The 46662-nt window shown below is 58.7% G+C and carries 43 protein-coding genes and 1 pseudogene (1 of these 44 running past the window's edge); 36 read left to right on the plus strand and 8 right to left on the minus strand.

Annotated elements, in window-relative coordinates:
- From HDE79_RS18100 to HDE79_RS18110, 3 genes are all read right to left on the minus strand, one after another.
- Positions 1-1400, minus strand: the 5' portion of a protein-coding gene (locus HDE79_RS18100) for an AlkA N-terminal domain-containing protein (RefSeq protein WP_184604030.1). It extends 118 nt beyond the left edge of the window; 1400 of the gene's 1518 nt are visible here — the first part of the coding sequence; the start codon lies at positions 1398-1400; its stop codon lies beyond the left edge, outside the window.
- Between the two features lie 118 nt (positions 1401-1518).
- Entirely contained in the window at positions 1519-2061 is a 543-nt protein-coding gene (locus HDE79_RS18105; RefSeq protein WP_184604032.1) for a cytochrome b/b6 domain-containing protein, read from the minus strand.
- The gene (locus HDE79_RS18110; RefSeq protein WP_184604033.1) at positions 2058-3137 is read right to left on the minus strand and encodes a catalase family peroxidase; all 1080 of its coding nucleotides are present in this window, start codon (positions 3135-3137) and stop codon (positions 2058-2060) included. Before HDE79_RS18110 ends, HDE79_RS18105 begins: the two co-directional genes overlap by 4 nt.
- Positions 3138-3295: 158 nt before the next feature.
- Between HDE79_RS18110 and HDE79_RS18115 the strand changes: the two genes are divergently transcribed.
- The 4 genes from HDE79_RS18115 (at position 3296) to HDE79_RS18130 (ending at position 8484) form a co-directional block, all read left to right on the plus strand.
- Positions 3296-3844 carry a sigma-70 family RNA polymerase sigma factor gene (locus tag HDE79_RS18115; RefSeq protein WP_221440244.1) on the plus strand — a complete coding sequence of 183 codons (549 nt, stop codon included), beginning with the start codon at positions 3296-3298 and terminating at the stop codon, positions 3842-3844.
- 25 nt (positions 3845-3869) lie between these two features.
- Complete coding sequence (locus tag HDE79_RS18120; RefSeq protein ID WP_184604036.1) at positions 3870-4622, plus strand: anti-sigma factor; 753 nt, start codon at positions 3870-3872, stop codon at positions 4620-4622.
- Between the two features lie 242 nt (positions 4623-4864).
- On the plus strand, positions 4865-6511 hold the full coding sequence (locus HDE79_RS18125; RefSeq protein ID WP_184604038.1) for a DUF4034 domain-containing protein: 1647 nt from the start codon (positions 4865-4867) through the stop codon (positions 6509-6511).
- Between the two features lie 380 nt (positions 6512-6891).
- The gene (locus tag HDE79_RS18130; protein ID WP_184604040.1) at positions 6892-8484 is read left to right on the plus strand and encodes a DUF4034 domain-containing protein; all 1593 of its coding nucleotides are present in this window, start codon (positions 6892-6894) and stop codon (positions 8482-8484) included.
- A gap of 55 nt (positions 8485-8539) precedes the next feature.
- Here the strand turns inward: HDE79_RS18130 and HDE79_RS18135 are convergent, their stop codons facing one another.
- Entirely contained in the window at positions 8540-9961 is a 1422-nt protein-coding gene (locus tag HDE79_RS18135) for an ATP-binding protein (RefSeq protein ID WP_343205999.1), read from the minus strand.
- A complete protein-coding gene (locus HDE79_RS18140; protein WP_184604041.1) occupies positions 9958-10671 on the minus strand; it encodes a response regulator in 714 nt (237 codons plus the stop codon). Before HDE79_RS18140 ends, HDE79_RS18135 begins: the two co-directional genes overlap by 4 nt.
- Before the next feature lie 300 nt (positions 10672-10971).
- On the opposite strand from HDE79_RS18140, the gene HDE79_RS18145 reads away from it, so the two are divergent.
- The 26 genes from HDE79_RS18145 (at position 10972) to HDE79_RS18270 (ending at position 38502) form a co-directional block, all read left to right on the plus strand.
- Entirely contained in the window at positions 10972-11277 is a 306-nt protein-coding gene (locus HDE79_RS18145; RefSeq protein ID WP_184604043.1) for a hypothetical protein, read from the plus strand.
- A gap of 23 nt (positions 11278-11300) precedes the next feature.
- Positions 11301-12233, plus strand: a complete 933-nt coding sequence (locus HDE79_RS18150) for a helix-turn-helix domain-containing protein (protein WP_184604045.1) — start codon at positions 11301-11303, stop codon at positions 12231-12233.
- A gap of 291 nt (positions 12234-12524) precedes the next feature.
- Entirely contained in the window at positions 12525-15497 is a 2973-nt protein-coding gene (locus HDE79_RS18155; protein WP_184604047.1) for a TonB-dependent receptor, read from the plus strand.
- 1044 nt (positions 15498-16541) lie between these two features.
- On the plus strand, positions 16542-18212 hold the full coding sequence (gene hutU / locus HDE79_RS18160; protein WP_184604049.1) for a urocanate hydratase: 1671 nt from the start codon (positions 16542-16544) through the stop codon (positions 18210-18212).
- Between the two features lie 210 nt (positions 18213-18422).
- Positions 18423-21431 carry a type I restriction endonuclease subunit R gene (locus tag HDE79_RS18165; RefSeq protein WP_184604050.1) on the plus strand — a complete coding sequence of 1003 codons (3009 nt, stop codon included), beginning with the start codon at positions 18423-18425 and terminating at the stop codon, positions 21429-21431.
- Between the two features lie 2 nt (positions 21432-21433).
- On the plus strand, positions 21434-22684 hold the full coding sequence (locus HDE79_RS18170) for a restriction endonuclease subunit S (RefSeq protein ID WP_221440233.1): 1251 nt from the start codon (positions 21434-21436) through the stop codon (positions 22682-22684).
- Positions 22681-23682: a virulence RhuM family protein gene (locus HDE79_RS18175; RefSeq protein WP_184604054.1), complete on the plus strand. Its 1002-nt coding sequence runs from the start codon at positions 22681-22683 to the stop codon at positions 23680-23682. The genes HDE79_RS18170 and HDE79_RS18175 overlap by 4 nt, the downstream gene beginning before the upstream one ends.
- A 32-nt stretch (positions 23683-23714) precedes the next feature.
- Positions 23715-24932 (plus strand): AAA family ATPase, encoded by a 1218-nt coding sequence (locus tag HDE79_RS18180; RefSeq protein ID WP_184604056.1) that lies wholly within the window; start codon positions 23715-23717, stop codon positions 24930-24932.
- Positions 24929-26548: a type I restriction-modification system subunit M gene (locus tag HDE79_RS18185; protein WP_184604058.1), complete on the plus strand. Its 1620-nt coding sequence runs from the start codon at positions 24929-24931 to the stop codon at positions 26546-26548. Before HDE79_RS18180 ends, HDE79_RS18185 begins: the two co-directional genes overlap by 4 nt.
- Positions 26549-26985: 437 nt before the next feature.
- Positions 26986-27591, plus strand: coding sequence for a hypothetical protein (locus tag HDE79_RS18190; RefSeq protein WP_184604059.1), 606 nt, complete (start codon positions 26986-26988; stop codon positions 27589-27591).
- A 300-nt stretch (positions 27592-27891) separates the two neighbouring features.
- Entirely contained in the window at positions 27892-28206 is a 315-nt protein-coding gene (locus HDE79_RS18195; RefSeq protein ID WP_179476999.1) for a transcriptional regulator, read from the plus strand.
- Positions 28203-28514, plus strand: a complete 312-nt coding sequence (locus tag HDE79_RS18200) for a helix-turn-helix domain-containing protein (protein WP_184604061.1) — start codon at positions 28203-28205, stop codon at positions 28512-28514. The genes HDE79_RS18195 and HDE79_RS18200 overlap by 4 nt, the downstream gene beginning before the upstream one ends.
- A gap of 24 nt (positions 28515-28538) precedes the next feature.
- Positions 28539-28724 (plus strand): hypothetical protein, encoded by a 186-nt coding sequence (locus HDE79_RS18205; RefSeq protein WP_255488498.1) that lies wholly within the window; start codon positions 28539-28541, stop codon positions 28722-28724.
- Between the two features lie 24 nt (positions 28725-28748).
- Complete coding sequence (locus HDE79_RS18210) at positions 28749-29903, plus strand: hypothetical protein (protein WP_184604063.1); 1155 nt, start codon at positions 28749-28751, stop codon at positions 29901-29903.
- A 497-nt stretch (positions 29904-30400) separates the two neighbouring features.
- Complete coding sequence (locus tag HDE79_RS18215) at positions 30401-31255, plus strand: trypsin-like serine protease (protein ID WP_184604064.1); 855 nt, start codon at positions 30401-30403, stop codon at positions 31253-31255.
- A gap of 58 nt (positions 31256-31313) precedes the next feature.
- Positions 31314-31856: a hypothetical protein gene (locus tag HDE79_RS18220; protein WP_184604066.1), complete on the plus strand. Its 543-nt coding sequence runs from the start codon at positions 31314-31316 to the stop codon at positions 31854-31856.
- Positions 31857-32424: 568 nt separating this feature from the next.
- Positions 32425-33117: a hypothetical protein gene (locus HDE79_RS18225; protein ID WP_184604069.1), complete on the plus strand. Its 693-nt coding sequence runs from the start codon at positions 32425-32427 to the stop codon at positions 33115-33117.
- A 61-nt stretch (positions 33118-33178) separates the two neighbouring features.
- Entirely contained in the window at positions 33179-33448 is a 270-nt protein-coding gene (locus HDE79_RS18230) for a YlcI/YnfO family protein (protein ID WP_184604070.1), read from the plus strand.
- Complete coding sequence (locus tag HDE79_RS18235; RefSeq protein WP_184604072.1) at positions 33445-33753, plus strand: type II toxin-antitoxin system RelE/ParE family toxin; 309 nt, start codon at positions 33445-33447, stop codon at positions 33751-33753. The genes HDE79_RS18230 and HDE79_RS18235 overlap by 4 nt, the downstream gene beginning before the upstream one ends.
- Positions 33754-34075: 322 nt before the next feature.
- Positions 34076-35554: a DUF4034 domain-containing protein gene (locus tag HDE79_RS18240; protein WP_184604074.1), complete on the plus strand. Its 1479-nt coding sequence runs from the start codon at positions 34076-34078 to the stop codon at positions 35552-35554.
- Positions 35555-35968: 414 nt separating this feature from the next.
- On the plus strand, positions 35969-36286 hold the full coding sequence (locus HDE79_RS18245) for a hypothetical protein (RefSeq protein WP_184604076.1): 318 nt from the start codon (positions 35969-35971) through the stop codon (positions 36284-36286).
- Positions 36287-36336: 50 nt separating this feature from the next.
- Positions 36337-36885 carry a GNAT family N-acetyltransferase gene (locus HDE79_RS18250; protein ID WP_184604078.1) on the plus strand — a complete coding sequence of 183 codons (549 nt, stop codon included), beginning with the start codon at positions 36337-36339 and terminating at the stop codon, positions 36883-36885.
- On the plus strand, positions 36882-37199 hold the full coding sequence (locus HDE79_RS18255) for a hypothetical protein (protein ID WP_184604079.1): 318 nt from the start codon (positions 36882-36884) through the stop codon (positions 37197-37199). Before HDE79_RS18250 ends, HDE79_RS18255 begins: the two co-directional genes overlap by 4 nt.
- 7 nt (positions 37200-37206) lie before the next feature.
- Positions 37207-37521 (plus strand): hypothetical protein, encoded by a 315-nt coding sequence (locus tag HDE79_RS18260; protein ID WP_184604081.1) that lies wholly within the window; start codon positions 37207-37209, stop codon positions 37519-37521.
- Between the two features lie 54 nt (positions 37522-37575).
- Entirely contained in the window at positions 37576-37971 is a 396-nt protein-coding gene (locus HDE79_RS18265; protein ID WP_184604083.1) for a hypothetical protein, read from the plus strand.
- 63 nt (positions 37972-38034) lie between these two features.
- A complete protein-coding gene (locus HDE79_RS18270; protein ID WP_184604085.1) occupies positions 38035-38502 on the plus strand; it encodes a hypothetical protein in 468 nt (155 codons plus the stop codon).
- 356 nt (positions 38503-38858) lie between these two features.
- Here HDE79_RS18270 and HDE79_RS18275 read toward each other — a convergent pair.
- Positions 38859-39838: pseudogene (locus tag HDE79_RS18275) on the minus strand (IS110 family transposase).
- A gap of 148 nt (positions 39839-39986) precedes the next feature.
- On the opposite strand from HDE79_RS18275, the gene HDE79_RS18280 reads away from it, so the two are divergent.
- The 5 genes from HDE79_RS18280 (at position 39987) to HDE79_RS18300 (ending at position 43822) form a co-directional block, all read left to right on the plus strand.
- Positions 39987-40391, plus strand: coding sequence for a GFA family protein (locus HDE79_RS18280; protein WP_343206000.1), 405 nt, complete (start codon positions 39987-39989; stop codon positions 40389-40391).
- 956 nt (positions 40392-41347) lie between these two features.
- The gene (locus HDE79_RS18285; protein ID WP_184604086.1) at positions 41348-41602 is read left to right on the plus strand and encodes a hypothetical protein; all 255 of its coding nucleotides are present in this window, start codon (positions 41348-41350) and stop codon (positions 41600-41602) included.
- Between the two features lie 54 nt (positions 41603-41656).
- Positions 41657-42109, plus strand: coding sequence for a hypothetical protein (locus tag HDE79_RS18290; RefSeq protein WP_184604088.1), 453 nt, complete (start codon positions 41657-41659; stop codon positions 42107-42109).
- Positions 42110-42175: 66 nt separating this feature from the next.
- Positions 42176-42415: a hypothetical protein gene (locus tag HDE79_RS18295; RefSeq protein WP_184604089.1), complete on the plus strand. Its 240-nt coding sequence runs from the start codon at positions 42176-42178 to the stop codon at positions 42413-42415.
- Positions 42416-43081: 666 nt separating this feature from the next.
- Complete coding sequence (locus HDE79_RS18300) at positions 43082-43822, plus strand: Type 1 glutamine amidotransferase-like domain-containing protein (RefSeq protein WP_184604095.1); 741 nt, start codon at positions 43082-43084, stop codon at positions 43820-43822.
- 197 nt (positions 43823-44019) lie between these two features.
- On the opposite strand, the gene HDE79_RS18305 is transcribed toward HDE79_RS18300, so the two are convergent.
- Entirely contained in the window at positions 44020-44508 is a 489-nt protein-coding gene (locus HDE79_RS18305; RefSeq protein ID WP_184604097.1) for a PepSY domain-containing protein, read from the minus strand.
- A gap of 397 nt (positions 44509-44905) precedes the next feature.
- On the minus strand, positions 44906-45802 hold the full coding sequence (locus tag HDE79_RS18310; RefSeq protein WP_184604099.1) for a LysR family transcriptional regulator: 897 nt from the start codon (positions 45800-45802) through the stop codon (positions 44906-44908).
- A 102-nt stretch (positions 45803-45904) separates the two neighbouring features.
- Here HDE79_RS18310 and HDE79_RS18315 point away from each other — a divergent pair.
- Positions 45905-46662 (plus strand): SDR family NAD(P)-dependent oxidoreductase (locus HDE79_RS18315; RefSeq protein ID WP_184604100.1); only part of this gene is annotated, 758 nt, incomplete at its 3' end.

Here is a 46662-nt window from a genome sequence, read left to right on the forward strand (position 1 = left end):
CGCTGCGTCAGCGCTTTCGTGGTCAACGGCACGGCGCTGGTGGTTGCCTCGCGGCGCAGGATCAAATCGGCTGCAGGAAAGGCATCCGGCTCGCTCAGCGCGCGCATCGCGATGTAATGTGCTGTCCATTCGCCGATGCCGGGCAGTGCCACCCAGCGCGCGACAAAAGTATCCAGCGACTGCTCAGCGCGAAAATCCACGCGGCCATCCAGCAGTGCCTGCGCCACGCCTTGAACCGTCGCGGTGCGCGCCGTGGTCAGGCCAATCTCGCGCAGGTCGGCATGGGCGAGTGCAGCGGGCGTGGGGAACAAGCGCTCCAGGCCGGGCACCGCAACAACCGGCAGCGCTTCGCCATAACGCTGCACGATGCGCGTCGCCAGCGTCCGAGCGGCTGCCACGCTGATCTGCTGACCGAGGATGGCGCGTACCGCAATTTCAAACCCATCCCAGCCACCGGGCAGGCGCAGACCCGGGCGCCGTGCGATCAACGGACCCAACACCGCGTCATGCTGGAACGTGTCGGCAATCGCCTGCGGATTCGCATCGAGATCGAACATGCGCCGCAATTTCGTGACCACACCGAGCAGTTGCGATGGCTGCGGACAATGCAGTTGCAGGCGCAGTGCATGCTCGCCATCGGGCCACGCACTGAGGCGCAGCCAGCCCGGTGCATCGCTGGGGCCGAACACACGCGAATAGCTGTGCTCATCGACCAGTTCCACACCCGGCAACGCGCGACCGCGCAGAAACGCCAGCAGTGCATCGAAATCATACGGTGGCCGATAGCCGAGTCGAAGTTCCAGTGCTGCGCCCGTCACCGCACGCGGGTGACGGCGCAGTTCACGCGGTGCGATGCGGTTGGCCTGCAAAAACGCCGCGTTGAACCGGCGCAGGCTATTGAAGCCCGAGGCGAGCGCCACTTCGGTCACCGGCATGGCGGTTTCCGTCAGCAACTGCTTCGCAAACAGCAGGCGTCGTGTCGTATGTACGCTGATCGGCGGCGCACCGACACGTTCGACAAACAGTCGCCGCAGCTGGCGCGTACCAATGGCAAGGCGTGCCGCCAGATCTTCCAGCGATTGATCTTCCAGCGCGCCGGTCTCGATCAGTTTCAGCGCGCGTGCCACCACGTGGTCGCCGCGCTGCCAGCCGGTGTTGCCTGGCGCCAGTTCCGGCCGGCAGCGCAGGCAGGGTCGATAACCCGCCGCCTCTGCCGCCGCTGCGTTCGCGAAGTAACTCACGTTCTCGCGTTTCGGCGCCGGCGCCGGGCAGACCGATCGGCAATAAATACCTGTGCTGCTGACAGCGGTGAAGAACAGGCCGTCGAAGCGCGCATCGCGGCTGAGCCGTGCGGTTTCGCAGATCTGCGGGTCGGGCAGGGAGGTGGCGTGTTCGGACATGTGTGCAGGCTAGCACCGGCGCAAGCGCATGACTCGCCGTTTTCGGACATGGATGTTTATCAGGAATGTCCGGTCATATCCATGCGCCGCCAGTTGTCAGCCGGCGGCGCATCGGGCGTTACGAGAGGCGTCGTCCTGCCATGCTTGAGAGCACGCCGTCGCGCCGGATCAGGCCGTGATAAAGCGCAGCACCCATATGTGCGAGAAACGTCAGAAACAGCAGCAGCGCAAAAAAGCCATGTGCATGCCTCAGTACGGCAAACGCGACCGGGCTCACCGGAAAGATCGGTGGCAAGCGCAACGATTCACTCAACATCACCGGATAACCACCCGCCGAGAGCATGGCCCAGCCGATCAGCGGCATCAGCAGCATGAGGATGTAGAGCAGCCAGTGCGACGCGTGCGCAGCCAGTTTCTGCAGTGCCGGCAGATCCGCCGGCAACGGTGGCGGTGGATAGCGCAGCCGCACGGCGATGCGGATAACCGCCAGCACGAGAATGGCGATGCCCAGAGGCTTGTGGATGCGGATCAGCAAGTCGTGCGTTTCTGAAACGGAAGCCACCATGCCGACGCCGATAAACAGCATCGACACAATCAGGATCGCCATCAGCCAGTGCAGCACGCGGGCGGGCAACGCAAACATCGGGGAGGGCGCGCTCATGACTTGGTCTCCGGCTTTGGGTGTGCCGCGGTAGTGCCGGGCAGATGGGCCTCTTCACTGGTGCGACGCAGATACGAATCGGCATAGGCCGCCGAGCGTGCGGGCAGCAGCGGATCGTCCGAGGCTTCGATGCCGTCGGGCAGCACCAGCGGGTCGTAGTTGATGTCACGACACGGGCCGCTGTCCTGCGCGGTGGCCTGATCTAGCACCAGTGTGCCGGCGTCGATCTCTTTCCGGTCGGACGGCCACGCCTTGGTCGCGTCATTGGTCGGGTCGCCCGGATTGGCCAGCGTCACCATCAGTTTCCAGCGCTGCGGACCTTTCGCCAGGCGCTGGGTGAGATCGGTGCTCAGATAATCCGCATCGCTCTTCGAGCCATCCACCGGCGCGCCGGCATCCTCCGGCACCATGCGCCAGCGCACCGCATGACGGGTACCGCTGGCGTCGACGAAGACAAATGCGTCCAGGCCCCAGTAGCTTTCCGTGGCAAAACTTGCCGAAGGTTTGGCCGTCTTGACCCAGGCCAGAAACGGCGCGCTTTCCGGGTGCGCGGCGAAAAATGCCTTGATCTTCGCCGGGTCGGGTTTGCCGGTAGCGGGGTCGGGTGCCGACGACTGCGCCTGCTCATAAAAAGCCTGCGGCGTGCTGACCAGAAACACCGGCATGCTGTTCATGCCGGTGCGCCACTGTTGGCCGTTCGGCTGGGTAAAGCGCAAACCCATGCTGCGGATCGGCGCGCTGCTGTCGGGCGCGTAAGGATTGCCGCCGGGAATCGCCAGTCGCCCGACCACCGGTGTGCGCCCCGCGGCAAACACCTGCGCACGGGAATAAGCCTGTGCCCCGCCGTTGCTGTCGAAATAGCCCGCCACGCAAATGCCCTTGGCGTGGTTGCGTCGATAGCCGGGATGCATACCGCCGTTTTGCTGGAGCTGATCGACAATGCGTTTTGGCGTCAGCCGATGCGGCGCCAGCCAGCCGCCGACATAGCCGAAGGCGGCCGCCGTACCCACGACCACGATGCCGATAAGAGCCCAACGCCAGGCGATGCCTGTTGGTGGCGAGGATGGTTCGTGCATGATCAACTCCTGGCCCTCAGGCCGTTGTGTAGACATGGAAGACGAACGCCGCCGGGTTTTATTCCCACCCCGAGGGAATAATGCATGTCGGGAAGCGTCATGTCTTGTGCAACCCATCGAAAATAGGCCGATTTCGACTCATGACCCCAAGTGACACGATGACTCACGACATCGACCAGTCACTGCGCGAGTGGCTGCCGCGGCTACGGCGATTTGCGTTGTGGCTGACGCGCGACGCCAGCACGGCAGATGATCTGGTGCAATCGACCATCGAGCGGGCGCTGTCGCGCTGGTCCACCCGGCACGATGACAGCGCATTGCGCGCATGGCTTTTCGCCATCCTCTACCGGCAATTTCTCGATACCAAACGACGCTCGAAACGATACGCCGCGATGCTCGAGCACTTCCGTGGCGGCCGCGATCCATCCGGTGCGCACGGTCATGCCGTAAATGACGACGCGACATATCCGTCGGTGGAACGCGAAGTGATGGCGCAATCGGTGCTGCAGTCACTGGCCCAGCTACCCACCGAACAGCGCGCACTGTTGCTATGGATATCGGTGGAAGGTCTGAGCTATCGCGAGGTGGCCGAGATCCTCGAGGTGCCGATCGGAACCGTGATGTCGCGCCTGTCGCGCGCGCGGCAGGCGCTGCGTCGCGCCAGCGAAGGCGAGGTCGCGCTGCCGTCGCTGCGCCTCGTCAAATGAACTTTATGAGTAGGTGGTCAAAGCCATGAACAACATACCCAGCGAAGAAGACATCCATGCCTATGTCGATGGCAGGCTCGACGATACGCGTCGACAGGCGGTCGAGGTTTATCTCGCCCAGCATCCGCAGCGTGCCGAAGAGGTCCGTGCCTGGCAACGGGATGCGCAGGAACTTCGCGCTGCGCTGGGCAGCTGGATGCCAGAAGCTGACAATCCATCGCTCGATCCATCGGCGCTGCGCGCGCAGCGCCGGCAGACATGGCGAGCACGCCTGGCGATCGCCGCCATGCTGGTGCTCAGCATCGGCCTCGGTGGTGTCGGCGGTTGGCAGGCGCATGGTGTTCGTCAGGCCAGTCGTGAAGCGCCGATGTCCGACGCGATGCAGGCCTATCGCATGTTCGCGCAGCAGCATGGCGCCATGTTGGATGTGACCGAGCAGCATGACGGCGATCTGCAGATATGGCTGGACAATCACTTTCATCGTGCACCCCAGTTACCGAACCTGCAGGCCGCTGGCTTTCATCCCGTTGGCGGACGCCTGCTGGCGCTCAGTGAAGGTGCGGCGGCGATGGTGCTGTACGAAAACGCGCAAGGCAACGCCATCAGTTTTTATATTCGGCCGCCATCGAAGGTGGCCGCGCTGCCGCGCGGACAGCGGCAGGAAGGCACGCTGATGGCAGTGTATGGACCGAGTGATGGATACAACGTCGCCATGGTCAGCCGCGCTGACGAGTACGATGCAGACGTCGCTCGCAAAGCCTTGCCAACGGCTATCTGAGCGATCACGTGCTCTGCTCCTCTCTCATGACCTTTGTGCTCAGTAAGCGTCGCTGCGGCAGGACACTTCGGCAGCGACTGGCTTCTCCTTCGGCGCGCTCGGGGGTGCCTAGGCGCAGCAGATTATGTTTGAGCTCACACCAGATTGCCGAAGAAGGGCGGCAGGCTTCCTGCCGCTAGCCAGCTGACGAGGCGCGCAACGCAATGATATCGTCGCCGTTTCACTGCCTGGGGAGGCACGCCATGGAATCGCGTCAACGCGTGGGGCTGATCGTCGGTGTTGCGGTGTTGATAGTGCTTGGCCTCGGGTGGGGAGTCTGGCGATTGGGTACGCGGTTCGCGGAGCTTGCCCTTCAGAGTCAGCAGAAAGCCATGGCCGTCGCCAAGGCGGCCGACAGCATGCCCGTAAAGAAAGGCCGCTTGTTTAGCAACGACGAGGTATATACCTTTCTCGCCGCCGCCAAAAAAGCCGAGCTGATCAAGGACCCGTTGCAGCGCTGTCTCGCGTATCCCGACCCGCCAAACAGCCATTGGTCAGCCGCTGCCGTACATGCGTATTGCCAGTACCGTACCCAATCGGTGATGTCGTTTGCCGACATCCAGACGCTGATACAAAACGGACAGGCAGCCGAGCTCGACAAGCGCATGGCGCAGGTACTCGATGCGCAGATGACGCAGCCTGCTGCACGAGGTTCGCTGGACCGCACGTTTGAGCAGGATTTCGACGGCTCCTTCGATATCCGTCCGTTGCTCGATGCCTGGAAGCGCGATTCGCCCAACAGTGCCTTTGCCCTGGCGGCCAGCGGCTATGCCTACGAAAAAATGGCGTACAAGGCGCGTGGTGCCGGCTACATGAGCGAAACGCCGCAAAGCAACGTGGAATCCATGGATCGACTGCTGCAACTGGCGGACACCGATTTGCAGCAGGCCGTGGCGCTCAATCCGCATATCACGCCGGCTTACGGCGCGATGATCGAAGCCGGCGGCCTCTCCCTTGGCGATGTGTATCTCGCTTCAGCGAAAAAGCATGCGCTGGCGAATAACCCTGCCGATCTTTCCATTTACGGCTATCTGTTGTGGCAGGCCCAGCCCAAATGGGGCGGGTCGATCAAGGAGATGAGGGATATCACCGCCATGGCGCAGGCGCATGCCGCTGAAAATCCCTTGCTGATGCTGGAGCTATCCAAGGCACCGTCTTACGAAAAGCTCAAGGATTGCGATTGCCATACCGCCGAGCAGCTGGCCGAGTATCCGACGATTTTTGATCAGGTATCCAGCTCCAAGCAGCTAGCGGATGCAGGCACGGCGGCGGAGTCTAGCCATCATCTGGAATTGTCGGTCGTGTATTTTTCCGAAGCACTGCGTTTTGATCCTGGCCTTTCGGACGAGCGTATGCATCGCATTTACGACTTGAACAATTTCGACGAGTCGCAGTGGGCCGTGGACGAGGCGACCCGCATGCTGCAGTCGGCGCCGAATGACACCGATCTGATCAAGGCGCGTGCCTATTCGTATGAGTCGTTGAATGATTACCCGCATGCCGTGCAAGACATGCAGGCGGCGCTTGTCATCAATCCCGGTGACGGGAACGAGCTGATGATGCTGGGCAGTATGTACGCCAACTCAATGCATGATTGGGACAAGGCATGGGAGACCGATAATCGCATCGTCAAGATGTATCCCAACGAGCCGTATGGCTGGGTCCTGCGCAGCGAGATTCAGCAGCAACAGCCGCGGGCAGGGTTGCGGGACACCATCGACTATTTCGCGGCGCATTTCGACAACTCGCCGCAGGCTCACAAGCTATTACTGGAAATGCGTGCCGCGCTGGCGCTGCAACCAAAGTCGCTGGGTGGGGCAAGCGTCGCTAAATCGATGCCAGCAGGCTGATCCCCAACAGCAACGGAGTCAGCTGTCGGTCGAAGGGTGACATCACCACGGTAGTCTGCCGCAGGCGATGCACCTTGCGACCAGCCCGACGTTGTTGCCTTGATGTTGCTCAGCACGATGGCTGGCCTGGTCCGAGACTATCTTCGAAAGCGATAACGTTATCGACGCCGTGCGCTCGCATCTTGTCGCGATGGAGAGTGTGTATCTGAGACGTGTCGCATCCCGCACGCAGCTGGGTGTTGCTTCGCGGATAGTTAGAGCGTGATGCCCAGGTATGCCCAACACCACTGTCGTGCCCAGGGCATCTTCGCCAAGCAGCAATGACAGGCCTCGCTGGGCAATGCTATCTTCCCGGCTTCTTGCCAGGGGAGGCACGGCTAATGGATGCGCGCGCACGGTGGCTGTCGGTCACAGGGATTGTTGTTCTGGTCGTCGTCAAACTGGGGTTGCTTGCCTGGCATCTGGGTGCGCTGCAGGGTTCGGATTGGGCATCCCAATTCAAAGCGCCTTTTGTATCGACACCTACGCGCAAGGCACAGCCTTTTACGCCGGCGGAGATCAGCGCCTTTCTCGCCCAGGCCAAACAGGCCAAAGTCATCGCTGATCCGCTGCAACGCTGCCTGAGGTTTCCCGATCCACCCGACAGCCACTGGTCGCATGAGGCGGTGGTCGCGTATTGCCACTACACCACACAGTCCGCTATCTCGGCGGCCGAACTCACAACCCTCATTCAGAACGATCACGCGGATCAGGTCGACAAACGTATGGCTGACGCCCTGCAGGCGCAGCGCACGCAGCCGGACGCGCGCGGACTACTTGACCGCACCTTCATCATGGATTTCAGAGATTCGTCCCCCGAGTTGCGCGGCATTCTCGACGCCTGGAAAAGGCAGTCGCCCAACAGTGCGTTTGCTTACGCGGCCAGCGGCGATGCCTACGTTATCGAAGCGCACGATGCGCGCGGCAGTCAGTCTGGCCGGCTCACATCCAACGATCATTTCGAATCCATGCAACGGTTGCTTCAACTTGCCGATGACGATTTCAGCAAGGCCCTCGCGCTCAATCCGCTGCTGACGCCCGCCTATGCCGGCATGATCGAGTCAGGTACTTATGGAAGCCATAGTTATGGGATCAACGCGGCCAATAGAGGTCTTGCCGTCGACCCCGCGAACTTCTCCATCTACGTTCGATTGATGCAATTGTCCGAGCCCAAATGGGGAGGTTCCATTAGTCGCATGCAGCAGGTGGCGGCGCAGGCACAAGCGCATGTGTTGGAGAATCCACTGCTCTCGTTGCTGGCGACGGATGCGCCGGCTTACATGGCCAGTGGCAGCGACTGCGACTGCTTAGGCGTGAGTTATGTGCCTGACTACCGCAGCGTATTCGACAAGGCTGCAGGATTTCGCCCGTTGGCGACGGCAGGCAGCATCGCATACACAAACGACCATTCAGGTGCAGCCCTGGGCCTGGTCTATTCGGCCGAAGCGTTGCGGTTTGCACCGAACGAATCCGATTCACGCTCGACGCTGTCCTACGAACTGTCAAAGCACGGCGAGGCTCAATGGGCCAAGGAGGAGGGCGATCGTCTGGTGGCAGAGTCGCCGTCCAGCGCTATTTCCTATGACACGCGCGGCTACGCCTATGAACATCTGCAGGATTATCCGCATGCGCTGGATGACTACGGCAAAGCGTTCGAGCTTGATCCGACAGACCAGTGGCCACTGGTGCAGATCGGCATCATCAATGTTCATAAAACGCACGACTGGGACAAGGCCTGGGCGAACGCCGATCAGCTGATCAAGCTGTTCCCCGATCATCCGGAAGGCTGGATTCTTCGCCTCAGCGTGGAGAAGGATCAGCCGCGTGCCGGGCTGCACGACACCATGGTCTATTTTCTCGCTCATTTCAGCCACGATCCCAACCAGCAGGCCGCCGTGCGTGAAGTGCGGCAAATGCTCGCCGAACACAAATAGCGCTAGCCGTGCCCCCGCCCGGCCTGCGGTTTTGTTGTCCGGCTCGACACCGGACTTATCCCGCCGCGAGTGGTAGCGCCATGACCACGCGCAGGCCTCCGTCCTTGCGATTGCGCAGTTCCACCGTTCCACCGTGATCGAATACGATCGCCCGCACCGTAGCCAGTCCCAGGCCGATGCCACCGGTTCCCCGGTTACGTGAGGCTTCCATCCGGAAAAACGGCTCGAACACCTGCCGCTGAAGGGCATCGGGAATGCCTGGGCCGTCATCGTCGATCTCCAGCAGGCATTCGTTGTCGGCTACGCGCGGGTGCATGCGCACGCGCTCGCCATACTTCAGCCCGTTCTCGACCAGGTTCACCACCGCTCGGCGCAGGGCGACCGGATCGCCTTCCAGCGTGATCGCCGGTCCAGGTTGCACGATCACATCATGGCCGACATCGACCAGGTCATCGGCCACGCTCTCCACCAGAAGTCGGAAATCCAGCCGCTGTTTGTGCACACCCAACGAGCGGTCGTGGATGAAATCCAGCGCCGCCGATATCATCGTCTTCATTTCCTGGATATCGGCTTCGACCTTGTCCCCCAGTGGGCTCGGCAGGCCGTCCAGACGGAAAGACAGGCGCGCCAACGGCGTACGCAAGTCGTGAGCAATCGCGCCGATCATGTGTGTGCGTTCCTGCATCATGCGATTGATGCGTGCCTGCATGGCGTTGAACGAGTCGACCGCGCGCAACATCTCTCGTGGGCCTTTGCGGGGCACGGGCGGTGCATTGGTGTCGTTACCGAGTCGTTGTGCGGCGTCAGCGAATTGCCGGATCGGTGCGGCCAGGGTCCGCGCAAACAGCCATGCGATCGGCACAAGAACCAGCAGCCCAAGTCCGAACAGCCAGAGCAGTTCCTGTTGAACCGTGCTGGGGAAAGTCTCCGGGGGCTGCGATGCGATGCGCCACTGACCATCCGACTGGCGCAGCCCGATGACAAAGCCGCCGTCCAGCATGGCGCCCGCCGGGCCGTTGCCGACCTTGGTATCAATCGTCGTGTCGGTGATATAGACGCGCAGTGCGTCGCTGGAAACATTCATCAGCGAGGACAATCGTTCCGCCATGCGTGATGACGCCTTGGCGTCGTAGCCGCTGAATGCTGTTGGGGCCTTCGCTGAAACATTCACATCCATGTCTACGGGGGGCGGTGCAAAGCGCCCCATGTCCGGCGCTGGCGGCACGCCAGGTGCGGGCCCCATGCCTGGCGCGGGTGGCTTGCCGGCTGCGGGCGGTTTGCCGGGTGGGCCGAATTCTCCGTCTGGCTGACGGTCCGGCTGCAGCGTAGTCACAAGATCGATAAGGTTGACGCCGTTGGTCTGCAACGGCGGTCGCAGTGCGAGAACGGCAAAGCCGATGGCCGCGGATATCACTAATGCGGAAAGCATCAAAAGAAACGTGCGCGCGAATATGGAAAGTCGCGGCAGGTGGGTCACAGTCGGAATACCTTGGGGACCAGCATATAACCCTCGTTGCGAACGGTACGAATCAGTTCGACCTGCGAGCGGTCATTTAGTTTTCGGCGCAGCCGACTGATCTGCGTGTCGATGGCACGATCGAAGACTTCGGCGCGGCGTCCGTGCACCAGGTCGAGCAACTGGTCGCGGCTCAGGATGCGCTGCGGGTGCTCGACGAAACTACGCAAAAGGGCGAATTCGCCATCGGAGAGATTGATGAAGATGCCCGTTGGATCACGCAGGTCGCGGCGCATCACATCCAGGCGCCAGCCTTCGAATTGGTAGGGGCGGGCATCTTCCGTGACGACGGGTTCGCTGCTGCTGGTGCGCCGCAGTACCGCGCGTACACGCGCCAGCAATTCGCGTGGATTGCACGGTTTGGCCAGGTAATCGTCAGCACCCATTTCCAGGCCGATGATGCGATCGGTATCGCCACTGAGCGCACTGAGCATGATCACTGGTGGCCCCTGTTCATGCGCGAGGCGACGCGCGGCGCTCAGGCCATCCTCACCCGGCATCATCACGTCCAGCACCACGAGATCCGGCCGTTCGCGCGCGATCGCCAGATACATCTGCGCAGCATTTGCGGCGCCCTCCGCGCGATAGCCATGTTCGCGCAGAAAGCCGGTCATCAGGCTGCACAGTTCGGGATCGTCGTCGACGACAAGTATCAGAGATGGTCGGTCCATTACCAGGAATTCGGCTTGTCTAGGCAGGTTGATATGTTGAATACCAGATCAGTTTACGAGGCGTATGTCGGCTGGGCCAAACACTGACACAAACCTGACACATGTAGACAACCGCATGGCACATGCAGGGCGTAATTTCATCCCTGTGGCGCCAGCTACGGGCTGTTAAGCGGCGTCGCATCGGGCCCTGCGGGGCACACAGGGAGGTGGCTTGCCGCGACGCCACGCCGTTCCCGGACCGGAACGAGCACGGCATCCGGCTTACTCGGGTCGGTCCATCAACCTCTAGGCAAGATCTTCATGAAGACACCCATTTTTCTGCCTTCGCTGATTTTCGTCAGTATTTTCGGACTGGCTGCCGTCGTCTGCGCACAGACTCCACAGACTCCTCCGTCGGCCGATCCGTGCGCGTGCGGTCCGGGCCGCAACCCCAAGGTCGATGCCGCGCTCAAGGCATGCGAGAGCGAGCTTGGCGGCACGCCGGGACATCCGGTCGCCCGCGAGTTGATAGACAAGTGCATGGAAGCCAAGGGCTTCAAACGGCCTCCCGGTCCGCCGCCGGGTTCTGGTAACCCACCGCCACCACCGCCGACGTCGGGCTCGTGAGTCTTACGATGATCGGAGGGCACGTGATTCAAGGCACGAATGCGAATGTGAGCCGTCGCGCGGCGGAGCACTTCTGGGCGCAGCTCAAACAGGGGCGCCCGCCAAACGGTGATGCCAGTATCTTGCTCAACGGTTATGCCGGCGAGCGCTTGCGCCTGGCTACCTTCAGGCACGCGCCGCACGTGCTTACCAGCGAGAGTATCGCCCGCCCACATCGTCAGGCGGCGCTGCTCTGCTTGCAGCTGGAGGGTGATTCGTACATCGAGCAGCACGGGCGCTACTGCACGATTAACGCTGGCGATTTCTATCTGCTCGATCTTTCTCGGTCGTTTCGAATGGAAACAAGGCAATCGACCGTCCAGACCATCTACCTGCCCATCGCGTTGTTGCGGGATGCAGTGCCGCAAGTCGAACAAGCCTCGGCGGTCGTACTGCATGGTCACCTCAGTTCGGTCGGCTACCTGCGCGTGCTGTACCAGGAAATCTTTGCGCGCGCGTCGCAGCTGACCGAGTCGGTGGCCGGATATCTGCTGGATGCGATTCCGCACATGCTTGCTGCCGCGCTGCAAAGCAGTGCGTCCGCAGACAAAGCGCCTCCATCGCAATTGCGCCAGCACTATAAGCAGCTGGTGCGGCGCTTTGCGCGAGATCACCTGGGTGACCCCGCGCTGTGCGCAGAGACCATCGGCAAGGGTGTCGGCCTGTCGACCAGTTATCTGTTCGAGTTGTTCGCCGATGAGGAAGCCACTCTGATGCGCTGGGTGCGTAGTGAGCGGCTGTCGCGCTGTCGTCGTGATTTCGAAGATCCGACGGCGCGTCGCAAGAGCATCGCGCAAGTAGCCTACAGCTGGGGCTTCGGTGACATGGCCCACTTCAGTCGCTGTTTTCGTGAAGTCTTTGGCGTGTCGCCGCGTGGATATCGCCAGAATGCGCTTTTCGGAATTCATGAAAAATGAAATCACGGACGTCTAGACGTCCGATTAATAATCAAGTTATTCCCTATTTTTTGTTATTTCGTCACGTGGATTTAACGTTAAATTGAAGTTGCGTCGATACAGCCAGCACAAAAGGTGAAGGTGTCAATCCTCCATTGGCAGATCGTCGTCAGGACGCCGTTCTCGTTTCCTTTTACTCGCTGCCGACAAGGCCGGTCGCAGGAGCACCGCATCGCATGCGTGTGGTCCTGCAGTGCTGCAATTCAATTAACCAAGGGGTTTCTCGCTGTGCCTATAAATAGATTGCAAATAATGCACCTCAGCCAGCTCAGTCTCGCGCTGGCTCTGGCCATCGGCAGCACAAGCGCACTGGCGCAGTCGACCACTGGCAGCATCTTTGGTCAGGCGCCCGTCGCCAAGGGTGAGTCTGTGCAGGTAAAAAACACGACAGGCATCAGTCGCGAAGTGCCGGTCGATGCGAACGGTCGCTATACCGTTGGTTCGCTGCCGCTGGGTACCTACACGGTATCGCTGATAAAGGACGGTAGTGCCATCGACTCACGCGCCGACGTGAACCTGCGAGTGGGTTCGGGTACGGAAGTGTCGTTCGTTGCCGTTGCCGCCAAGAGCCTGGACACGGTCAGCGTATCGGCCAGTTCGCTGCCGCCCATCGACGTAACGAGCGTAGACGCACGCACGGTGATTACCGCACAGGATCTCGTCAGGTTGCCGCTGGCACGTAGTGCCGAAGCCATCGCCTTGTTGGCTCCTGGCGTGGTTCCCGGTTATGGCGGTTTCACCAGTGGCACCACGGGCGGCTCGCTGGTTTCCTTCAGTGGCTCGTCGGTCACCGAGAACGCCTATTACCTCAACGGTTTCAACACCACCGATCCACTCAGTGGTTTTGGCGGCATCAGCCTGCCCTACGGTGCGATCGATCAGGAAGAAATTATCAGCGGTGGCTACGGCGCGGCCTTCGGCCGTTCCGATGGCGGCGTCATCAGTCAGAGTGGCAAGCGCGGCACCAACGACTGGCACTTTGGTGCCCAGGTGCAGTGGACGCCGGCATTTGCCAATGAAACAACGCCCGACACGTACTACGTGACCGGTTCCAACGCCGGCCAAATCTACCGTCGCAATTCGGACGACAAATCGTGGCTCGCCACCGAGAGCGCCTATATCGGTGGCCCGCTGATCAAGGACAAGCTGTTCTTATTCGCCGCCGTCGAAGGTCAGAAGCAGTCGGGTAACAACATCGGCAGCACGACCTCGTCTTACAACACGAATTACGAGTATCACAACCCGAAGTGGTATTCGAAGATCGACTGGAATATCAACGACAGCAATATCCTCGAGCTGACCGGCGCGTCGACCACGCATTCCTATCAGGGCAACGAGTACAACTACGATTACACCACCGGCAAGACGGGTGCGCTTAATAGCTCGGACACATCGATCAAGAACAATGCGCAGGTCTACATCGCCAAGTACACCAGCTACATCACCGACGATCTGACGCTTACTGCCCTGTATGGCAAGCAGAAGATGACGTATTACAACGAGACACCCGGATCATCCAGCGACCTGACCTACATCGACGATTCGGAGAACGAGAACCCTGCCATTACGGGTGGCACGCCAATAACCAATAGCCAAACCGTCTCCTCTCAGGCTGATCCCGACCACACGGCAACCACCAACAACCTGCGTCTGGATCTGGCGTACAAGCTGGGCAATCACACCATCACGGCCGGCATCGACAACCTCAACTCGCACGATGTTGACGATGGCACGACGTCGACCATGTGGGTCTACGGCTACGGGGATGCCAACACGGCGATCGGCGAGAGCCCCTATGTCGCCGCACCGGCGACTGGCGCCGGTGGCTCGACGGGTTACTACGTGTCGAAGTACATCTACAGCACGTCGGCCTCGGTGCGCGTCGCACAGCGTGCGCAGTATGTGGAGGACAGCTGGCAGGTCGACGATCGCTGGCTGCTCAAGCTCGGCGTGCGCAACGATGAGTTCACCAATTACAACCCGAACGGTGATGCCTTTCTGCGCGTAACCAAGCCGCAGTGGGCACCACGCCTGGGCTTCAGCTGGGATGTCAACGGCGATTCGTCGCTGAAGGTCTATGGCAATGCCGGTCGTTATTATCTCGCCATGCCGGCCTCGGTGGCTTTGCGCGCGGCGGCGGGTTCGCTGTATACCAACGAGTACTACACCTATACCGGTATCGATGCCAACGGAAATCCGACCGGCCTGACGCAGCTGGCTTCGTCCACCGGCGGCGCGGTATCGGCCAACAACGAATACGGCCAGTCGCCGGATGCCAAGACGGTTGCCTCGTCCAACATCAAGTCCGAGTATCAGGACGAATTCCTGCTGGGCTTTGCGCAACAGATCAGTCCGAATTACGTCTGGGGCATGAAAGCGCAGGTGCGAAAACTGCGCAACATCCTGGACGATATCTGCGATACCGGTACCATCCTGACCAAGGCCGAGTCGCTGGGTTACAGCATCGATACCAGCGCGATGAACGGCTGCTACCTGTCCAACCCGGGCCGCAGCAACACCTACGTGTTGAAGAACACCGCCGGGGGCTACAACAGCGTCACGGTGTCCGCGGCGGAGTTCGGCGATCCTCAAGCCAAGCGCAACTACTACGGCCTGGAAACCTTTCTCGAGCATCCGTTTGATGGCAAGTGGCAGGGCAAGATCGATTACGTCTTTTCGCGCAGCTATGGCAATACCGAAGGCCAGGTGCGTTCGGACATCGGTCAGGCTGACGTGTCGGCAACGGTCGACTGGGATTACGGCAAACTGATGGAAAACTCCAATGGTGCGCTTGCCAACGATCGCAAGCATCAGCTGAAGATCTATGGCTCCTATCAGATTGCGCCGGAGTGGATGGTCTCAGGCAATGTGTTCATTGCCTCGGGTACGCCGAAAACCTGCCTGGGCTATTACGGGGCGGATCAAACCAACCCGGTCGATTACGGCAGCTACTACCACTACTGCGGCGGTGTCGCTTCGGTGCCAGGCGCGGCGGGTCGTCAGCCGTGGCAGCACATCTTCTCGCTGACCGCCGAATATCGTCCGATGTGGGCTGGCCAGAAACTGGGTTTCAACGTGATGGTCTACAACATCTTCAACAACTCGGTACCCACCTCTACCTATGTCATTTATGGCAGCTCAACCGCGCTCAATACCAACTACGACCGGGTCACCTACTGGAGTACGCCGCGCTACGTGCGCTTTGGTGTGAACTACGACTTCTAGAAATTAAAAATAAGGTAGATGAGAAACCTTGGGACTGAAGGTATTAAAACACTACGTACCTTCCCAAGACTATGAGGTAGATAAAAGGATGGAAGCGATGCCGGAAGGATTTAAAACCCACGTATAAAATCATCAAAAGGAAGGATGGAAAATGAAAAAATTCAAGCTAAGTATTGTTATTTTTCTACTCGCAGTAATAAGCATGACATCTATAAGTTCTTATGCTGCAACAGAATATGCTCGAAGCATTATATATTTCAATTCCAGCGATCAAATCATTGGACAGCAAATACTCTATTGCACCAACACATACAAGCATGCAGGAACCATAGATGCGTCCAATCCATACAGGATTGAGGAGGAGTTCGGCTGCGGCGATCCGATAGTAACTTGCACAACCACTATTTCTGGCACCACATGTAGCCAAACTGGAACAGAGAATAGTTCTGATATCGTCTATTTCAAGTCGGCACTTGGGTATTCACAGAGTCAATATTGCTCGAGCGTGACAACCTCATCCACAGCACCGTTTTTCGAACACCCTACGTGCGGCCTCCCAGCTCCATCGACGATAACACTGCTTGACCCCTACTCAAGTGGCTGGCAATAGCTATTCACCTATTCAATGAGGGTGAATCCACCAACGTAGTGAAACACCCTTTGGAGCACGCCGCGATATGTGCGTTTTGGTGTGAACTACGACTTCTAATCGCTGCCGCGGTCAATCTTTTCGCATACCAATAAAAAGTGCCTGAGCTTTGCCCTGAGCTTACCCCCCCAAGGCGCAACGATACCCTCCGATGAGGCCGTGATCCCCAGTCACGGCCTCCTTTTTTTGTGGGCGGAACACCGGCATCGTGCCGGACAACGCGTTGCCGGGGCGTTGGCGACGACTTAGGCGGCAAGCAGAATCAGGCGACTCCCATGGGGCCGTGAACGGTGCTGCACGGCTAGGGTCTGCTTTGACCCGGGCACCGATCAACCCGCAACCACGCATTGGCGGCTGACCTATACTCCGGTGATTCCCCACCTGAGCCTGTGGCCATGACCGCACCGACCCGCATCGACACCACCCGCGTCATCCGCGCACCGCGCGGAACCGAACTCAGCTGCAAGAGCTGGCTGAGCGAGGCGCCGTTTCGCATGTTGCAGAACAACCTCGATCCGGAGGTGGCGGAGAACCCGGCGGAGCTGGTGGTGTACGGCGGCATCGGTCGCGCGGCGCGCAACTGGGAGTGCTTCGATGCGATCCTGCGCGCGCTGCGCGAGTTGAACGACGACGAGACATTGCTGGTGCAGTCCGGCAAGCCGGTCGGCGTGTTTCCCACGCACGAAAACGCGCCGCGTGTGCTCATCGCCAATTCCAATCTGGTGCCAGCGTGGGCGACCTGGGAGCACTTCAACGAGCTCGATAAGAAAGGCTTGATGATGTACGGCCAGATGACCGCCGGCTCGTGGATCTATATCGGCTCGCAGGGCATCGTGCAGGGCACCTACGAAACCTTCGTCGAGATGGGCCGCCAGCATTACAACGGCAGCCTGAAAGGCAAGTGGATACTCACCGCCGGTCTCGGCGGCATGGGCGGCGCGCAGCCGCTGGCCGCGTCGTTGGCCGGTGCGTGCTCGCTGAATATCGAATGCCAGCAGAGCCGTATCGACATGCGCCTGAAGACGCGCTACGTCGACGAGCAGGCCACCGACCTCGACGACGCGCTGGCGCGCATCGAAAAATATACAAAGGCGGGTGAGGCGAAATCGATCGCGTTGCTTGGCAACGCTGCCGACATCCTGCCGGAACTGGTCAAGCGCGGCGTGCGCCCCGATGCCGTTACCGACCAGACCAGCGCGCACGATCCGGTCAACGGCTACCTGCCGCAGGGCTGGACGGTGGAGCAGTGGTTCGAGCGCCGCAAGAGTGACCCCGACGGCACGCGCGATGCTGCCAAGCACTCCATGCGCACCCACGTCGAGGCCATGCTCGCCTTTCACGCGCAGGGCATCCCCACCTTCGACTACGGCAACAACATTCGCCAGATGGCCAAGGACGAAGGCCTCGCCAACGCGTTCGCGTTCCCCGGCTTTGTGCCGGCCTACGTGCGCCCGCTGTTCTGCCGCGGCATCGGCCCGTTCCGCTGGGTGGCGTTGTCCGGCGATCCGGAAGACATCTACAAGACCGACGCCAAGGTCAAGGAACTCATCCCTGACGACAAGCACCTGCACAACTGGCTCGACATGGCCAAGGAGCGCATCAGCTTCCAGGGCCTGCCCGCGCGCATCTGCTGGGTCGGTCTCGGCCAGCGCCACAAGCTCGGCCTCGCCTTCAACGAGATGGTGCGCAACGGCGAGCTGAAAGCGCCGGTGGTGATCGGCCGCGACCACCTCGACTCCGGCTCTGTCGCTTCACCCAACCGCGAAACTGAAGCGATGAAGGACGGTAGCGACGCCGTCTCCGACTGGCCGCTGCTCAACGCCATGCTCAACACGGCTGGCGGCGCGACCTGGGTGTCGCTGCATCACGGCGGTGGCGTCGGCATGGGTTATTCACAACACTCCGGTGTGGTGATCGTTTGCGACGGCACGCCGGAAGCGGACAAGCGCATTGCGCGCGTACTGTGGAACGATCCGGGCACCGGCGTGATGCGGCATGCGGATGCGGGGTATGAGGAGGCGGTGGCTTGTGCGAAGGAACAGGGGTTGAAGTTGCCGATGGTTTAGCATCGAAAGTCCGGAAGGCGCGACGGATGCCGTGGAGCTCAGCGCAGGGGGCGGATACTGAAGAGCGAGTCGAGCCAGACTGTCGAGCCGACTTTCTTCGTTCGCCATGTACTGAAAAAGTACTGGCCGCCTCAAGTAGCCCGGTAAACTTATCCATCGGTTACCGAACACCTGCCTATGGTGCGGCAATCACCCGAGTACGAGGTTCTCATGCAAGTCAGGGAAAGCACCATCGAGCAGGAGCTCATTGAAAAGCTCGGCGAGCTCAAGTACACGCTGCGTCCAGATATCCGCGACCGCGCGGCCATGGAGCGCAACTTCCGCGAGAAGTTCGAGGCGCTGAACCGGGTCAGCCTGACCGATGCCGAGTTCCAGCGTCTGCTGGAGGAAATTGTCACGCCTGACGTGTTCAAGGCCGCGCACACGCTGCGCCACCGCAACGCGTTCACCCGCGACGACGGCACGCCGCTCAATTACACGCTGGTGAACATCAACGACTGGTGCAAAAACGACTTCGAGGTCGCCAGCCAGTTCCGCATCAACACCGACTACAGCTACCACCGCTACGACGTGCTGCTGCTGATCAACGGCGTGCCGGCGGTGCAGATCGAGCTGAAGACACTCGGCATTAACCCGCGCCGGGCGATCGAGCAGATCGTCGAGTACAAGAACGACCCCGGCAACAGCTATACCCGCACACTGCTGTGCTTCATTCAGTTGTTCATCGTCAGCAACCGCGATTTCACGTACTACTTCGCCAACAACAACGCGCGCCACTTCGCGTTCAACGCGGACGAGCGCTTCCTGCCGATCTACCAGTACGCCGCGCCGGACAACAGCAAGATCAACGGCATCGACGCCTTCGCCGAGGCGTTCCTGGCCAAGTGCACGCTGGGCCAGATGATCAGCCGCTACATGGTGCTGGTGGCAAGCGAGCAGAAGCTGCTGATGATGCGGCCGTACCAGATCTACGCGGTGAAGAACATCGTCGAGTGCATCGACAAGAACCTCGGCAACGGCTACATCTGGCACACCACTGGCAGCGGCAAGACCCTGACCAGTTTCAAGGCATCCACCCTGCTCAAGGCCAACCCGGCCATCGAGAAGTGTCTGTTCGTGGTGGACCGCAAGGACCTCGATCGCCAGACCCGCGAGGAGTTCAACCGCTTCCAGGAAGGTTGCGTCGAGGAAAACACCAACACCGGCGCGCTAGTGCGCCGCATGCTCTCGGACGATGCGGCCGACAAGGTCATCGTCTGCACCATCCAGAAGCTTGGCTTGGCGCTGGACGAAAACAGCAAGCGCAACAAGAGCCGCGAGAAGCGCGGGCTGGCCAGCCACACCGAGCAACTTGCGGCGCTGAGCGACAAACGCATCGTCTTCATTTTCGACGAATGCCACCGTTCGCAGTTCGGCGACAACCACCAGGCCATCAAGGAGTTCTTCCCCAATGCCCAGTTGTTCGGCTTCACCGGCACGCCGATCTTCGAGCAGAACGCCAGCTACAAGCGCATCGAGGGCGAGGAGCAGACGCTCAAGACCACCGAAGACCTGTTCCAGCAGTCCCTGCACGAATACACCATCACCCACGCCATCGAAGACCGCAACGTCCTGCGCTTCCACGTGGACTACTACAAACCCGACGGCAAGCGTCCGCCCAAGCCCGGCGAAACGCTGGCCAAGCGCGCTGTGGTCGACGCGATCCTGGCCAAGCACGACGCCGCCACCGGCGGGCGCCGCTTCAACGCCATTCTTGCCACGGCGTCCATCAACGACGCCATCGAATATTTCGAGCTGTTCAAGCAGGCGCGGGCGCAGAGGCAGCAGGCCGAGCCGGACTGGCAGCCGCTAAACATCGCCGCCGTGTTCTCACCGCCGGCCGACGTCAGCGCCGATGTGAAGCAGTTGCAGGAAGACCTGCCGCAGGAGCAGGAAGACAACAAGAAGGACCCCGAAGCCAAGAAGACCGCGCTCAAGGCAATCATCGCCGACTACAACGCGCGCTTCGGCACCAACCACCGCATCGAGGAATTCGACGCCTACTACCAGGACGTGCAGCAGCGCATCAAGGACCAGCAGTTCCCCAATGCCGACCTGCCTATGAAGGGGCGCGAAAAGCTCGACATCGTGATCGTGGTGGACATGCTGCTCACCGGTTTCGACAGCAAGTACCTCAACACCCTGTACGTGGACAAGAACCTCAAGCACCACGGCCTGATCCAGGCGTTCAGCCGCACCAATCGCGTGCTCAACGACACCAAGCCCTATGGCAACATCCTCGACTTCCGCGGCCAGCAGAAGGAGGTGGATGCCGCCATCGCGTTGTTCTCCGGTGCCAAGGCCGACAAGGCGCGCGAGATCTGGCTGGTGGACACCGCGCCCGTGGTCATTGACAAGCTGAAAGTGGCGCGCGACAACCTCGACAACTTCATGACCTCGCAAGGGCTTACCGGCAAGCCCGACGACATCGCCAACCTCAAGGGTGACGCCGCCCGCGCCGCCTTCGTCGAGCACTTCAAGCAGGTGCAGAAGCTCAAGACGCAGCTGGATCAATACACCGATCTGACGTCAGAGCAGGCGCAGGAGATCGACCGGGTGCTGCCGCGCGACGAACACAACGCCTTCCGCGGCGCGTATCTGGAAACCGCGCAGCGGCTGCGAGCGCAGCAGAACAAACCATCGAGCCAGAAAGACGAGGCGGTGGACCAGCTCGACTTCGAATTCGTGCTGTTTGCCTCCAGCACCATCGACTACGACTACATCATGAAGCTGATCGCCGACTACTCGGCGAAGGCGCCCGGCAAGGCCAGCATGAGCCGCGAGCAGCTGATCGGCCTGATCGCCAGCGATGCCAAGTTCATGGACGAGCGCGAAGACATCAGCGAGTACGTGCGCGGCCTCAAGGCAGGCGAAGGCCTGGACGAGGCCGCCATCCGCGCCGGCTACCGGCAGTTCAAGGCCGACAAGGCGGCGAAGGACATGGCCGCGCTATCGGAAAAGCACGGGTTGCCTGTGGTTGCGTTGCAGGGGTTCGTCGATGGCATTCTCGCGCGCCGCATCTTCGACGGCGAACAGCTCACCGAGCTGCTCGCGCCGCTGGATCTGGGCTGGAAGGCGCGCACGCAAAAGGAACTGACGCTGATGGGTGATCTGTTGCCGCTGCTCAAGAAGCGGGCGGGTGGGCGCGAGATTGCCGGGCTCAAGGCCTACGAGGAATGACGATGGCGAAGCAAGGCATATCAACGGCGGTGCCGAGGTTGCGGTTCCCGGAATTTCGGAAGGCAGCGGGGTGGAAGGAGACCTCTTTGAGCAGCGTGCTTGTGGAGCATGGAGAGAAAAATGACGGTGCCAGTGAGGTTCACTCCGTCTCGGTCCACAAGGGTGTCGTTAATCAAATAGAGCATCTCGGACGCAGCTTCGCGGCTGCTGACCGCTCTAATTACAGTTTGGTTAAACCTCACGACATTATTTACACAAGGAGCCCCACAGGCGAATTTCCCTACGGCATCGTTAAGCAGAGTAGGTTGCCGTTCAATGTCATCGTCTCGCCGCTCTATGGGGTTTTTTCGCCGGTGAGTCGATATCTTGGTTACGTGCTTGATGCCTATTTTGAATCGCCTATTCGAACAAATAACTACCTTGCACCGATCATCCAAAAGGGCGCGAAAAATACCGTCCAGATTTCCAACGCAATTTTTTTGTCGAAGGGACTTTATCTCCCCAGCGAGGAGGCCGAGCAAAAAAAGATCGCCGACTGCCTAATGTCGCTGGACGAGGTGATTGCCGCACAGGGGAGGAAAGTGGAGGCGTTAAAGGCGCACAAGCGCGGCCTGATGCAGCTGCTTTTCCCCCGCGAAGGCGAAACCCGCCCGCGCCTCCGCTTCCCCGAGTTCCGCAACGCGCCGGAGTGGGAGCAGAAAGCAGGTGGTGTACTGTTCGAGAATCGAAAAGAGGGAGGTGAGGAAGGACTCTCCATCTATTCAGTAACCGTAAACGACGGAATGATTCCGCGTGCTTCATTTGATCGGGACTTCTACGATATTGAGGATCCTGTAAAAAACAAAAAGGTATACAAGGGTGATGTCGCGTACAACATGATGCGGATGTGGCAAGGTGCTCAAGGCGTAGCGGTTGAGGATTGCATGGTCAGCCCCGCATACGTTGTCCTTTCGCCTCTTGAAGGCGCTTGCTCGAGTTTCTTCGCCTATCTCTTCAAGCTCCCGCAATCGTTGGAGCTTTTGACAGCGTACTCCCGAGGACTCACCAAAGATCGCCTTCGCCTCTATTTCGACGATTTCGCGCGTATGCCGTTGTGTGTCCCGGGGCATGAGGAGCAGCAACGCATCGCCGAGTGTCTTTCCTCTCTCGACACTCGGATGACCACCGAATCGAACCAGCTTACCGCCCTCAAGACCCATAAGCAGGGCCTGATGCAGCAGCTGTTCCCCGCGCCGGAGGCCGCCAGCGCATGAACGGCCTGATCCTCTACACCACCGAGGACGGCACCAGCCGCATCCAGCTGCGCGCCGACGGCCAGACCGTGTGGCTCACCCAACTGGACATGGCCGAACTGTTCCAAACCAGCAAGCAGAACATCGCCAAGCATCTCAAGGCGATCTTTGCCGATGGCGAGCTGCACGCGGATTCAGTTGTCAACCAATGGTTGACAACTGCCGCCGACGGCAAGAACTACCGGGTGGCACACTACAACCTGGACGCCATCCTGGCGGTGGGTTACCGGGTGCGCTCGCCGCGCGGCGTGCAGTTCCGCCAATGGGCCAGCACGGCGCTCAAGGAATACCTGCTCAAGGGCTTCGTCATGGACGACGAGCGCCTGAAGAACCCGAATGGTCGCCCGGACCACTTCGACGAGATGCTGGCGCGCATCCGCGACATCCGCGCCTCGGAGAAGCGTTTCTACCAGAAGGTGCGCGACCTGTTCGCGCTGAGCGTGGACTACGACAAGACCGACCGCGCCACCCAGACCTTTTTCGCCACCGTGCAGAACCTGCTGCTGTACGCGGTAACGCAGCAGAGCGCGGCGGAGTTGATCCTTGCTCGCGCCAACCCGGACGACCCGCACTTCGGCTTGCGCGCATGGCGCGGAGGCCGGGTGCGCAAGCAGGACATCCTGGTCGCCAAGAACTACCTCACCGAGGACGAGATCGACACCCTCAACCGGCTGGTGGTGATCTTCCTGGAAACTGCGGAACTGCGCGCCAAGAACCGGCAGGACATCCCCATGCGCTTCTGGATGGAAAACGTGGGCCAGATCATCAGTTCCAACGGTTTTCCCTTGCTGACAAACGCCGGCTCCGTGAGTCACGAGCAGATGGAAGCGCACGCCAGCGAGCGCTATCTCGCCTTCGACGAACAACGCAAGCAGCAGGAAGCGCGCGCGGTCGATGCCGCCGACGAGGCCGAACTGGTCGCGCTGGAGAACAAGATCAAGAGACGCCCGAAGCCATGACGGGAACCGACCAGAAGCAACCGCGCAAGGCCATGGGCGCCGTGCCGTTCCCCGATCTTCCGGCGTTGGCGAAGCATCTTCGGGAGGAGCTGGACAAGAAGAAATTCGTCTTGCTCTACGCCTACAACGGTGTTGGTAAAACGCGCCTGTCGGGAGCATTCCGAGACTTGGGACGGAAGGTCACCGAGGATGGTGAAACCACAAAGCGCGACACGCTCTACTTCAATTCTTATACCGAAGACCTGTTTTCTTGGGACAACGATCTGGAGTACGAAAAGAAACGGCTTCTGGAGCTGAATACCGGCTCGAAGTTCTTCAACGGCCTGCGCGAGCTGGAAATGGAGGTACAGATCGGCAAGCTGCTGGAACGCTACACCGATTTCAATTTCTACATCGACTACGACCGCCGTAGACCACCGGATTCTTCGGACGAGGTGGGGGAATCGCTTCCGCCAGCGGTGATGTTCTTCCGTGAGCGTGAGGAAAACGGTGATCCGATTGCGATCAAGGTGTCGCGCGGCGAGGAGAACATCTTCATCTGGTGCTTTTTCCTCGCCATCGTGCAGCTAGTGCTCGATGGCGCCGAGGCCTACAAGTGGGTGAAGTACGTCTACATCGACGATCCGATCTCGTCGCTGGACGAGCACAACGCTATCGTGGTCGCCAATCATCTTGTGCAGTTGTATCGGGATGCCGCGAAGGACGAGGCCGGTGAATTTGCAGCAGGCAAGATCAAGGTGGGCACGATCATCTCCACCCATCACCACCTGTTTTTCAATGTTCTGCATTACGAACTGAAGAATTACTTCAGCGGAAGAGCGTCACAGTACGTACTCAGCCGGGAGCGGGCGAGCAATCGCTACGAGCTTAAGCAGGAGCGAGGGGATACGCCGTCCTTCCACCACGTCGCGACACTGGTCGAACTGGACAAGGTTGCGCGGGGCAAGGCGATCCAAACGCACCATTTCAACATGCTGCGAGCGGTTCTCGAGAAGACGGCGCTGTTTCACGGCTATACGCACTTTGGCGCTTGCATCAAGAAGGATCCCGACGACGCTGACGGTACTTTGCATCAACGCTTTGTTGATCTTCTGAGCCACGGCAAATATTCGCTCTACGAGCCGGTGGAGATGGGGGACGAGACGAAGAAATTTTTCCGGAAGATCGTGCGGGATTTTCTGGATCGCTATCCCTATAACAAGGCGCTATTCCCCCCTGACCCCATCCCTGAGACAGATCCGGCATCATGAACGACAAAGACCAAAAAGAACTCGGCAAGACTCTGTGGGCCGTCGCCGACCAGCTGCGCGGCACGATGGACGCAGACGACTTCCGCGACTACATGCTGTCGTTCCTGTTCCTGCGCTACCTCTCCGATAACTACGAGGCGGCGGCGCGGAAGGAGTTGGGATCGGACTATCCGGACCCGAACGCCATCGGCAACGCCGGCAAGACGCCGCTGTCGGTCTGGTATGCGGCCAATAAGGCGGACGTGGCACAGTTCGAGCAGCAGATGCGGCGCAAAGCGCATTACGTCATCAAGCCCAAGTACCTGTGGGGCCATATCGTGCATCTGGCCAAGATGCAGGACGACACGCTGCTGGACACGTTACAGGGCGGCTTCAAGTACATCGAGGAAGAATCCTTCCAGAGCCACTTCCAGGGTCTGTTCTCGGAGATCAACCTCGCCTCGGACAAGCTCGGCCGCAATTACCCCGACCGCAACGCCAAGCTGTGCGCCATCATCAGCGAGATCGCGCGCGGCATGGCGTTGTTCTCCACTGACAGCGACACGCTGGGCGATGCCTACGAGTACCTGATCGGCCAATTCGCAGCCGGCTCGGGCAAGAAGGCCGGCGAGTTCTACACCCCGCAGCAGATCTCCAACATCCTTTCGGCCATCGTTACGCTGGACAGCCAGGAGCCGAAAGCTGGACCGCGCCGCAAGCTGGACAGCGTGTTCGATTTTGCCTGCGGCTCGGGTTCCCTGTTGCTCAACGTGCGCCACCGCATGACCGAAGCCGGCGGCACCATCGGCCGCATCTACGGGCAGGAATCCAACATCACCACGTACAACCTCGCGCGCATGAACATGCTGCTGCACGGTGTGAAGGACACCGAGTTCGAGATCTGGCACGGCGACACCCTGAAGAACGACTGGGACTGGCTGCGCGAAACCAATCCGGCGAAGAAGCCCAAGTTCGACGCCGTGGTGGCCAATCCGCCCTTCAGCTACCGCTGGGAGCCGAAGGATGAAGCGAGCCAGGATTCGCGGTTCAAGAATCACGGCGTGGCACCGAAGAGCGCGGCCGACTTCGCCTTCCTGCTGCACGGTCTTCATTACCTGAAGGACGACGGCGTCATGGCCATCATCCTGCCGCACGGCGTGTTGTTCCGCGGCGGCAAAGAGGCGGAGATCCGCACTAAGCTGCTCACCGACGGCCATATCGACACGGTGATTGGCCTGCCGGCCAACCTGTTCTATTCCACCGGCATCCCGGTGTGCATCTTGGTGCTGAAGAAGTGCAAGAAGCCGGACGACGTGCTGTTCATCAACGCCGCCGATCACTTCGTGAAGGGCAAGCGCCAGAACCAGCTGACGGATGAAAACATCCAACGGATCGTCAGCACGTACCAGAACCGGGACGAGCATGAGCGCTACTCCAAGCGCATCTCGATGGAGCGGATCGCTGAGGAAGGCTACAACCTCAACATCTCACGCTATGTCAGCACCGCCGAGGATGAGAAGGAAATCGATCTCACGGCCGTGTATGCCAATTTGCAAGCAATCGAGTTGGAGATTGGCGAGGCGAAGAAGCGCCACAACGCGTTTCTTGCGGAACTGAGGCTGGCGCCCTTGCCTTGAGTTCCGACGATACAAGGACCACGGTGCAGGTCTTTGGTGCCGGTGCCTTGAAACTAGAGAAGCGCGCGAGTTTTTTTCTGCCTACGGCGGTCTTTCGCGATCAGCGCCACAATTACATTCATACTGCTTACGCAGTAAGTAGGTCAGTCTCCTCGCGTCGTCCGCGCGTGGTGTTGACACCATCGAGCAGCAATAGCAGACTCGTTCACAAGGAGCCTAGAAACTCCCCAAACAGCGGTACCCACCTCCGACAAACCGGTGGGTTTTTTGTGCCTGCATCTGTGGGCGCAACCGACGTGACACCTGCGTCGGGAGGGCGGCGAATACAACACCCGCAAGGGGAATAAGCCCGCCGACTGTTTGCGGTTTCTAGCCTCCCGACTTCCCGTCCGGCGTCATGTCGTGGACGGGCACTGCGATGGAATCAGGAGGCGACCATGTCAACGTTCGATTCGGATGATCGGGAAACGATGGGTTATTTTCTGCCGGAGAACAGCCAGCTCCGGCTGCAGAAACTGCACGAGTACGCCGAGTTCCTCTCGCATATAGCGCAACCGCGCACGCCGGACGTGGAGCGGGAATGGATCCCCGAGATCAATGTGGAGCAGGTAGCGATCTGCCTTGAATTGCTGGCGGAGCAGGTGGGCCTCGTGCTGAACGACCTCTCGTTTCCGGCCTACCGATCCGAAAGCGAGGCGACGCCTGCGGTCGATGCGAAGCCAGAAGCCGCAGAGGCGATGCCCGGCGACGCAGCTGGCCGCTACCTCTTCGGCATGACCCTGGATCAAGTCGATACGCTCAACCAGCTGATCGACATGATTACCGCCCACGGCGACGTAGTCACCGCCAGCCACGACACCGAGCTGGCCGACCACACGCTGTCCCTGCTGGGCCACGCCATCTTCAGCGACGCGCGCGCGGTGCGCGAGATCATCCGCCAGGTGGAATCGCAGAGGCTCAACCCACCGCGCAGTTCGCACACCGGCGTAAGCGAAGAGCAGGGTGTCTACCGGATTGAGCGAGAAAGCTTTCGGGTTCACTGAGTAAAGAACGCGAGCACGATTCGCCTTTACTGGAGTAGCGAGAGACTGGGCATGCGTCTTCAGAGACATTTTCCAGCGTTGAAAATGTCTCTGGGCCCGTTACTCGCGCAGGCCCGTTTCCGCTTGGCGGCGAATAGTATCTGGGCACCGGAGTGATGCGGTGCGGTATGCGGATGTGGGGAATGAGTGGCTGTGGACTGTGCGAAGGAGCAGGGGTTCAAGTTACCGATGGCCTGATCGATCATCTTGCCAGGCATACGGCATTGCCGTACATTTAGCTGGCGCAGAAAGGAGTCTGCCTTGTACGAATTCATCGAATCATCCGTGTTTGCAAAGTATGTGTACGACTACCTCACTGAGGAGGAGTACACCGCCATGCAGTGGTACCTGACGCAACATGTTGACGCGGGTGATCTGATTCCCGGCTCCGGCGGTTGTCGCAAGATGCGCTGGGGTGCAGCAGATAAGGGTAAGCGTGGCGGTGTGCGGGTGATCTACTACGAGGTCACTCAGGCTGGGCAGATATGGTTGCTGGCAATTTATGCCAAGAACAAACAGGACAACTTATCGGCGCGCGTCATACGGCTGATCAAGGACCACATGGTGAAGTCATGAAAAAGTTGAGCAAAGAAATTCTCGCCCGCGATGCCAAGCGCGATATCGGCGCCGAAGTGCTCGAAGCGATCGGCGAGATCAAGGCAGGTGGCGGGCGCAAGTTCACCGTGCAGGTGAGTCAGGCGACGGAAGCCCGGATCAAGCTCGGTCAGTCACAGGCTGATTTCGCCGAGATGCTTGGCGTGTCCGTTCGTACGCTGCAGGACTGGGAGCAGGGGCGGCGCGAGCCGAGCGGTGCTGCCAAGGCGTTGCTGAAGGTTGCTGTCGCAGCGCCGAACACGGTGCGTAAAGTACTGGCGGCGGCTTGAGGCTGTGCTCAAGAGAACGACGTCATGAAGAAAATGGTCATCGGCATCGCATCTCAGCAAGCCATTCGCGCCCGCGCGCTGGCCATTGCGCGCGGTGATCATCAGCCGCGCCTCAACGAATCCAAGATATGGTTCACCTCCATGCGCTCGCTGGCTGAAGTACTGTCCGACGACAACCGGGCGCTGATTCGGTTGAATTTGGCTCATTAATGTTGTTCGACTGGAGTTTGACTAATGCAGGGATACAAGGCAGGTGTAGCGCGTGTAGTTTGTGCAGCGACGATGGCAATCCTTGCTGCCTGTTCGAACGGGTCGGCGCCGAATCAGGGTCGCGTAGATCCGAATCAATCCGCGACCCAGGATGCGGCGATTGACCGGCAGATACCTGAGGTGTGCTTAAAAGTTGTTGAAACTGAATTGGCGTGTCTTGAGAACAAGCAAGCCGTCGATCGCGTTGGTGGTAATACCGCCGATCTCCTTTCCGACCGTGTCCAAATCACGCAAGCGCAGCAGGAGCGCACCGTGACCCTGCACAACGCGATTCTTCTGCGAGGGCCTTCCGAGGCAGCGGTCGAATGCAAACGCCGGGCATCGTCAGAAATCACGGACCTTACCGCAACCCAGGTTCGCCAGATTCGTGCCGCAGGTGGTGACGCCGCGCCTTGCGAGCGTGCAGTGGACGCGCTTCGTAACAACGTGTTCCCAACTGTGCGCCAGTCCGACCCAGCGCCTAACGCTGCAATGTCCGGTGGGCTATCCCCAGCAGAATGCGACCGACTCGTGAGACGTTCGCTCTTTAATATGACGTTTCCGCCAAACGATCCGATGGAAGCGAAGTTCGTGGCGAGTTGCGTGGCTGGACGAGACCACTACACGCGGAGTCTTTTCAACTGCGTATTCACCTCGAAATACAGCGATGCAATGGACTGTGCGTATCTCGCCAGGGGAATTGATAGGTCAAAGAACTCTCCTGAATTGGCCGCCCGCCAGATTGGCGACGACGGTTCGTTTCAATCTTCAGTTTCGTTGATGGTCGCGGCCGTCTACAAAGATAAGGACCCGCATAGGGTGGTCGATCAAATAACGCGCGACCAGTACCTGTCCAAGCGCGACAACATTTTGAAAAGTCTCGGCGAGTCGCCGCCGTCCGACCGTCATCTGCCGTTTCATTCTTCCTACTCAAACGACGTAGCGAACGGACTGAACTACTGGATTGTTCGCGAAGACTTTATTGATCTGCAACTGGTCAAGGTTGTTTTCGAAGAGTCCAAAGGCTCAGACTCCGTGATCTGTGCACGCTACGGATCTACCGAAAAAATTGCCGTTAACACAGGGTTCTGTGCCGCCCTTATTAAGAAATATCTCCACACTGAACTTGCTGATAAATAGATCGGGAAAAGGTAACTAAGTTGGTCAGAGCCCCCTACTCGATTTCCAAAAAGCGGGGTCAGGTTGAGAAGGCTCGGTTACGAACCAAGCAACAATCAAATAGGGGTTAGCAATGCGAAAATTCGGAACAATGGCGTTTCTGGCCGTCGCTGCATTCGCTCAGTCGGGCTGTCACGCTAACCAAAACGTTGTGGCGTTTGATGTAGCCGGATGCGGGGTATGGACTGAATCGGAGCAGGTTAGGGTGGTTGGCATTTACTGGGTTCAAGGTTATGTCTCAGGGCACGACTTCACGGCTGACCCAAATCGTCAATCGGTTCGCATGGTAACGCCCGACGCGGTTCGCGCCAGTATTGGGAAATACTGCGCAGCTAATCCCGATAAAAATATGTTGCATGCTGCGCAGAACTTCGTCCAAGAGCAGTCCACAAAATAGTCCAACAAAGGGGCCAGTTTAACTTGACCCTATGAATCTCCCCTCCTGCCTGAGAACCCCCATGTTGTCGAAGTCGCTTTGCCTGGTGCTGCTGGTTCTTTCGTTCTCCGCGAGTGCGGTTGTCATTCGTGACGATGTCGATGACGCGAAGTATCGGGTGTCGGATTCCGAACTGCCTGCGCTAGCCGATATACCGATGGAAGGCCAAGGCGTATTGATCGATCCGCAGTGGGTAGTCACTGCCGCCCATGCGGTGACATGGCAATCCGGCGGCGTCAACGCGGTGACCATCAATCATGTCCCTCGGCATGTTGAACGTGTTGTGCTTTATCCGGGGTACCAAAAACTTCCTCAACCGCTTATCGACAAGGCACTAAAAACCAATGACGCGACTCAGATCATCGCGTTCCTCTCGGCATCGAACGACGTCGCTTTGTTGAAATTGAGCGAGCCGGTCACAGATGTTGCCCCCATCGTCATCTACACAAGAAACGACGAATTGGGAAAGAACATCAAGATCGTGGGCAGGGGGGCGACCGGAACGGGATCGCGCGGGCAGGATGCCAACGGTGCCCACCGCACGGTTCTCCGTCGCGCATTCAACACGATCAACGGCGTTCAAGACCGATGGCTCTGCTACACATTCCATAAGCCACCGTCAGCGTTGCCACTGGAAGGCATATCGGGCGATGGCGACAGCGGCGGCCCCGTACTCATCCAGGTCAATGAGCAATGGCAAGTGGCTGGACTGGTTTCCTGGAAACGTGGGAAAGACAACGCCATTCTTCTCCACCCAGGCTTTTATGGTCAAACCAACTACAACGTCCGCCTGAGCCACTACACGAATTGGATTGATAACGTCATTCTTACCGACAAAGAACGCAGTGGTGGTAGCACTGTGGATGGTAAGAGCTGACAAGGCAGGGCCGAAGGGGGCAATGACAACTGTTTTTCCGCGCTTACATGGAGGTCGCATGGTGTTTAATCGTCTGTTTTGTTTCATCGTGTTCTTCAGCGTGGCTCGACTGTGTCCGGCAGAAGATTTCCATCCGTTTGACGGGCCGCAGCCACTTCTCGTCGCTATTGAAACGGATCCGTGGGCGATGGTGCTGGGTTCTGATTCACCGAGGGTCGCGATCTACGAAAATGGCGATGTGATTTTCGTGCGAGGGAGCGGAGCAGGTCAGGCCTACTACTTCACTCGGCTGGCACCAAACGAACTCAACGGACTTTTACTACAAGCCAAGACGGCTCTTGTCGGTCAAGGACTGAAGCATCGCTACGACCTAGGCAGCGCGACGGATATGCCTATGGCAAAGTTTTATTTCCATGACAGCGGTACTTCCGTGGCCACCGAGGTCTACGGTCTGGACTGCTTGCCACCCAACCGGTTCCAGCGAAAATCCGGCTCGGGAATGCCACCACAGTCTTTGCTGGATTTGAATAAATCGCTTTGCAGTTTAGATTTCGCCAACAGCAAAAAGTGGGTGCCGCGATACGTCGAAGTGATGATGTGAGACTACGGATATGCGCCAGGCCCTTCTGCTTTTTGGCCAAAGGATTGGCCAGGACTCAATTCGCCACGGACGATCAAGCGAGGCGATGCTTACTCGATCTTTTTGGACGGAACGACGCTCCCGAAATTGCAGTCTTTTCTAAGAGGTATCGGGCAAAAGAGTGCGACAGTTATCGACAGAAGAAAGATGGCTGTTTCCTATCGGTATCCCTTTCCGAGTGAGCCGATTTGGAGCAAGGCATTTCAGTCGATCGAATAGAAAGTCAAAGAGCTATCGGGATCAGGTTCGCTTATCCGCGCATATCTTGACTCCCCTCCCTTGCAGTAGCAGACTCGATTCCAAGGAGCCTAGAAACTTCCCAGGTAGCGGTACCCACCTCCGACAAACCGGTGGGTTTTTTGTGCCCGCATCAGCGGGCGCAACCGACGTGACACCTGCGTCGGGAGGGCGGCTAATACAACACCCGCAAGGGGAATACGCCCGCCGGCTACCTGCGGTTTCTAGCCTCCCGACTTCCCGTCCGTCGTCATGCCGTGGACGGGCACTGCTGTGGAATCAGGAGGCGACCATGTCAACGTTCGGTTCGGATGATCGGGAAACGATGGGTTATTTTCTGCCGGAGGACAGCCAGCTCCGGCTGCAGAAGCTGCGCGAGTACGCCGAGTTCCTTTCGCATATAGCGCAACCGCGCACGCCGGACGTGCATCAGGAATGGATCCCCGAGATCAATGTGCAGCAGGTGGCGATCTGCCTGGAATTGCTGGCGGAGCAGGTGGGCCTCGTGCTGGACGACCTCTCGTTTCCGGCCTACCGGTCTGAAGGCGAAGCGGCGGCTGCGGCTGGCGCGGAGCCTGAAGCCGCAGAGGCGATGCCCGGCGACGCGGCTGGCCGCTACCTCTTCGGCATGACCCTTGAGCAGGTCGATACGCTCAACCAGTTGATCGACATGATCGTAGCCCATGGCGATGTAGTGACCGCCAGCCATGACGCCGAGCTGGCCGACCACACGCTATCGCTGCTGGGGAACGCCATCTTCGGCGACGCGCGCGCGGTGCGAGAGATCATCCGCCAGGTGGAATCGCAGCGGCTAGGGCCGGCGCGCGGTTCGCACACCGGCGTAAGCGAAGAGCAGGGCGTCTACCGTGTCGCGCGAAAACGCTTGGAAAGCGGGACGGGGAAGTTAAATCACCTCGTAAGCCAGCCCGGAACGAGCATGCGCTGCGTCCGCCCTGGGGTCTCGGGCGCCGCCTTTTTCCGGTGATTTGCCCGGGTCGTTGAATTGCGCCAATATGTATCGCAATTGCATCGCATCAGGAGGTTTCATGAAGAGCGCGACCATCCCTTCGCTGCGTGTGGAGCCGGTTCTGCGCCGCGCTGCGGAAGAAGTTCTGCGTGATGGAGAAAGTCTGTCCGGCTTTGTCGAGTCCGCATTGCGGGCGCAGATTCAGCAGCGGCAGCAGCAGGCTGCCTTCATCGCACGGGGACTGGCTTCCCGGGATCAGGCTAAGGCTACCGGGGTGTACTTTTCGTCGGCTGCCGTGATGAAAAAGCTGGAAGCGCGATTGGCCAAGGCAAAGAAAGCCTCGGCGTGAAGTTCAAGGTCCGTTTCACGGAGGAGGCGCTTGCCGACCTTGAACGGCTGTATGAGTTTGCCCTGACTCGCGACGACGGTGACTGGACCACGGCCGAGCGAGCACTGGCCGCTATCCGCAATGGCTTGGGCTTGTTGGAGACTTCACCCTTCAGTTGCCGAAAGGCCACGCCTGACAACACCTTCCTGCGCGAGTTGATCATTGCCTTCGGCGTATCCGGCTATGTGGCCCTGTTTGAAATCGATGACGGCAAAACAGTTACCGTGCTGGCGGTGCGGCACCAACGCGAAGACGATTACCACTGATTCCAAAAACTGGGGTCAGAGTGGAGTTCTTTGAGGGCGATGTTGGAAAGTCGACTCTGCCCCCGGTTTCGGCGGCGAAGACCATGCGCACCTTTCTGACATGATTCGCAACCCTCTGATAATCTCGTGCGCTTGGAAGCCAAAGGGGATCACGATGGACTTGTGGAAGCAATGGAAGCGGTTGGCCGGTATGTCGCTGCTTATGGTTTTGGCGGGCTGGACGACGGCAGTTACAAGCAAGCAAATGCCGAGCGCCATGCAAAATGGCGCGCACCCACCACAGGTGACGCAACCGCCCACGCACCACATGCCGTTCGCGGGAATGGGTCGTACTACTTTCGTCTACTCGATCGATGACATTCATGCGTTCCTGGCCAAGGTCAAGGCGGCGGAAGCGATCAACAGTCTGGTGCAGCGTTGCCTTGCCTATCCCGATCCGCCGAATAGTCACTGGTCGCACGCGACTGTCGTGGCCTATTGCCGCTACCACCTGCAGAAGGTGATCTCGTTCGCCGAGGCGCAGAAGCTCATCCAGACCGGACATGCCGCCGATCTCGACCACCAGCTTGAGCAGGATCTGCAGGCACAGATCAGTGTACCCGCGGCACCGGGCGTGCTGGACCGTACCTATTACAACGCTTTCGACAATGGCTCGTTCGATGTCCGCTCGACGCTGGATGCCTGGAAGCGCGCGTCGCCATCCAGCGCGTTCGCCTATGCGGCCAGTGGCATGGCGTATGTGGCGATGGCTTCCGATGCACGCGGTGGGGCCTATATCCGTGATACACCTCAAAGCAACATCGACGCCATGGACCGCCTGTTGGCACAGGCCGACACCGACCTGCAGCGCGCGGTTGCCTTGAACCCCAAGGTCACGCCGGCCTATGTCTCGATGATCAATGCCGGCTCGATGAGTCTGGGTGATGACTACACGCTCAATGCCGCCAAACGCGGACTGGCGGCCGCGCCCGACAACTATTCGATCTACGGCGTGCTCAGTGGTGCGGCGGAGCCCAAATGGGGCGGCTCGCTGGAAGCCATGGATCGTGTTGCTGTCCAGGCGCAGGCTTACGTAAAGCAGAACCCGCTGCTGACGATCCTGCTTTCGGCGGAGCCTGCTTACAAGTATGACGTGTGCAACTGCGAATCGTCGGCCAATTGGTCGGCTTTTCCCGTGGTGTTCGACAACGTCGCCAGCACGTCGCTCCTGTCCAACGCCGGTTTTGCCGCCAGCGAAAACGGGCATCCCGAACTGGCGGTGATCTATCTGTCAGAGGTGATGCGTTTTCAGCCTGGCGCTTGGGGTGTGCGCAGGCGGCGTGACTTCGAACTTCCTGCCGTGGGCGAATCCGACATGGCGATGGAGGACGCCAACCGCCTCATCGCCGGCAATCCCCAGATTGCCGCCAACTACCGGCTGCGTGGCGACATCTACATGTCGCTGATGGACTACCCGTCTGCCGAAAAGGATCTCGAGCACGCACTGGCCATGGCTCCCGACGACATCGAGGTGCTTTCCTCATTGGGAAACCTCTACACCAACCAGACACACGAGTGGGACAAGGCGTGGGATATTGCTGATCGCATCATCCGCAAATACCCCGGCAGTCCAGGCGGGTGGGCCATGCGGGCGACCATTGTGGAGAATCAGCCGCGCGCCGATTTGAGTGCCACCTATCAGTATTTTGTAGATCACTTTGGCAACGACCCGATCATGCAGTGGCATATCAGCCGCATGCGTGAACTCCTCACCAAATCATCGCAACCGGTTCCGGCCAGTCTGACTCCGCAGCACCCCTAGGACGTGACTCTCGTGTCACCGGTATTGCCGATCTCTCCACTCGCCGCATCACGTTCCACCGCGGACAAAGAAAAGACATGAGCCGCTCGTCCGTTGCCATCCTCGTCGTCTGTTGCGGTCTCGTTTGATGCGAGATGTATAACCCGACCCGGGTCGGTCTATTAGGTAGTTAGGCCGCAATGACGAAAGCAAGCCAGCCGAGCTACACCGATAAAATTTGCCCTGTCTGTGGCGGCAGCACAGTAGTTCAGGCTGCCCCTGCATTGGGCACTCGGTCATCGAAGTTCCATTGCTCAAGTTGCGGCGCCCATTGTCTCTATATCTCAAGCTAGGCACTAGGTCAGTTTCCCGTGCCTAACCAGTCATCCAAGCGTACGGCACCGCCGCCGCTTAATTCCAGCGTTAGGCCTTTCATTGAGCATCGCAGAATTTCAATCCAAGTCAGCCTCGTCAAGCGAGCTCGTGCTGCCGCTTTCCGAGGCTCTCGAAGCGTTGCAACTTATGGCGCAATCGGGCGTCTCTGTTTTGGGCTGGGATGGTTGGCTCCGCTACCCCGATGGTAAGCTCGGCCATTCACAGCAACACCAAGGCACCGCGTCAGTTCCACAGCTAAGTCAGGCCGAGTTATATGCTTGGTTCCGCAGCACCATGCAAGACTCGCAAGTTGAGCATCACCGCAATCCGGAGGTATCTGGCAGTGAGCTTCTTTTTTGCATCACGTACCAGGCCTAACAACTCGTTCAAGGCGGACTTCGCCGCCGCTTAACTCCAGCGTTAGGCCCATGATCTCGATCACGGCAATATCAGAAATCCATCTTCCAGATGTGCAGCTCTACGCTTCCGACCACCAAATCGCGGCCACGAGCAATCTTCCGTCGCCATACCCACAGAATGGTGCTGAGCAATGGTTTTCGGCAGTTTCGGAGCGCATTGCTGCGGGTCAGAGCCAAGTCTTCGCTGTCGTATTCAAGGAATATTTTTGCGGGATCATTTCTCTGAATGCCATCAATGATGAGGCTAAGAGCGCCGAGCTTGACTACTGGATCGCCACCCCCTTTCAGCGACGCGGTATTGCAACTCAAGCCGCATCGCTTGCTATTGGGTACGCGACTGAAACACTTTCATCCCGCAAAATCTTCAGCACTTGTCTGTCGTCAAACGAAGCATCTGCTCGCGTCCTAGAACACAATGGCTTCATCGAGATCGGTAGGCATCAGCTAAAGTCAGGCAAGTTTGTCGGGCATGAAATTCGGCGCTTCTGCTTTCAAATGCCTAACAATTCGTTCAAGGCGGATGCCTCCGGCTCCAGTGTTAGGCGTCAAGAGAAATGACCTCATCCATCGACAAACTCCATGATGCGTCTCTAGTTGCCGTTAACTTCGACTGGCAGGCACGCACATGCAGCTTCAATTTCTCAGGCACACCACATAAGCTTGAGCCGTTCACGGTCACTTTCTACAGCGTCACTGAGCTACTAATTCCCGCATCCTATCCTTGGGGTTCGTCGGTCTCAGTGTTGGAATTTCGCGAGAAAGGTGAGGGGCTTTACGAGCTTGCTATGCAGTCTGGCGACACAATCACGGTAGTGGCGCCTAACTGCTCGTTCAAGGCGGACGGCTGCGCCGCCGCTCAACTCCAGCGTTAGGTGGCAAATGAAGTCGACAGCATCGAAATGGAAAATTGCGGCTTTGATCCTAGTCACGTTGCCAACGGCTATTTGGCTCTCTCCAAAGAATCCAGATCTTCCCGTATCAAAGTTTGTGTATTTCCTTGGCTTTTTACCGCTTTTCATCGCAGCCGCCATGGAGCTTCAAAGTGAGTGGGAGGCTGTCTTAGACAAGTGGCGCAACCCCGAGTCTCATGTAAAAAATGACCAGAAAGGCAACAAAGTTTTTTATATTCTTTGTCTTACCCTTGCTGGCCTTGTGCTACTTATAATTTGCGTTGGCTCCATGCTGCACACCTAACATTTCGTTCAAGGCGGACGGCTTCGCTGCCGCTTAACTCCAGCGTTAGCCAACATGCGCATACTCGCCTTTATTGTCTTAGCCATCGTCTGTTCACAGACACTTGCATCGCCTTGCAGCGCAGTGAGTCAAAAGCTCACAACCGCGCAAAAGGTCGCATGGGCGCCTGTCTTGGCACAACAACTCAAGACCAGCTCGGCTTCGGTGCAGCAGGTCTTTTCTTTTGCCAATTGGCACATCATCTATGTCGAAACATTCGACTCCGATTCTCCTTTTCTGTTCCTCAAAGGCGAGCCTGTCCGCACTCACTTCGTAACAATATGGAGCGGTGCGGCCCGTCCAGCAGAAGAGCAAAGCATCAGGGCTTGGGCGATTCAGCACGCGCCAGGCATACCTCCCGAATTAGCCAGTTGTTTCGCTTGGCACGTTTCTAAAGCGCGTAACAGGTAGAGTTGGCGAACAACTCGTTCAAGGCGGACGGCGCCGCCGCCGCTTAACTCAGGCGTTAGGCCTATGACCACTCAGCTGCATCCGAACTTTTACCGCTGCGTGACTTGGGTATTCAGTGCCATTCTAGTGCTCGCTACCATCGGGTACCTTTGGCAGGGTTACGGCGAGGGTGACTGGTGGACCCGAGACTATATTTTCTCGATGCTCATTCCAATCGCTATTGCCCCGCTTGCTGTTTGGCTCATGTTCGTTCCATCGCAACTGGAGTTTTCTGATAGCCAGATCATCATCAAGTTTCGCTTCAGGCCGCTTTATGAGCTTTCGTGGTCGAACCTCAAATACTACGGGTCCGGCCAAAGCGTGTTCATGATTCAATTCGTCGGTTACGGCACTTTTCAGATCTTTCCTCAGGCATTCCACCGAAGTGACTGGCTGCTGCTGAAGAATTTCCTGTCATCCACGTTTCCAGAGAAAAAAGCTTCGGGCTACATCGGTAACCGAATGTTTAAGTGGCCGCGACCCAAGGTCTAACAACTCCGTAAGAGACTTCCCGTCAATACCGCCGGATTGATGTTCTTGCCTTGAGCTTTCAGGCGTTCGCTGTTCATCGTGTTGTCCTGTTTGCTGCGTCGTGCGTGTCAGTGCTGCGCGGTGTTGAACGTTGTCAGACTGCATTTCCGTAAACGGTCTTGTTGAGCCATTGCTGCCGGCTCGGACCAGGGTATAAACCGCGCCCGGAGACCTCGTTCGTTCATCGGTGTCGTCGGTGTTCGGGGATCAGCCGAAGCACGTTGGGACGTCCAGAATGTTAGTCAGGTTCTCTCCGGGTGGGTCTGACCCGTTGCTACCGCTTAGCGCTGACGTGGAACTTGTTTGCAGGTGCCGATTCATGCCATCGCAGTGAGGGTGTGCTGGTCAGCCGAACGCTGCGCCATGGCCCGAGGCCACCCAGTCGGGTGCTTCAAGCAGGCGTGCGGATCGTAGTCAAGATCATGCGCGAGCATCGCCCACAGGTTGGCGCGCGTGCTTGTTGGCAATCGCCACCAGCACCTTGCCGAACGGCATCCGGCCATCCAGCTGTCGTATCCAGATCTGCTCCGGCGTGGACTTTTCCACGCTGACCGATTTGGCCCGCTGCTGACTGCTGCGCGCGCCCTGGATCAGCAACGTGCGAAGGTACGCATCGCCACGACAGCTGATTGTGCCAAGCCGCGTGTGTCCACCGCTGGAGTGCTGTGTCGGCACCACACCCAGCCATGCGGCCAGTTGTCGACCGTTCCTGAACTCCCGTGCGCACCTGCGCCCAGTGGGCGCTGAGGTCACGCAGCAACTCCTTGAACTCATCCGGCAGCGCGGCATGCTGATCCAGTGCTGCCAGTACTCGATGCAACGCCAGGTCGCCCTTGGCCACCACGACCCCGAACTCGGCCAGAAGACCGCGCAGGCGATTGCCGATGGCCAGCGACTCGGTCTTGTAGCCCTCACGCACCCGATGCCATGCCAGCCGCGCCTGCTGGTCGACATCCTTGACCGGCACGAAGCGCATGTTGCCCTGACGGGCGGCGGTGGCGATCGCCTCGGCGTCGTTGCGATCATTCTTGCTCGTGCGGCTCTTGCGGAACGGAGTGACGAACTGCGCCGCCATCAACCGCGGCTGCAGTCCGTACTCCAGGCAGCGGCGCGCCCAATGGTGCGCGCCGCTGCACGCTTCCATCGCCACCACCGTGCCGGCCAGCCGCTGGGCCAGCCACAGCGCAAACGCCTCGCGTTCCAGATCCCGCCGGCCCAGCACGTGGCCTGCCGCATCCATCTCACACACCGAAAACAGGCTCTTCGCCAAGTCCACGCCAATGGTTATAGTGCTCATGGAGACTTCCTCTTCTGCTGACGGATGTTTCGCAACACCATCATGGCCCTCGAGGCCGAAAGGGGAGGAAGTCTCTTTTTACTCGTTCAAGGCGGACGCCTTCGGCGCCGCTTAATTCCAGTGTTAGGCCTCATTGGAGGAATCAGCAGTGATCAAGGAAGTTGGCGGAGTCCCCATACAACCCAAGCATCGGGCTACTTGCCATTGCGGCTCAGTGGAGCTGGAATTAGATCTCCCGGATGGCATCGTCAATCCGAGACGTTGTGACTGCTCCATTTGCAGGCGCAAAGGCGCTGTCGTAGCCTCCGTATCGCTGAGCGGCATCCGCATCGTCAAAGGAGCCGAGTACCTCAAGCTCTATCAGTTCAACACTCTCATAGCCAAGCACTACTTTTGCTCCAACTGCGGTATCTACACGCATCATCAACGCCGTTCAAATCCGGAGCAATATGGCTACAACGTTGGCTGCCTTGAGGGTGTCAATCCCTTAGCCATTCCAGATGTTCCCACAAATGACGGCGTCAACCATCCAGCGGATCGGCATGAGGCCTAACATCTCGTTCAAGGCGGACGCCTCCGGCGCCGCTTAACTCCAGCGTTAGGCCCACAAATGCAGAATGTGCTGGTACCAATTATTTTCTTGGTCATCGCCAACCTTGCTGTCACGGTTGGCGTCGTCCGCAGTGCCTCCTACCGAACTAGCCAAAAGGTTTTACAGTCCGTGATCGTGTGGCTGCTGCCAGTCTTAGGCTTCGCTTGGATCGGTTACATGCTTCGCGAGGACACATTCACCACACCCAAACCCAATCCATATGCCAACAGGGATGACTCGCAAGCGTTCAACCTTTACTCAGGGGATCCAGCAAATCGTCACTAAGTGCATTGTTGTTGCGCAGTGGCGTGGGTCCTAACAAATCATTCAAGGCGGACGGGCTTCGCCGCCGCTTAATTCCAGCGTTAGGCTTCCTATGGAACGGAGATTTACTGTCGACCTTGAAGTGATGCGCGCTTGGTCTCAGAGCTGCGCGGTCAATAGTCGCGAAACCCTGTGGCTTTGGCCGCTGGCTCTATTCAGCACAGTGGGGCCGATTGTCGTAGTTGCCGTTTTCGGCGCGTCATACTTCATTGCAGCGTTTGTCGCTTTCTCCGTAGGCTTACTCGTAACTGGCGCAGCCCTCAGCATTAAGGCACCGCAGCTATTCTGCCCTCACTGTGGTCAACGTCCTCTGCGGTGGTTTAAGCTCAACCTTCATCGCCGCAACATGTCTCCATTGTCGGCAGAGTACTGCGAACACTGTTTTTACTGGTTGCAGGAATCGTCCGCTCCGCGTGTGAGCATCTAACAACTCGTTCAAGGCGGACGGTTCCGCCACCGCTTAACTCCAGCGTTAGGCCTCTCAAGATCACATGGACGCACTCTTAGAGTCAGAGCTACTTGCAGCCCTAGATCACCACGACAATTTGGTGCGCCAGTGCGCTGCCGGCGAACTGCCATTCTTGGAATTCTGCGTGAGCTACGACAGCTTCTACTGCGCTTATGCATTGGACGGCCACGAGTACGATTTTGCTGGTCAAGCTCTGCTTGCGAAACTTGCTAATCGCATCGCACCACATCAGGCCATCGCGGAGCATATTTTGTCTAGAGTTTGCTCCGACGCAGATTCAACCCTAGACGCCTATCGCCGAGCTGGTCGCTTTGGCTCCGCCGAGGCTGTCAAAAGGCTTAAGCTAGTCGCAGCAGGTCTGCCCGGTGGCGAGGCCTAACCACTCTTCAAGGTGGACGGGCTACGCCGCCGCTTAACTCCAGCGTTAGAGCTCATGATTGATGCACAGGCGCGATCCAAACTTGCAGAGCTTTCGCGTTCATTGGTCGCGGGGCTCATCACGAACTATCAGTTTGACGATCGCATTCCGAGATCAAGCGATCCCGCAATTCGTGAAATTTACAACAAGGCTTTCTGGCTCATGTACTGCGATTTGCGTCAGTACCACCTCAAAGGGCGCGATCGGCTTTCTCCGCAAGTACGCGAAGTCGCTGCACGCTGCATCCTCTTTCTCAAGTCGGGGCTTCTATACGGTTGGCCTGTTCTCTCACAGCCTGCAGCTGTTCTGCTCACCATCGCCAATTTGTTCACACTGAGCATTGCCGGCAGGATTTACTCGCATCGGGCCACTCGCGGTCGCGACATTTCCTATTGGCCATTTCTTTCAGGCGAGCAATACTCAGCGACGTTACGTTCACCGGCCTATCTATCGGGCAATGGGTTCTAACCACTCGTTCAAGGTGGCTTCGCCGCCGCTTAACTCCAGCGTTAGACCTTGAAGAGCGTTGCCATCATGATTCCGCCCATTTTGTTCAAAGCCAAACATGCCGCTCTTTGGTTTTGGCTCGGCTTCATGGCATGCATGATCTTGTCCCTCGGGGCTAAGCACCTGGGCTGGGAGACGGTTTCAGTCATCCTATCCGGCGGTATGCTGCTTTTTGCGGTCTCATTTGGTGGCTGTTTCCTTCTCATGTTTGTGCTCATATTTGCGGCAATCATTAGGTTTCTTATCGGTGGCCGCCGCAATGTCTAACTACTCGTTCAAGGCGGAAGCCTTTGGCGCCGCTTAACTCCAGCGTTGAACGTCTGCTTCTGGTCGATTCTGTTGAAAAACTCCAACTTAAAAAATAGACGTCCAAATTTTGAATCGCGACGGCAACGACAATTCGATTCTGTACAAATTTACACATTCAGGCCGACAGAAAGCGATTGTTGCGGCCGGATTTTCTCGCTTTAAACGATCTCGAGTTTTCGAAGCGAGTTTTTCAACACTATCGGCCGTCGGCCGCCCTTGGCGTCCGGACGACGACCGAGCAAGCTGCGAGGGGCAGAGGTCGACCCAGGCTGTGTGAAAACTCAAGGTCGGCTCTGACGAACGCAAATCTCGATTGTTTTTGCCGTCTGTGGCGAAATCTGAGTGTCTGGACATCTGCTCATTGCTCAGAATGCGACTCTCGCGAGCAACGCAAATAGTTTTCACACAGCCTGGACCCATAGCAGACCTCTCTGACGACCAGAATTGGGCAATACCAGAAGGGTGACCAACACTGGCACAAAGTTCAGACCGCGCTGGAAGACTGCTCAACCATCACCGGAATCCACACCCGAAAAAAGAAAGCGGACCATTGTCGAATACGGCGGACGCCGTTCGTCGACTTGATGAGTTGCTAAACATGTTCAATGACACGATGGAAACCGCATGAAATTTCTTCTGACGTCCGGCGGCATTACCAACGCCAGCATCCACGCCGCACTGGTCGAGCTGTTGGGCAAGCCCATCGCCGAGTGCAGCGCGCTCTTCATTCCCACCGCCATGTATGCCTATCCGCGCCATGCTGCCATGGCGTGGCAGGCGTTCGCCGGAAAAGCGCGGAGCCCTTTGTGTGAACTGGGCTGGAAATCGCTGGGCGTTCTGGAACTCACCGCACTGCCGAGCATCGCTAAAGAAGATTGGATCCCTCTGGTGGAAGAGGCGGATGCCCTGTTGGTGTGGGGCGGTGACCCCGTCTATCTGGCTGACTGGATGCGTCGGTCCGGCCTCGCCGAGCTGTTGCCCTCACTGCGAGATGAATTGGTTTACGTGGGCGTAAGCGCCGGGAGCATGGCGGTGTCTTCGACATTTTCAGAAAACTACTCCAATCCGCCCAGTGGTCATCGCGACGCGCTGACGTCTGAGAACTTCTCGTTCGCAACTGCGGAGGGCGAGGTCCCAAGCCTTCTGGTCACGGCCCACGGAGCAGGGTGGGTCGACTTTGCATTGATCCCGCATTTCGACAACCCGAATCATCCGGATGCCTGCTTGGAGAATGCTGAAAAATGGGCCGCCAAAATACCGGCGCCGGTCTATGCCATTGATGATCAGACCGCCATCGCAGTGAGCCATGGTGTCGTCCAAGTCGTTTCCGAAGGTCATTGGAAATTGTTTTTGCCGACTGCGTAGACGGGCGCACGCGCAAATAAGGGGAAGGAGGTAATTAAACGTGGATAACTACCTCCGTCTCCTTTGATTTGGCTGCTCACGCAATGATCCGATTACGATGTTATAACTTTATCTGTTGGGATAAAGAGCGTCACCGGCAGCACGTGCTAAAACTGAAAACAGAGCCGCCTGCATTGGCTGTCAGCCGATTGAAGCCATCACTCGCGCGACTGCGCCACTACGCTGCCGTCGGTTGGATCGACCAGCAGGTTGATGTCGCTGCCTTGCGGTGATTTGGCGGCGACGCTCCACAGGCCGTCATCGAATTTGACGTCAGTGAAGTTCTGGTAGCCGGCCGTTGCCAGCTTGGCTTTAACTTCGTCCGCGTTGAGGGCGGACGGCGCATCGGCTGGATAGACTCTGCCGGTGACCGGGCCGACGGCCAGCCTGGACCATTGCTTGTTGCCGCCGCGGGCCTTGGTGCGCCAGACGCCATCCTTGAACGCCAGACCTTCGACTTCTTTGTAACCGGCGTTGGCGATGGACGTTTCGATGGCGTCCTGGGTCAGCGCGCCGCTGGCTGGAGTCGCCCATGTCACGGTGGTGGCCGTCATCTGGGTGGCGGCGGCCGGCGTCGGTGCGTTTTGCGCCATAGAGGCACTGCAAACCGACAATCCCAGCAAGAGGGGAAGCATGCGCTTGTTCATGGTGAAGTCCTTCTGTGTCAACGAAGTTTGGGAGGCCAGCTTGCGCAGGCGTCAGGCAAACCGGCGTGAACGGGCGAATTCCGTTTAGCCCCGACTCAGGCCACCGCAAGAGGACCTCCGTGCCAGAGAATGAACATTTCATCGACCAAGTCCGCCATCCGGCTAAACCGGCAGCGCGAATCACGAAAGCCGGGCGCTGTGGAGGAAGGTTCACTCTCTCGCGACCAGGGTGCTGAGGGACGGAGCGATCGTCGGGCATGGCACGATTGCCGAGATACGGGATCCACATCTCCAGATGGAACTCGATGAACTCACAAGGGAGATCGTGAAACAAAAAAGTTAGTGCCACGATTTTGTGGTCACTACTTCTGACCATCGCCGAGCATTTTTCCTAAGTTTAAGGATAAATACGCTGCGGAATAGCCTCCGCGAAGAAATCGGTGACTCGTCGCACGCGCGCCGGTACAAATCGGCGCCTTGGCCAGATGAGGCTTATGTCTCTGGCGTCGCTCATGAATTCGTCGAGAACGGTGATGACTTCGGTATCTCGGAGATCATCGGCAAGGGAGACCTTGGCAAACCGGCCGATTCCCACACCGGCTAGCACACCAGCCCGGATCGTTTCGACACTGTTGGACGTGAGATTTCCGCGCACGGCCACGCTAAACCGTCCCTCTGGCCCCACAAAAGGCCAATGCGTTGACTCCGTCAAGCCGCGATATAAAAGGCAATTGTGATCGACGAGCTCGGCGGGGGTCTTTGGCATTCCGCGTTGCTCGAAGTAGCGGCGAGACCCGACACATACGAGGGGAGTGCTGGCCACGCGCCTGGCGATCGCGTCAGGATCGTTCACGCGCCCGACCCGGATCGCCAGATCAATCCCATCTTCCACCATATCTCGCACGAAGTCAGAGAGAACGAGATCTACCTGAAGGCCGGGATGGAGTGATAACAGGTCGGGGATAAGCGGCAAAATATGAAGACGGCCGAAAGTACCCGATGCAGCGATCCTGATTAGACCCGAGACTTTATGCGTGCTGTTGGTCAGTTCGCTGTCGGCGTCATCCATACCGTCAAGAAGCGGTTTTGCTCGATCGTAGTATCTCCTTCCTTGGTCCGTAAGCGTCACGCTACGCGTGTTTCGGTTAAACAACACCACGCCGAGGCGCTTCTCGAGCGCGCCGATGGCTTTACTGATCGCCGACTGTGAATCGCCGGTTCTACGCGCGGCGGCGGTAAAACCGCCTGCTTCCACCACGGCTATGAAGGCGCTTAATTCGTGGAATCTATCCAACCCATTCGCCTTGAGAATTAATGTTATTGAAATCTAGGCCATTATCAGCGGTTCTGACATCACCCACAATCTCCGTTCTCTCCACCGTTGAGGAATGGCGTCATGAATATCGATCTCACTGGCCGCAAGGCGGTCGTTACTGGGTCCACGGCAGGCATCGGCCGAGCCATTGCAGAAGGACTGGCACGCGCCGGCGCCTCGGTCGTGGTCAACGGCCGCCGCGAGGACAGGGTTGCCGCAACGCTTCGCGACTTGCGCGCGCTTTTCCCAAAGGTTGAATTCATCGGTATCGTCGCCGACCTTGCGACCTCGGAAGGCGCAGCGGAATTGTTCGCGCGGGCACCAGATGCGGACATTCTCGTCAACAACGTGGGCACGGGGCGAGCGAAGCCCTTCTTCGATATTGGCGATAGCGAGTGGACCGATCTCTTTGAGCTGAACGTCATGAGCGGGATTCGCGCCTCCCGTCACTATGTGCCGAACATGACGAAGCGCGGCTGGGGTCGCGTTGTCTTCATCAGTAGCGAGTCCGCGCTCGCCATCCCCAAAGACATGATCGACTACGCCATGACCAAGACCGCTCAGCTCGCCGTTGCTAGGGGCTTGGCCGAGGTGGTCGGCGGAACGGGTGTCACCGTCAATTCGGTCCTCCCTGGTCCGACCAATTCGGAGATCATGAGCGGCTGGATGAAGGCGACCGCAGAAGAGCAAGGCATAACGCAACAGGAAGCCGAACAACAGTTCATAAAGACGATGCGCCCGACGTCGCTCCTCAATCGCTTTGCGACAACCGAAGAAGTCGCAAACCTGGTCGTCTATGTCTGCTCGGAGCAGGCGTCAGGGACAACTGGCACCTCCTT

Origin of the sequence: Rhodanobacter sp. MP1X3 (assembly GCF_014207165.1) — a bacterium.
GTDB lineage: Bacteria > Pseudomonadota > Gammaproteobacteria > Xanthomonadales > Rhodanobacteraceae > Rhodanobacter.

Excerpts from the sequence above, each read along its gene's own strand:
- HDE79_RS18265 (WP_184604083.1), top strand. The coding sequence starts at position 37,576 with ATGCGCATACTCGCCTTTATTGTCTTAGCCATCGTCTGTTCACAGACA.
- HDE79_RS18140 (WP_184604041.1), bottom strand. The coding sequence starts at position 10,671 with ATGGACCGACCATCTCTGATACTTGTCGTCGACGACGATCCCGAACTG.
- HDE79_RS18105 (WP_184604032.1), bottom strand. The coding sequence starts at position 2,061 with ATGAGCGCGCCCTCCCCGATGTTTGCGTTGCCCGCCCGCGTGCTGCAC.
- HDE79_RS18230 (WP_184604070.1), top strand. The coding sequence starts at position 33,179 with ATGAAGAGCGCGACCATCCCTTCGCTGCGTGTGGAGCCGGTTCTGCGC.
- HDE79_RS18240 (WP_184604074.1), top strand. The coding sequence starts at position 34,076 with ATGGGTCGTACTACTTTCGTCTACTCGATCGATGACATTCATGCGTTC.
- HDE79_RS18155 (WP_184604047.1), top strand. The coding sequence starts at position 12,525 with ATGCACCTCAGCCAGCTCAGTCTCGCGCTGGCTCTGGCCATCGGCAGC.
- HDE79_RS18255 (WP_184604079.1), top strand. The coding sequence starts at position 36,882 with ATGACCTCATCCATCGACAAACTCCATGATGCGTCTCTAGTTGCCGTT.
- HDE79_RS18225 (WP_184604069.1), top strand. The coding sequence starts at position 32,425 with ATGTCAACGTTCGGTTCGGATGATCGGGAAACGATGGGTTATTTTCTG.
- HDE79_RS18175 (WP_184604054.1), top strand. The coding sequence starts at position 22,681 with ATGAACGGCCTGATCCTCTACACCACCGAGGACGGCACCAGCCGCATC.
- HDE79_RS18185 (WP_184604058.1), top strand. The coding sequence starts at position 24,929 with ATGAACGACAAAGACCAAAAAGAACTCGGCAAGACTCTGTGGGCCGTC.
- HDE79_RS18130 (WP_184604040.1), top strand. The coding sequence starts at position 6,892 with ATGGATGCGCGCGCACGGTGGCTGTCGGTCACAGGGATTGTTGTTCTG.
- HDE79_RS18200 (WP_184604061.1), top strand. The coding sequence starts at position 28,203 with ATGAAAAAGTTGAGCAAAGAAATTCTCGCCCGCGATGCCAAGCGCGAT.
- HDE79_RS18295 (WP_184604089.1), top strand. The coding sequence starts at position 42,176 with ATGATTCCGCCCATTTTGTTCAAAGCCAAACATGCCGCTCTTTGGTTT.
- HDE79_RS18125 (WP_184604038.1), top strand. The coding sequence starts at position 4,865 with ATGGAATCGCGTCAACGCGTGGGGCTGATCGTCGGTGTTGCGGTGTTG.
- hutU (WP_184604049.1), top strand. The coding sequence starts at position 16,542 with ATGACCGCACCGACCCGCATCGACACCACCCGCGTCATCCGCGCACCG.
- HDE79_RS18120 (WP_184604036.1), top strand. The coding sequence starts at position 3,870 with ATGAACAACATACCCAGCGAAGAAGACATCCATGCCTATGTCGATGGC.
- HDE79_RS18305 (WP_184604097.1), bottom strand. The coding sequence starts at position 44,508 with ATGAACAAGCGCATGCTTCCCCTCTTGCTGGGATTGTCGGTTTGCAGT.
- HDE79_RS18210 (WP_184604063.1), top strand. The coding sequence starts at position 28,749 with ATGCAGGGATACAAGGCAGGTGTAGCGCGTGTAGTTTGTGCAGCGACG.
- HDE79_RS18145 (WP_184604043.1), top strand. The coding sequence starts at position 10,972 with ATGAAGACACCCATTTTTCTGCCTTCGCTGATTTTCGTCAGTATTTTC.
- HDE79_RS18165 (WP_184604050.1), top strand. The coding sequence starts at position 18,423 with ATGCAAGTCAGGGAAAGCACCATCGAGCAGGAGCTCATTGAAAAGCTC.
- HDE79_RS18180 (WP_184604056.1), top strand. The coding sequence starts at position 23,715 with ATGGGCGCCGTGCCGTTCCCCGATCTTCCGGCGTTGGCGAAGCATCTT.
- HDE79_RS18250 (WP_184604078.1), top strand. The coding sequence starts at position 36,337 with ATGATCTCGATCACGGCAATATCAGAAATCCATCTTCCAGATGTGCAG.
- HDE79_RS18170 (WP_221440233.1), top strand. The coding sequence starts at position 21,434 with ATGGCGAAGCAAGGCATATCAACGGCGGTGCCGAGGTTGCGGTTCCCG.
- HDE79_RS18190 (WP_184604059.1), top strand. The coding sequence starts at position 26,986 with ATGTCAACGTTCGATTCGGATGATCGGGAAACGATGGGTTATTTTCTG.
- HDE79_RS18260 (WP_184604081.1), top strand. The coding sequence starts at position 37,207 with ATGAAGTCGACAGCATCGAAATGGAAAATTGCGGCTTTGATCCTAGTC.
- HDE79_RS18205 (WP_255488498.1), top strand. The coding sequence starts at position 28,539 with ATGAAGAAAATGGTCATCGGCATCGCATCTCAGCAAGCCATTCGCGCC.
- HDE79_RS18215 (WP_184604064.1), top strand. The coding sequence starts at position 30,401 with ATGTTGTCGAAGTCGCTTTGCCTGGTGCTGCTGGTTCTTTCGTTCTCC.
- HDE79_RS18270 (WP_184604085.1), top strand. The coding sequence starts at position 38,035 with ATGACCACTCAGCTGCATCCGAACTTTTACCGCTGCGTGACTTGGGTA.
- HDE79_RS18110 (WP_184604033.1), bottom strand. The coding sequence starts at position 3,137 with ATGCACGAACCATCCTCGCCACCAACAGGCATCGCCTGGCGTTGGGCT.
- HDE79_RS18300 (WP_184604095.1), top strand. The coding sequence starts at position 43,082 with ATGAAATTTCTTCTGACGTCCGGCGGCATTACCAACGCCAGCATCCAC.
- HDE79_RS18115 (WP_221440244.1), top strand. The coding sequence starts at position 3,296 with ATGACTCACGACATCGACCAGTCACTGCGCGAGTGGCTGCCGCGGCTA.
- HDE79_RS18290 (WP_184604088.1), top strand. The coding sequence starts at position 41,657 with ATGATTGATGCACAGGCGCGATCCAAACTTGCAGAGCTTTCGCGTTCA.
- HDE79_RS18220 (WP_184604066.1), top strand. The coding sequence starts at position 31,314 with ATGGTGTTTAATCGTCTGTTTTGTTTCATCGTGTTCTTCAGCGTGGCT.